General features: G+C 40.2%; 56 protein-coding genes and 1 pseudogene (1 of these 57 running past the window's edge). 43 read left to right on the top strand and 14 right to left on the bottom strand.

Features of this window, described 5'->3' with window-relative positions; all coding sequences use genetic code 11:
- A protein-coding gene (ileS, locus tag ACGHCK_RS07195; protein ID WP_251420710.1) for an isoleucine--tRNA ligase crosses the window boundary here: on the top strand, nucleotides 1–329 show its end. It extends 2,458 nt beyond the left edge of the window; only the last 329 of its 2,787 coding nucleotides appear in the window; its start codon lies beyond the left edge, outside the window; its stop codon occupies nucleotides 327–329.
- A 67-nt stretch (nucleotides 330–396) separates the two neighbouring features.
- Here the strand turns inward: ileS and ACGHCK_RS07190 are convergent, their stop codons facing one another.
- Both ACGHCK_RS07190 and ACGHCK_RS07185 read right to left on the bottom strand, forming a co-directional pair.
- On the bottom strand, nucleotides 397–513 hold the full coding sequence (locus tag ACGHCK_RS07190; RefSeq protein ID WP_202231298.1) for a DUF4044 domain-containing protein: 117 nt from the start codon (nucleotides 511–513) through the stop codon (nucleotides 397–399).
- A gap of 67 nt (nucleotides 514–580) precedes the next feature.
- Nucleotides 581–763 (bottom strand): SPJ_0845 family protein, encoded by a 183-nt coding sequence (locus tag ACGHCK_RS07185; protein WP_251420708.1) that lies wholly within the window; start codon nucleotides 761–763, stop codon nucleotides 581–583.
- A gap of 182 nt (nucleotides 764–945) precedes the next feature.
- On the opposite strand from ACGHCK_RS07185, the gene tuf reads away from it, so the two are divergent.
- The gene (gene tuf, locus ACGHCK_RS07180) at nucleotides 946–2,133 is read left to right on the top strand and encodes an elongation factor Tu (protein WP_202231300.1); all 1,188 of its coding nucleotides are present in this window, start codon (nucleotides 946–948) and stop codon (nucleotides 2,131–2,133) included.
- A 328-nt stretch (nucleotides 2,134–2,461) separates the two neighbouring features.
- Here the strand turns inward: tuf and ACGHCK_RS07175 are convergent, their stop codons facing one another.
- Nucleotides 2,462–2,806, bottom strand: a complete 345-nt coding sequence (locus ACGHCK_RS07175) for a DUF1831 domain-containing protein (RefSeq protein ID WP_202230266.1) — start codon at nucleotides 2,804–2,806, stop codon at nucleotides 2,462–2,464.
- 2 nt (nucleotides 2,807–2,808) lie between these two features.
- A complete protein-coding gene (locus ACGHCK_RS07170) occupies nucleotides 2,809–3,927 on the bottom strand; it encodes a cysteine desulfurase family protein (protein ID WP_271328013.1) in 1,119 nt (372 codons plus the stop codon).
- A gap of 473 nt (nucleotides 3,928–4,400) precedes the next feature.
- Here ACGHCK_RS07170 and ACGHCK_RS07165 point away from each other — a divergent pair, with 473 nt between their 5' ends.
- Nucleotides 4,401–5,084 (top strand): YitT family protein, encoded by a 684-nt coding sequence (locus ACGHCK_RS07165; RefSeq protein ID WP_251420704.1) that lies wholly within the window; start codon nucleotides 4,401–4,403, stop codon nucleotides 5,082–5,084.
- A gap of 164 nt (nucleotides 5,085–5,248) precedes the next feature.
- Here the strand turns inward: ACGHCK_RS07165 and ACGHCK_RS07160 are convergent, their stop codons facing one another.
- From ACGHCK_RS07160 to ACGHCK_RS07140, 5 genes are all read right to left on the bottom strand, one after another.
- Complete coding sequence (locus ACGHCK_RS07160) at nucleotides 5,249–5,629, bottom strand: DUF956 family protein (protein WP_202230268.1); 381 nt, start codon at nucleotides 5,627–5,629, stop codon at nucleotides 5,249–5,251.
- 105 nt (nucleotides 5,630–5,734) lie between these two features.
- Complete coding sequence (locus tag ACGHCK_RS07155; protein ID WP_202230269.1) at nucleotides 5,735–6,832, bottom strand: PTS system mannose/fructose/sorbose family transporter subunit IID; 1,098 nt, start codon at nucleotides 6,830–6,832, stop codon at nucleotides 5,735–5,737.
- A gap of 22 nt (nucleotides 6,833–6,854) precedes the next feature.
- Nucleotides 6,855–7,658, bottom strand: a complete 804-nt coding sequence (locus tag ACGHCK_RS07150; protein WP_202230270.1) for a mannose/fructose/sorbose family PTS transporter subunit IIC — start codon at nucleotides 7,656–7,658, stop codon at nucleotides 6,855–6,857.
- 30 nt (nucleotides 7,659–7,688) lie between these two features.
- Entirely contained in the window at nucleotides 7,689–8,678 is a 990-nt protein-coding gene (locus tag ACGHCK_RS07145; protein WP_251420702.1) for a mannose/fructose/sorbose PTS transporter subunit IIB, read from the bottom strand.
- A gap of 250 nt (nucleotides 8,679–8,928) precedes the next feature.
- Nucleotides 8,929–9,132 (bottom strand): ferredoxin, encoded by a 204-nt coding sequence (locus ACGHCK_RS07140; protein ID WP_202230272.1) that lies wholly within the window; start codon nucleotides 9,130–9,132, stop codon nucleotides 8,929–8,931.
- Between the two features lie 45 nt (nucleotides 9,133–9,177).
- On the opposite strand from ACGHCK_RS07140, the gene ACGHCK_RS07135 reads away from it, so the two are divergent.
- The 3 genes from ACGHCK_RS07135 (at nucleotide 9,178) to ACGHCK_RS07125 (ending at nucleotide 11,779) form a co-directional block, all read left to right on the top strand.
- Nucleotides 9,178–9,690 carry an SAG1386/EF1546 family surface-associated protein gene (locus ACGHCK_RS07135; RefSeq protein ID WP_202230273.1) on the top strand — a complete coding sequence of 171 codons (513 nt, stop codon included), beginning with the start codon at nucleotides 9,178–9,180 and terminating at the stop codon, nucleotides 9,688–9,690.
- A gap of 32 nt (nucleotides 9,691–9,722) precedes the next feature.
- The gene (cmk, locus tag ACGHCK_RS07130; RefSeq protein ID WP_251420700.1) at nucleotides 9,723–10,385 is read left to right on the top strand and encodes a (d)CMP kinase; all 663 of its coding nucleotides are present in this window, start codon (nucleotides 9,723–9,725) and stop codon (nucleotides 10,383–10,385) included.
- A gap of 353 nt (nucleotides 10,386–10,738) precedes the next feature.
- A complete protein-coding gene (locus ACGHCK_RS07125) occupies nucleotides 10,739–11,779 on the top strand; it encodes a VanZ family protein (protein ID WP_251420698.1) in 1,041 nt (346 codons plus the stop codon).
- Between the two features lie 381 nt (nucleotides 11,780–12,160).
- Here the strand turns inward: ACGHCK_RS07125 and ACGHCK_RS07120 are convergent, their stop codons facing one another.
- Nucleotides 12,161–12,316: a hypothetical protein gene (locus tag ACGHCK_RS07120; RefSeq protein ID WP_251420696.1), complete on the bottom strand. Its 156-nt coding sequence runs from the start codon at nucleotides 12,314–12,316 to the stop codon at nucleotides 12,161–12,163.
- A 164-nt stretch (nucleotides 12,317–12,480) separates the two neighbouring features.
- Between ACGHCK_RS07120 and ACGHCK_RS07115 the strand changes: the two genes are divergently transcribed.
- Complete coding sequence (locus ACGHCK_RS07115) at nucleotides 12,481–13,839, top strand: LCP family protein (protein WP_271328009.1); 1,359 nt, start codon at nucleotides 12,481–12,483, stop codon at nucleotides 13,837–13,839.
- A gap of 243 nt (nucleotides 13,840–14,082) precedes the next feature.
- Nucleotides 14,083–15,708, top strand: coding sequence for a hypothetical protein (locus ACGHCK_RS07110; protein WP_251420692.1), 1,626 nt, complete (start codon nucleotides 14,083–14,085; stop codon nucleotides 15,706–15,708).
- 35 nt (nucleotides 15,709–15,743) lie between these two features.
- On the opposite strand, the gene ACGHCK_RS07105 is transcribed toward ACGHCK_RS07110, so the two are convergent.
- The 3 genes from ACGHCK_RS07105 to ACGHCK_RS07095 all read right to left on the bottom strand — a co-directional run bounded on the left by ACGHCK_RS07105 (nucleotide 15,744) and on the right by ACGHCK_RS07095 (nucleotide 19,255).
- Nucleotides 15,744–16,598, bottom strand: coding sequence for a sugar ABC transporter permease (locus ACGHCK_RS07105; protein WP_251420690.1), 855 nt, complete (start codon nucleotides 16,596–16,598; stop codon nucleotides 15,744–15,746).
- A 1-nt stretch (nucleotide 16,599) separates the two neighbouring features.
- The gene (locus ACGHCK_RS07100; protein ID WP_251420688.1) at nucleotides 16,600–17,949 is read right to left on the bottom strand and encodes a carbohydrate ABC transporter permease; all 1,350 of its coding nucleotides are present in this window, start codon (nucleotides 17,947–17,949) and stop codon (nucleotides 16,600–16,602) included.
- A 70-nt stretch (nucleotides 17,950–18,019) separates the two neighbouring features.
- Entirely contained in the window at nucleotides 18,020–19,255 is a 1,236-nt protein-coding gene (locus ACGHCK_RS07095) for an extracellular solute-binding protein (RefSeq protein WP_271328008.1), read from the bottom strand.
- Between the two features lie 268 nt (nucleotides 19,256–19,523).
- Between ACGHCK_RS07095 and ACGHCK_RS07090 the strand changes: the two genes are divergently transcribed.
- The 6 genes from ACGHCK_RS07090 (at nucleotide 19,524) to ACGHCK_RS07065 (ending at nucleotide 27,238) form a co-directional block, all read left to right on the top strand.
- Nucleotides 19,524–21,281, top strand: coding sequence for a glycoside hydrolase family 13 protein (locus ACGHCK_RS07090; RefSeq protein ID WP_271328007.1), 1,758 nt, complete (start codon nucleotides 19,524–19,526; stop codon nucleotides 21,279–21,281).
- 120 nt (nucleotides 21,282–21,401) lie between these two features.
- Nucleotides 21,402–21,665, top strand: a complete 264-nt coding sequence (locus ACGHCK_RS07085; RefSeq protein WP_251420684.1) for a DUF1294 domain-containing protein — start codon at nucleotides 21,402–21,404, stop codon at nucleotides 21,663–21,665.
- Between the two features lie 18 nt (nucleotides 21,666–21,683).
- A complete protein-coding gene (locus ACGHCK_RS07080) occupies nucleotides 21,684–23,291 on the top strand; it encodes an alpha-glucosidase (protein WP_251420682.1) in 1,608 nt (535 codons plus the stop codon).
- A gap of 23 nt (nucleotides 23,292–23,314) precedes the next feature.
- The gene (locus ACGHCK_RS07075) at nucleotides 23,315–25,579 is read left to right on the top strand and encodes a glycoside hydrolase family 65 protein (RefSeq protein WP_251420680.1); all 2,265 of its coding nucleotides are present in this window, start codon (nucleotides 23,315–23,317) and stop codon (nucleotides 25,577–25,579) included.
- Entirely contained in the window at nucleotides 25,572–26,237 is a 666-nt protein-coding gene (gene pgmB / locus ACGHCK_RS07070) for a beta-phosphoglucomutase (RefSeq protein ID WP_202230286.1), read from the top strand. Before ACGHCK_RS07075 ends, pgmB begins: the two co-directional genes overlap by 8 nt.
- A gap of 26 nt (nucleotides 26,238–26,263) precedes the next feature.
- A complete protein-coding gene (locus ACGHCK_RS07065) occupies nucleotides 26,264–27,238 on the top strand; it encodes a LacI family DNA-binding transcriptional regulator (protein WP_251420678.1) in 975 nt (324 codons plus the stop codon).
- A 159-nt stretch (nucleotides 27,239–27,397) separates the two neighbouring features.
- On the opposite strand, the gene ACGHCK_RS07060 is transcribed toward ACGHCK_RS07065, so the two are convergent.
- The gene (locus tag ACGHCK_RS07060; protein WP_251420676.1) at nucleotides 27,398–27,616 is read right to left on the bottom strand and encodes a hypothetical protein; all 219 of its coding nucleotides are present in this window, start codon (nucleotides 27,614–27,616) and stop codon (nucleotides 27,398–27,400) included.
- A 283-nt stretch (nucleotides 27,617–27,899) separates the two neighbouring features.
- Between ACGHCK_RS07060 and ACGHCK_RS07055 the strand changes: the two genes are divergently transcribed.
- From ACGHCK_RS07055 to esaA, 29 genes and pseudogenes are all read left to right on the top strand, one after another.
- A complete protein-coding gene (locus ACGHCK_RS07055; protein ID WP_237459927.1) occupies nucleotides 27,900–28,568 on the top strand; it encodes a response regulator transcription factor in 669 nt (222 codons plus the stop codon).
- 5 nt (nucleotides 28,569–28,573) lie between these two features.
- Nucleotides 28,574–29,974 (top strand): sensor histidine kinase, encoded by a 1,401-nt coding sequence (locus ACGHCK_RS07050; RefSeq protein WP_202230290.1) that lies wholly within the window; start codon nucleotides 28,574–28,576, stop codon nucleotides 29,972–29,974.
- A gap of 67 nt (nucleotides 29,975–30,041) precedes the next feature.
- On the top strand, nucleotides 30,042–31,784 hold the full coding sequence (locus tag ACGHCK_RS07045) for a 1-deoxy-D-xylulose-5-phosphate synthase (protein ID WP_251420674.1): 1,743 nt from the start codon (nucleotides 30,042–30,044) through the stop codon (nucleotides 31,782–31,784).
- Nucleotides 31,785–31,792: 8 nt separating this feature from the next.
- Nucleotides 31,793–32,059, top strand: a complete 267-nt coding sequence (gene yidD, locus ACGHCK_RS07040) for a membrane protein insertion efficiency factor YidD (RefSeq protein WP_251420672.1) — start codon at nucleotides 31,793–31,795, stop codon at nucleotides 32,057–32,059.
- 201 nt (nucleotides 32,060–32,260) lie between these two features.
- Nucleotides 32,261–33,043, top strand: a complete 783-nt coding sequence (locus ACGHCK_RS07035; protein ID WP_251420670.1) for an ABC transporter ATP-binding protein — start codon at nucleotides 32,261–32,263, stop codon at nucleotides 33,041–33,043.
- Nucleotides 33,033–33,983: pseudogene (locus ACGHCK_RS07030) on the top strand (FecCD family ABC transporter permease). Before ACGHCK_RS07035 ends, ACGHCK_RS07030 begins: the two are co-directional and overlap by 11 nt.
- On the top strand, nucleotides 33,980–34,918 hold the full coding sequence (locus tag ACGHCK_RS07025; protein ID WP_202230295.1) for a FecCD family ABC transporter permease: 939 nt from the start codon (nucleotides 33,980–33,982) through the stop codon (nucleotides 34,916–34,918). Before ACGHCK_RS07030 ends, ACGHCK_RS07025 begins: the two are co-directional and overlap by 4 nt.
- 12 nt (nucleotides 34,919–34,930) lie before the next feature.
- Nucleotides 34,931–35,872, top strand: coding sequence for an iron-hydroxamate ABC transporter substrate-binding protein (locus tag ACGHCK_RS07020; RefSeq protein ID WP_271328006.1), 942 nt, complete (start codon nucleotides 34,931–34,933; stop codon nucleotides 35,870–35,872).
- 533 nt (nucleotides 35,873–36,405) lie between these two features.
- A complete protein-coding gene (locus ACGHCK_RS07015) occupies nucleotides 36,406–36,846 on the top strand; it encodes a MarR family winged helix-turn-helix transcriptional regulator (protein WP_394304518.1) in 441 nt (146 codons plus the stop codon).
- Nucleotides 36,846–37,823 carry a beta-ketoacyl-ACP synthase III gene (locus ACGHCK_RS07010; RefSeq protein ID WP_251420664.1) on the top strand — a complete coding sequence of 326 codons (978 nt, stop codon included), beginning with the start codon at nucleotides 36,846–36,848 and terminating at the stop codon, nucleotides 37,821–37,823. Before ACGHCK_RS07015 ends, ACGHCK_RS07010 begins: the two co-directional genes overlap by 1 nt.
- Nucleotides 37,824–37,910: 87 nt before the next feature.
- A complete protein-coding gene (locus tag ACGHCK_RS07005) occupies nucleotides 37,911–38,132 on the top strand; it encodes an acyl carrier protein (protein ID WP_202230300.1) in 222 nt (73 codons plus the stop codon).
- 95 nt (nucleotides 38,133–38,227) lie between these two features.
- A complete protein-coding gene (gene fabD, locus ACGHCK_RS07000) occupies nucleotides 38,228–39,151 on the top strand; it encodes an ACP S-malonyltransferase (protein ID WP_251420662.1) in 924 nt (307 codons plus the stop codon).
- 77 nt (nucleotides 39,152–39,228) lie between these two features.
- On the top strand, nucleotides 39,229–39,960 hold the full coding sequence (gene fabG, locus ACGHCK_RS06995) for a 3-oxoacyl-[acyl-carrier-protein] reductase (protein ID WP_251420660.1): 732 nt from the start codon (nucleotides 39,229–39,231) through the stop codon (nucleotides 39,958–39,960).
- 56 nt (nucleotides 39,961–40,016) lie between these two features.
- A complete protein-coding gene (gene fabF / locus ACGHCK_RS06990; protein ID WP_251420658.1) occupies nucleotides 40,017–41,234 on the top strand; it encodes a beta-ketoacyl-ACP synthase II in 1,218 nt (405 codons plus the stop codon).
- Nucleotides 41,235–41,326: 92 nt separating this feature from the next.
- Nucleotides 41,327–41,803: an acetyl-CoA carboxylase biotin carboxyl carrier protein gene (gene accB, locus ACGHCK_RS06985; RefSeq protein ID WP_202230304.1), complete on the top strand. Its 477-nt coding sequence runs from the start codon at nucleotides 41,327–41,329 to the stop codon at nucleotides 41,801–41,803.
- A 14-nt stretch (nucleotides 41,804–41,817) separates the two neighbouring features.
- Nucleotides 41,818–42,252 carry a 3-hydroxyacyl-ACP dehydratase FabZ gene (gene fabZ / locus ACGHCK_RS06980; protein WP_251420656.1) on the top strand — a complete coding sequence of 145 codons (435 nt, stop codon included), beginning with the start codon at nucleotides 41,818–41,820 and terminating at the stop codon, nucleotides 42,250–42,252.
- A gap of 197 nt (nucleotides 42,253–42,449) precedes the next feature.
- A complete protein-coding gene (locus ACGHCK_RS06975) occupies nucleotides 42,450–43,814 on the top strand; it encodes an acetyl-CoA carboxylase biotin carboxylase subunit (RefSeq protein WP_251420654.1) in 1,365 nt (454 codons plus the stop codon).
- A gap of 424 nt (nucleotides 43,815–44,238) precedes the next feature.
- Nucleotides 44,239–44,529: a WXG100 family type VII secretion target gene (locus ACGHCK_RS06970; protein ID WP_202231601.1), complete on the top strand. Its 291-nt coding sequence runs from the start codon at nucleotides 44,239–44,241 to the stop codon at nucleotides 44,527–44,529.
- Nucleotides 44,530–44,575: 46 nt separating this feature from the next.
- A complete protein-coding gene (gene essA / locus ACGHCK_RS06965) occupies nucleotides 44,576–45,046 on the top strand; it encodes a type VII secretion protein EssA (protein ID WP_202230307.1) in 471 nt (156 codons plus the stop codon).
- Complete coding sequence (locus ACGHCK_RS06960) at nucleotides 45,043–45,306, top strand: EsaB/YukD family protein (protein ID WP_202230308.1); 264 nt, start codon at nucleotides 45,043–45,045, stop codon at nucleotides 45,304–45,306. Before essA ends, ACGHCK_RS06960 begins: the two co-directional genes overlap by 4 nt.
- Nucleotides 45,293–46,420, top strand: a complete 1,128-nt coding sequence (essB, locus tag ACGHCK_RS06955; protein WP_251420653.1) for a type VII secretion protein EssB — start codon at nucleotides 45,293–45,295, stop codon at nucleotides 46,418–46,420. The genes ACGHCK_RS06960 and essB overlap by 14 nt, the downstream gene beginning before the upstream one ends.
- Before the next feature lie 5 nt (nucleotides 46,421–46,425).
- Nucleotides 46,426–50,904, top strand: coding sequence for a type VII secretion protein EssC (essC, locus tag ACGHCK_RS06950; protein WP_251420652.1), 4,479 nt, complete (start codon nucleotides 46,426–46,428; stop codon nucleotides 50,902–50,904).
- A 1-nt stretch (nucleotide 50,905) separates the two neighbouring features.
- On the top strand, nucleotides 50,906–51,352 hold the full coding sequence (locus ACGHCK_RS06945) for a DUF4176 domain-containing protein (RefSeq protein WP_202230311.1): 447 nt from the start codon (nucleotides 50,906–50,908) through the stop codon (nucleotides 51,350–51,352).
- A gap of 21 nt (nucleotides 51,353–51,373) precedes the next feature.
- Complete coding sequence (locus ACGHCK_RS06940; protein WP_202230312.1) at nucleotides 51,374–51,652, top strand: hypothetical protein; 279 nt, start codon at nucleotides 51,374–51,376, stop codon at nucleotides 51,650–51,652.
- A gap of 3 nt (nucleotides 51,653–51,655) precedes the next feature.
- Nucleotides 51,656–52,012: a hypothetical protein gene (locus ACGHCK_RS06935; RefSeq protein ID WP_202230313.1), complete on the top strand. Its 357-nt coding sequence runs from the start codon at nucleotides 51,656–51,658 to the stop codon at nucleotides 52,010–52,012.
- Nucleotides 52,003–53,349, top strand: a complete 1,347-nt coding sequence (locus ACGHCK_RS06930) for an LXG domain-containing protein (RefSeq protein ID WP_271328005.1) — start codon at nucleotides 52,003–52,005, stop codon at nucleotides 53,347–53,349. Before ACGHCK_RS06935 ends, ACGHCK_RS06930 begins: the two co-directional genes overlap by 10 nt.
- Nucleotides 53,343–54,017, top strand: a complete 675-nt coding sequence (locus ACGHCK_RS06925) for a hypothetical protein (RefSeq protein WP_251420650.1) — start codon at nucleotides 53,343–53,345, stop codon at nucleotides 54,015–54,017. Before ACGHCK_RS06930 ends, ACGHCK_RS06925 begins: the two co-directional genes overlap by 7 nt.
- 10 nt (nucleotides 54,018–54,027) lie before the next feature.
- The gene (locus ACGHCK_RS06920) at nucleotides 54,028–54,318 is read left to right on the top strand and encodes a DUF4176 domain-containing protein (RefSeq protein ID WP_251420648.1); all 291 of its coding nucleotides are present in this window, start codon (nucleotides 54,028–54,030) and stop codon (nucleotides 54,316–54,318) included.
- A gap of 304 nt (nucleotides 54,319–54,622) precedes the next feature.
- Nucleotides 54,623–57,409 (top strand): type VII secretion protein EsaA, encoded by a 2,787-nt coding sequence (gene esaA / locus ACGHCK_RS06915; protein WP_271328004.1) that lies wholly within the window; start codon nucleotides 54,623–54,625, stop codon nucleotides 57,407–57,409.
- The last annotated feature ends 262 nt before the right edge of the window (nucleotides 57,410–57,671 follow it).

Here is a 57,671-nt window from a genome sequence, read left to right as displayed (position 1 = left end):
TGATTGGTAAGTCACTCGAAGCTAAGGTTACAATCTATCCTAACGAGGTCGTTTCAAGTCTTCTTGTAAGTCTTGATGAAAATATCGCGCAACTGCTTATTGTTTCTGATTTCTCAGTATCAAATGAAGAAGCGCCAGAAGCAGCCCTCAAATTTGATGATGTTGCTATCCTTGTAGAGAAAGCGGCAGGAGAAGTGTGTGAACGTTGTCGTCGAACAGATGAAACAGTAGGAAAAGATGAAAATGAGCACCTTCAATCGCTTTGCTCAAATTGTGCTCAGATTGTGAAAAGTGAATTTCCTCAAGTATTGACTGTTGGATTTGAATAAAACAAAAAAGGCTTGGTTTTGTCTAAACCACGCCTTTTGTTTCATAAAAAACTGCTTCAAGCAGCTTTTAAAAAGCAGACAGTGCCATAGCTAAAGAGCTAAAGATAATAAGTACAAGCATTGCAACAACAACGACCATTGTTACTTTTTGAAAAGTAGATTTTTGTTTCTTTTTGTAAGCCATAGTTTCCTCTATAAATATTATTTCTTTATTCTATACTATTCTAGCAATAAATAAGTAAAATGTCACACTATTTGCCAGTATCCACTTTTTTTGACTTTGAAGTGTCTTTAGTTTCTAAAAATTTTGCGAATGGATCTTCTTGTTTATCAGAGCTTACAGAAGTTTTACTTGCGTCCGAGTTTTCAGTAGAAACCCCCAAATCATCCATCAATTTACCGAAATCATCACGTTTTCTGAAAGTTAATCCCATATTGACATTTCTCCTTACTATTTTCTATATATTTTACTATGAAAAGCTAAAAAAAGCCAGATAAATTGCAATAAAGTTTGCAATTACAAGGAAAATCCAGTATAATGTTAAGGAACGGTAGTTTGTGCAATAGCATAACTGCCTATAAAAAATATATTTTTTCTCAAAGGAGACATTTTAAAATGGCTAAAGAAGTTTACGATCGTAGCAAACCGCACGTAAATATTGGTACTATCGGACACGTTGACCATGGTAAAACTACATTGTCAGCTGCTATTTCTAAAGTATTGGCAGATAAAGGTTTGGCTGCTCAAACTGACTTCGCATCAATCGATGCTGCGCCAGAAGAACGCGAACGTGGTATCACAATCAACACAGCTCACATCGAGTACTCTACCGACAAACGCCACTACGCCCACATTGATGCCCCAGGTCACGCGGACTACGTTAAAAACATGATCACTGGTGCTGCTCAAATGGACGGTGCGATTCTCGTTGTTGCTGCAACTGACGGACCTATGCCACAAACACGTGAGCACATCTTGCTTTCACGTCAAGTTGGTGTTAAATACCTTATCGTATTCCTTAACAAAGCTGACCTTGTTGACGATGAAGAACTTATGGAACTCGTTGAAATGGAAGTACGTGATCTCTTGTCAGAATACGACTTCCCAGGCGATGACACTCCAGTAATTGCTGGTTCAGCTCTTGGTGCTTTGAACGGTGAACCTCAATGGGTTGCTAAAGTTGAAGAACTTATGGATGTTGTTGACGAGTACATCCCAACTCCAGAACGTGATACTGACAAACCATTGTTGCTTCCAGTCGAAGACGTATTCTCAATCACTGGTCGTGGTACAGTTGCTTCAGGTCGTATCGAACGTGGTACTGTTAAAGTCAACGACGAAATTGAAATTGTTGGTATTAAAGAAGACACTAAGAAAGCTGTTGTTACTGGTATCGAAATGTTCCGTAAAACACTTGAAGAAGGTCTTGCTGGAGATAACGTTGGTGTACTCCTCCGTGGTGTTCAACGTGATGAAATCGAACGTGGTCAAGTTATCGCTAAACCAGGTTCAATCACTCCACACACTAAATTTGAAGGTGAAGTTTACGTATTGAGCAAAGAAGAAGGCGGACGTCACACTCCATTCTTTGATAACTACCGCCCTCAATTCTACTTCCACACAACTGACGTTACTGGTTCAGTTAAACTTCCAGAAGGTACTGAAATGGTAATGCCTGGTGATAACGTTCATATCGACGTTGAACTTATCCACCCAGTTGCCATCGAAAAAGGAACTACTTTCTCTATCCGTGAAGGTGGACGTACTGTTGGTTCAGGTATCGTAGCTGAAATCAAAGAATAATTCTTAATGAATTATAGAAGTAATATTATTTCTTAGAAAAACTCGCTTTTGGGCGAGTTTTTTTGTTCTGTTAATTCTGCGGTGCTAGCTGAAAATATACTGCTATTTTTTGTAGAAAAGCTATAGAAATTCAGGAGCTATAATATTTTTCGGGGGAAGCAACTCCACTGAATGTCATAGTACTCAAATAAAACTAAAAAAGCTGCCTAACGACAACTTTTTACTGTTTACTGTAACTCTATTTTAGTGCTGGCCACTACAGAATTGATAGATGTAGCAAAATGAATTTTTTTGTTTTTTTCAATAGCTCCCAAAACTCAGGCGTTTTTTATACTTCAGTCTTTATGAAAATATCACGATCAACGAAAACATCCATTTGGAAGTAAAATTTGTCTTGGATGATTTTATTAGCATTTTTGAAAATATTAACATTGCGTAAGCCTGATTTATCAGTGACTGACATTTTAAATCCAGTCAAATCGGGATTGATGATGATTTTTAGGAGGAAACCTTGTCCTGAATTTGGAACTTCCTCAAGTATACGTTTGAATTCAAAATTTCCAACATTGTTTTGAACGAAGGTTGTATCTTTGAGGGTGAATTTTTTAACGTTGGGTGACAACTTGTAGCTGTATTTGCAGTCTTCAAGAAGTTTTTCAGTAATAAAAGCCATAATTATAATGCCCTTTCTTTTAATAGTTTAACAAAAGCGTGAACTTCATCTTCGGTATTGAGTTCTGAAAAGGAAACACGGATATTTTCCTTCAGCAGAGGTGATTGACTTCCATACACCGCTTCAAGAACATGTGAGGGCTCTACTGTTCCCGCAGTACATGCTGACCCCGTTGAAATGGCTACTCCTGATAAATCAAGTTTTGTCAAAAGCAAATCATGGTTTTGTTCTGGAAAGCCAAGATTGACAACATGAGGCATGGAGGGACCGAACTCATGGGTATAATAATCTACATTTGCGAGGTCTTGAAGCAGCAGAGATTTTAGTTTTTCGACATGTAAATAGTTACTGTTCATGTTCTCGGTAGCGATTTGTAAAGCTTTAGCCATGCCTATGAGAGAATGAAGATTTTCTGTACCTGCACGACGTTTTTCTTCCTGCTCACCACCATGAATGATACTGTCAAACTTTAGTTTAGGGCGGTGATAGAGAAAGCCGACACCTTTAGGTCCATGAAATTTGTGACCACTGGCTGAGAGAAAATCTATTTTCAAATCTTCAGGATATACGGGGATTTTCCCCATAGCTTGCACTGCATCAACATGAAAGACTGCTTGATGATTTTCTAAAAGTTGCCCGACTTCCTTAATGGGAAGCAGTTGCCCGGTTTCATTGTTGGCCATCATCATAGATACCAGAAGAGTATCTTCACGAAGTAGATCTTTAATTAAATGTGCAGGAAAAGAACCGTCATTTTGTGGGCGGACGAAGGTAACATCAAAGCCGTGACGGCTTTTTAAGTAGTTAAGTGCATTAAGTACAGAAGGATGTTCTATCGCTGTAGTAATGATATGGTTCCCTTTTTGGCGATTAGCTAAAGCGTAACCGATCAAGGCAGTCGAATTTGATTCGCTTCCACCAGAGGTGAATGTGATAGTGCCAGGTGATACGTGTAGTGCCTGGGCTATCGTTTCACGTACTTGCCGCACGATTTGACTTGCTTGCCGCCCAAAACTATGTGTACTAGAAGGGTTGCCAAAGTTATGTAGGAGAACATCGGTCATGGCTTCAACAACTTCAGGCAGTAGAGGAGTTGTTGCCGCATTATCTAGGTATATGATTGAGATTTCCTCTCTTTCCGTCTTATTCTAAACCGTTATTAAAAAAAGTTTTTAGAGATTTTGAATTTCTTCTAAAATCTGGAGTTTTGGCAAAATCTGCCCTTTTTTTAATTTAAACTTCGCAATAACCTGTTGAAAGTAGAATACCAATTGGACTTCTTGCTCTACCACGAAGCCATGGATGTGGGAGCTATTTTTAGTTCAATCCAGTCTAATGTTTTTTTACATCAGTACTGAATGATTTCAGAAGTTCCTTCTAATGCTACTTAGGGGTTATTTTCCTTGTTTATGGAAATCATAAGTTTCCATTACTTCTATCTTACCATGTTTTACGTTTTTTTTCTGTAATTCAAACACTTTACATGAAAACTTCATAGAAAATGAATAAAATTTCATTGGATGTGAAAATTTCGTTCAGAAATCATTAGTTCTTTCAAAAGGCAAATGTTATTATAGAACAAAGGGGGGAATTTATGTCAGTTATTGGTGTGAAGATAGATAAACAGTTTATCAAGGATTTGATTGTTCTTATTATTGGAGTAGGGTTTTATATTTTATCGGTGAGGCTTTTTGTAATACCTAACTATTTAGCCAGCAATGGTATTGCCGGTTTTTCGGTATTTGTCGACTTTGTTTTTGGAATAAACCCTGCGTTGACTTTTTTTGTTGTTAATATCCCCTTGTTTCTCTTTGGTTGGAAACTTCTAAGTCGGCGGGAATTGCTTCTTAGTATCCCAGGCGCTGCGGCTATGAGTTTATGGATGCTGATTTATGAAGCCATGGGAATTGATGGTTTCCAATTCAGTCAAATTATCTTTGCTGGAATATCGGATGGTATTTTGTCAGGCATAGGAGCAGGGCTGGTCGTTGTCTCCGAAGGAACTTTTGGAGGGTCTATACTTCTGAGTCGTATCATGGAAGACCGCTGGGAATTCACCATTGATCGTGTGCTCTTCGGTATTGATGTAGTCGTTATGGGTCTCTCTTTGATAACTTACTTGGCCTTTCCTAATTTTGCAGTTACTCTACTTTCTTGTTATATCTTTAGTAAGGTGACACGTTTTATTGGGAGAAAAGACTATCGTGACAAAGTTTTAGATAAACTGTATTTTAATATGTTTAGACGTGAGAGAAGTAAAGAAGAAAGAGATTCATAAACACATTGAGTAATGGAGGAGCTGATTCTGCTGAAAAGAGCTGGGGATGAAAATATTGATTTTCAGGCAAAATCAAAAATAAAAACGCTTAATCTGCTCAGCATGTGATTAAACGTTTTTATTTTTGAAACTTTTGTCCCAGCTTCTCTTAAAGCGCAACCTTTTTACTTCTTTTTGCGGCGAAAAAGGCTAAAGAATTTATCGAATAATCCTTTCTGACGAACTACTTTTTCATTTCCGATATACTGACGAATGTATTTAAGGATAGTACCAGAATCTTTTGAGGCAAAGCGCACACGTTGTTCATTACGGAAGACGATGATAAACTGACGTCCAATTTTAACTTTTCCCTTTCGGGAAACGGAAACATCGCCTTCTACACGTGCGATAGAAGCCCAGGGGAATTGCATGTTTTTTTCGACATTTGAATCATTGAAAAATTCAAAAGCTCTATCTCCAATCATAATTTTACCGTATTCAGCAAAACCTAAGTAAGCGATAGCTGATGTGGTAAAGTCTACCTTGGTATTAAGTGATTGTGCCAATTTTTAGTGCTCCTAACGATAGTAATATCTTTATTATAACAAAAATAATCTCATTAAAAAATCGCCGTTAAAACACGACGATTTTGTTCTTGTTTTACAATCTTATTAAGCAAGACCTGCAACGTGAAGGATGATACCAAGAACGAACATACCCATGATAATGAACAATGGAGCATTTTTGTTTTTCCATTTACGCAAGATCCAAAGAACAAGGAAAGTCAAGAGTAATGCGATAAATCCAGGAATTAATGAATTGAACACGTCTTGAAGTGATTGTGTTTGTTCTGGGCTCAAGCCAAGGCCAGATGATACTTGATTTAAGATATGGCTCAATGTAGAACCATCAATCGCGTTAAGTTGATCCACAGTTACATAATGTGCAAAACCGTCTTGACCTGCAACACCGTTACCTACAACGTTACCTGCTTGATCAAGCCAATCGAATTTAGCAACTCCCTCAGGTGTGGTACCAGTTTGAGCACCTTGAACCACAACTTTGCCTGCCTTATCTAGCCATTCACCAACATATGCACCGTCTGCTAAAGGTTTAGAAGGAAGCATTGCGTTAGGACCAGTAAAGCTGATGTTAACCCAACGTTGGATCAATACACCAAGGATGAACATACCAAGGATAGATGCACCTTTAGTAATTTGTTGGAGCATTCCTCCACCGAGGTCGCTTGTAATTGCAGTACCTTGTTTGTAACCAAACTCTTGTGTATACCACAAGAAAGCGATACGGATTGCATTCCAAACAACGAAGAAGAAGATTGGAGCGATAATAGAACCACCAGTTGCAAGTGATGCAGCGATGGCACCAACGATAGGACGTACTGTGAACCAGAAGACAGGGTCACCGATACCAGCAAGAGGTCCCATCATACCGACTTTCACCCCTTGAATAGCAGCTTCGTCGATTTCGACACCGTTTGCGATTTCTTCTTCAAGGGCCAATGTAACACCGACGATAGGTGCGGCTACATATGGGTGAGTATTGAAGAACTCCATGTGGCGTTTCAAAGCTTCTTTAGCTTCTTCAGAACCTGGTTTGTAGAACTGCTTCAATGCTGGAATGATTGAGTAGAGGAAACCAAGGTTTTGCATACGTTCGTAGTTCCAAGAACCTTGAAGGAACATTGAACGGAACATAACGCTCAAGCGTGTGTTTTTAGAAAGGCTAAACTTTTTATTTGTATTTTCCATTTTTATAAAATCTCCTTCCTAATTAGTAATCATTGAGAATATCGCCGATTGGGTCACCACTTGAAGCAGCAGTTCCACCGTTACCAGCGTTATTAGAAAGATTGAGGTAGATAAGAGCGATAACAACACCAAGGATACCCATACCAATCAAAGTAATTGCAGAAAGTGGTGCGAGTACAAATCCGAGGAAGAAGAATGGCCAAAGCTCTTTAGTTGCCATGAGGTTGATAACCATCGCATAACCGACAACAACAACCATACCACCACCAACAGCAAGACCTTTAGATACCCAATCAGGAATTGAGTTCAAGGCAGCAGTTACTGTTTCAGCAGGGATAGCAAGGATGATTGCAGCAGGGATAGCAATACGCAAACCTTGAAGAAGGAGTGCGAACATGTGCCAACCAGCGACACCTGAGTAAGAACCTTTTTCAGCAGCAGCATCCGCTAAGTGAACGATACCAACTGAGAGGAAACGAACCAAAGTAGTAAGTACGAGACCAGCAGTTGCCAAGAGGATAGCGGCAGGTACGATAACACCAGTGATGTGTGTCAAGTCAAAGTTACCACCTTGAACCATCAAGATAGCAGAAGCGACAGAAGCAAGTGCAGCGTCAGGTGCGACAGCGGCACCAACGTTAGCCCAACCAAGGGCGATCATTTGCAATGAACCACCCAAGATAATCCCTGCAGCCATGTGACCAGTAGCGATACCGATCAATGAGCAGGCGATGATTGGTTGGTGAAATTGCCATTGGTCCAAGATACCTTCGAGTCCAGCTAAGAACGCGAAGATAAGAACTAAAATGATTGAAATAATACTCATTTTATAAATTTCTCCTAATAATATTTAATTTTACTTAACATCTGCTTTGTTAATCAAAGCAAACAAGTCAGATTTAGAATCGTTAGGGACTTTACGAACGTCAAACTGAACGCCGAGATCACGTAACTTTTCAAAAGCAGCAACATCATCTTTGTTGACAGATAATACTGAGTTAAGCATTGTTTTACCTGTGCTGTGTGCCATAGAACCCACGTTAAGTGTAGTTATAGGAACTCCACCTTCGATAGCAGCAAGTGCATCTTGAGGAGTTTCAAACAAGAGAAGAGCTTTAGTTTCACCAAAACGTGGATCTTTAGCAACCTCAATCATTTTCTTGATAGGGACAACGTTGGCTTTAACACCTGGAGGTGCAGCTTGTGTGATGAGTGTTTTACGCATCTCATCTTTGGCTACAGCATCAGAAACAACGATGATACGGTTTGCTTTTGAGTCTGGAGTCCAAGCGGTTGCAACTTGACCGTGGAGAAGGCGTGAGTCGATGCGGGCAAGGTTAATTTTAATCTTACCGTCACCAATAACAGTACCTTCTGGGATAGCGGCAGCAGATACACCAGCTTCAGCTGGAGCAGTGCTTTCTTCAGCAGGATTAAGCTCTTCTGGCAATGCTTTGATGCCAGCTTTCGCTTCCTTAATAATGTTTGCTGCAACTTGTTCAACACCTGCAGAAGCATCCATCATACGTTCTGTATAGGCCTGAATAAGCATTGGCAAGTTGAGGCCTGTGATGATAGCTACCTTACGCTCTGGGTTTGCACCCATCACTGCACTTGCTTGGTTGAATGGAGAACCGCTCCACAAGTCAGCAAGGACAAGGACTTCATCTTCAGCATCAAATGTTGCGATAGCGGCTTCGATCTTGGCACGCAAGTCGTCTGGTCCTTCGTTAGGCATGAAAGTGACAGCTTGTACTTTCTCTTGCTCACCGAAGATCATTGAACCAGATTGCTTGATGCCTGCGGCGAATTCACCGTGGCTCGCAATAACAATTCCGATACTCAATTGAGTAACCTCCTTTAAGTTTTTATATAATATAATTATTACTGTCTTAGTGTACTATAAACTGAAAACATTTGCAAGGATTTATGAAACTGGTTTCATAAATCTGTCATTTTAATTTAAAAAAATAAAAATAAAAAAACTTATGCAACAAACATAAGCCATATATACATGAAGAAGACATGTTTGACATCACAAAATAGTTAGAAAAAGGAGTAATTTTATGATAAAATAAGTATCAGAGTTTAATATTTTAAGATTTGGTAATCTTTATCGCAGCCGTTGGACAAGCCTTAGCTGCATTTATTATTTTATCATCAAAAATATATTTTTCTTCAAGTTTGTCTGAATTATTTAATTTAACGATACCATTGTCATGGTAGTCAAAGACATCTGGAGCGTGTAAATAGCAAAGACCGCATGCAATGCAGTTTTCTGGTATTATGTTTACTTTCATAAATTGATGATAATATAAAAAGACTAAAAAGGAAAGGAAAAAGATGTGGCAGAAAAAGAACCATGGGACAAAGAAATCTATAAAGCCATGCGTGAGGACTCTGAGAGGAGACGTTCAGGTGGGAAGGGGAAGAAACAAGGCAGTAATAAGTCGTTAACTTCGCGTGCTTTGACCTTTACCGTGGTTACAATGTTCTTATTGGTTGGCTTTATGATTGCCTTTATTCTTTGGAATAATCAAACGCAACAAAGTGGAGGCTTTGCTCAGGAAACGTCAGAAAATAAAGTGGAGCAAAATGGCGAACAGCAAGCAGAGCAAAACACTGGAGAAGTTAAGCCAGAAGAAAGTACAACTGTTCCATCAGAAACGACAGAAGATTCTTCAGCTGAAGAAGGAGCAACCTATACGATTGTAGCTGGAGATGATCCAAGTAAGATAGCTGCTAAAACTGGGGTGGATTGGTCCGTTATCGCGCGTCTCAACAATATTTCGGCAACAGGCTATAATGCAGATGGTTCGGCAATATCACCTGGGCAAGTATTGAAACTGAGAGAATGATGAAGTATTGAAAGTAAGAATAGGAAAGAAACATGATAAAGTTACAAATTGCTGTTGATGGTCCCGCATCAAGTGGGAAATCAACCGTTGCAAAAATCGTTGCCCAGAATCTAGGGATTATCTATCTGGATACAGGAGCCATGTATCGTGCTGCGACATTAGTTGCCCTCCAAAATAAAACAGAGGATCCACAAAAAATTATTGATATCATTAAGAAAAAGCCAATTTTTTTCAAAAATACAGCAGACGGTCAGCTTGTGTTTTTGGGGACGGAGGATATCACTAAAATTATTCGCACAAATGAAGTAACCCAAAATGTTTCGAAAATTTCCGCTCTAAGTGCTGTGCGAGAGTTTTTGGTTGCAGAGCAGCAGCGTATTGCGAGCGAGGGAGGAATCATTATGGATGGCCGTGACATCGGTACAGTTGTTCTCCCGCATGCGGATTTGAAAATTTTCCTTGTGGCTTCAGTGGAAGAGCGAGCAGCGCGGCGCTACAAGGAAAACTTGGAGAAAAATATTCCTACGGATTTGGAAGAACTCAAACGGGAGATTGAAGCGCGTGATTACAAGGACAGTACGCGTGCTGTGTCACCTTTAAAACAAGCAGATGATGCGATTTTGTTGGACAGTACCGGTAAAACAATCGCTCAAGTTGCAGATTTTATTGAAGAAAAAGCCCGTGAGCTTTTGTAATCTGCTGCATTTGAAAAATTTGTCTAAAAGATAAAAGCTGTAAAATCGTTCAAGAAGTGGTTCCTCTTTTCCCGCTTGGTCGATTTTACAGCTTTAGTTTTTTGTTCTAGACTAATTTTTCTAGGAAAAATAATATCAGAGAGAGTGATGCTGAAGCTTTTGGAAAATTGCTTTTAGTCTTATAAGTATCTACATGTTTTAAAGTCTGCTGTGGCCTTTCATCCAGTAAAAGTTGTGAGTCGTAAGCTTTAGACTTCCAGACCTTACGTCATGTACATTGACAGAGTATTGAAGTTTTGATTTGTGTTTTTTGATGATATAATGAGGTTAAAATGAATTAAAAAAGGATTCTTATGCTGTCTTATCTCCATGCCATCCAAATTGGTGTACTGCTTTTCTTTATTTTCTTCCTGATCAGCCTCATCCCTTATATGATTGTTCAATATCGGAAGTACGGCCGAGTTAACCCTTGGCGTTTTTTCGTTAATTTTTCATTCATACTTTATCTGGTTTGTGCCTATGCGATGACGATTTTTCCACTGCCAAATGTAGAACAAGTGGCGCAGATGACGGGACCAAAGCAAAATCTTGTTCCTCTTGAGTTTGTGCGTCAGTTTATAGCTTACAATCCTCTAGAATTAAGTGACAAGAGTACATGGATCTTGGCGTTGAAAGCTCCAACATTTATTCAGCCCTTTTTCAACTTATTATTAACGCTGCCTTTTGGGATATATTTGCGCTATCTGTTTAAGAGAAGTTTTTCTCAATCCTTTGTTTTGAGCTTTCTCTTGACCTTGTCCTTTGAGTTTTTGCAACGCTCTGCCCTTTTTGGACTGTATCCTCGCCCTTATCGGCTTTTCGATGTGGATGATCTCCTGCTTAATACAGCTGGGAGCTTGATAGGGTTTGGGATAGCCTGCTTACTTGTGAAAGTTTTACCAGACTTAGATATACAGCAGCCACTTCCTGTTCAAGTCGGTATGATACGGCGTAGTATTGCTTTCGGTGTGGATATTATCTTGATGGAAATTATAGCAGCTTTTGTTCCCCATTTTTATATGGCGTTGCTCATAGTTTTTGTAGCAGTTCCTCTGCTTTTTAGAGGAACTTTTGGTCAAAAACTGCTCAAAATAAAAATAGAAGCTGGTCGTATAAATATTTTTATCCGACAACTCTTATTTCTGGTCAATTTTGGGATTTTAGGACTTTTAGGCTATTACCTTCAACGCTCGGGCTATGTAGCAGAAAATGAACTGGGACAAAACTTTTTGCTGATTATTCTTTGCTTGATACTTTTAATGCTACCAACGATAGACCTGCTTTTTTCTGCTCTGTCACGTAGGCAAAAGCTGTGGTATGAGCGCCTAAGCCGAACAGAACTTCGTGCAAAATGATGGCACTCCTGTAGCTTGGTAAAAAGCATAACTGGCAACTGCTTATTTTGTCCTTCTTTTGTGTTAAGCTAGGCGGTTTTGTGGCTTCTTTCATACCCATGTTTCCTGTTCCATTGTCAGGTAAGGCAAAGTGAAGAGATTACGATATCTATTATCACGGTTATTGCAGTCACTTCTCTTTGACATTGGTACAAGCGTACAGATAAGTAACATGGACAGGATGAACCACAGGACGTGCTTTTAATAAGTGTAAACAATCCCCAAGTTGCGGCGAAGAAATTGGGAATTTATGTATCATTCGATATTGAGTAGCTTACATTATAAATGTCTTGGTCGTCAAGGCATGTGATGACAGAAAAAAGTGAACCTGGCTAGAGCTGACTATTGATAGATTTCAATGGTCTTTTTGATTTCTTCCTTAGCAGCAATAAGTTTCTCATTAGGATTAGCGAAGTTTTTTATAGGACATTCTTTCAAAATATCAAGGTATTTCAACTCAGAAGCTGAGGAAGTGATTTTATCGATGTCAACATTCACTTTTTGAAATTTACACTCTCAGCGCCTTCAGCTGTATATTTTTACTCTGTTTGGGTTGAAACTCATTGAAGGTTGTTTAATAGGCATTCTCACAGATAACTCTATAGGGGGCTTTGCGGTAGGCAGTTGACATTATTTGTGGAGTATGGTGTAATAGACAGGTAATGAAAGATAATAGACAAAAACGCTTTGAATATCTAAAAGCAAACAAGGCTTATTTAAGCGAACGTGAAAAACAAGAATACTATGAGTTGCTTCAAGAGCTTAAGGGTTTCCAAGCTTTTGAGGAAGAATATCTTGCAGATATGGAGGAGGAACGAGCTGTTTCTGAATCTCCGTCTTTTGAAAGTCGGAGTAGAGCGAGGCGCTCAACAGGAGCTAAGGCTCCTTTAACTTCTGGGCGTCAAGGCAGGAAGAAAACAGAAACGCCAAACGTAGCTGACTCTGAAACAGAAGAAGTGCCCAGAAAGCCGAAAAAAAAGAAAAGCTGGTTGAAGCGTATTTTCTTTGTTTTACTTGCTCTCCTCTTAGTTATGGTAGGCTTCTTCATTTATGGCTATCAGCGAGGCATTAGTCGTGAAGGAGGTGCGATTAAGGCGGAACAGTTTCATGGTGCGGGGAATTCAGACGGTTCTGTGAACATTCTTCTCCTAGGTGCAGACCAACGCCCAGGACAAAGCTCTGACGTGGCGCATTCAGACAGTATCATGGTCTTAAACATCGGTAGAAGTGGCAAGATGCAGTTGGTAAGTTTCATGCGCGACACTCTGGTGAATATTCCTGGCGTTGGTGATGCCAGTCAAGGACCAAATATGAAACTCAATGCAGCCTTTACTATAGGGGAGCAAAATGAGAATCAAGGTGTAGAGTTAGTGCGTCAAACATTGCAGCAAAACTTTGGTATCAATGCTAAATATTATGCTGTGGTCGATTTTTCAAGCTTTGCAACAGTGATTGATTCTTTATTCCCGGGTGGTGTACAGATTGATGCCAAGTTCTCTACTATCAATGGGCAGAAATTTGATGAGGTTCCCGTGCCTGATGATTTGGCAGAAACTGAAGGGATGGCGCCTAATGATAGGGAGCTTAGTGCTGAAGAGGCAGCAGCCTTGGGCTATCCTGACGGTGGTGGTATTTTTATGATGATTAAGCAAGGTCCACAACGCATGAATGGTCGTACACTTTTGAACTATGCACGTTTTCGTCATGATGATCAGGGCGACTTTGGGCGTGTCCAACGCCAGCAGCAAGTGCTGGAGACTCTAACGTCGAAAGTGAAAAATCCATTGACCCTATTCACCGGGGCGAGTGCTTTAGGAACAGCGCGTGCCGTAACCATGACCAACTTGCCTAATACTTTTCTCTTAACGAAAGTTTTACCTGCGATGTTTGGAGGAGTAGAAACTACAACAATTCCAGATGACAATGACTGGCAGGCAGCTTATGATATGTATGGTGGTTCTGGTCTTTTAATCGATATGAACAAATATAGTGCTAAGGCAAAAGACATACTGGGACAATAGTTGGAGAAGACAGAAAAAGCATTCAGCTTCAAAGTTGAACGCTTTTTTTTGAGCTTGAAATAGTTGTGCTAAGGGCTAGGACACGTAGAGTTTATTTTTTTATCCGGTTGTTTTCTCATCAAACACTCATTTCATTTGACTATTTTTTTTTTTTTTTATACTATAGGCTCAGAAAGTAAATGTAACATTAGAAATTAATTCGTAATAAAAAACAATCTGCACGTTACGTTAAAGGAGGAGTTTATGACACCAGAAAAGAAAAAACGGCGGCAACTGCGCAATTTTGTGCTTCTGTCACTCTTATTGCTCTTGGTAGGCGGGACCTTCGCCTTCCAAGCTTTTAATCAGCGGGCCATCAATGACCGGATAAATGAGAATTTCTTTGGAGGACGAGTTCACGATTATTTTGATCGGGACACTGAAAACAAGGATGTTTTCGTTGAAAACTTTGGTGAGGGTGGAATCATGGCTCGTGTGCGTCTCTCGGAGTTTATGGATATCCAAAGGGCCGGAGAAGCGAGTGCCACTCCTGTAGTCGCTGGTAGCACACGGGACAATGTAGAAAGTTGGACCAACTTACGACTCAATGCTAACAATATAGCTGAGCGTGTCGGAGACTCAGCTGCTTTTAACCAGTACTCTACGTTGACATTTGGCTGGACACGTCAAGGGGAAACTGCGCCTTGGTACATGCCGACCTTTAATCGAGACAATACAGATTTGAGGACAGCGGCCGCTGGTCATGCGCGTGACTGGATTGCGGGAGCTGGAGCGACCGATGGTGTTACCGATGGCGCGACACATCCTGGCGACGGTACGGACGCTTACTGGTCCTCTGGCGACAGCTTTAACAACAGTGGTCCAATCTGGCCGGGAGAAGAAGCCACACATGATGCAGCTCAAAATCTGCAACAAGACCGTGCCCCTATAACCATGATCCAATGGGCTACTCTGCCGCTTGAAGACAGGGTAGGAAACTTTTGGGTTATTGACCATCAGACAGGCTGGGCTTATTGGGCCAATGTCTTGCAGTCAGGAGAAGCAACATCTTACTTGTTAGATGCGGCTGAGATGACGCCAGCAGCAAAGGATATCTCTGGGCAATATTACTATGGGATTCACGTAGACAGTCAGCTGGTGAGTCCGGATCACAGAAGTGAGTTTATGAGCATGGATGATGAACCGCTTTGGCATAGTCCCCACTTGCTTGACTTTCTGGAATCGGTTGCCAATGGCGTTGATCTAGGTTCCATTGAAGACTTGCCTGCTCACGAAGTTGACTTTACGACGATGCGTCCGGGTCAGATCTTTACCATGGAAGGCGAACAATACCGTTATTTGGAGAACATGGGGTCAGGAAATCACATGATTATCCGAAATCAAGTGTTTCGTAATACACTCCTTACTCAAGAAGATGTTGTCTTTAGTTCATGGTTTGACGGTTTAGACCCAGCGGTGCAGGCTATGGTCCAACCTGTGCCGAATACCTTTACTACGGGAGCTGTTTCCCCGAATTCGCTTGACTGGGGAGATCTTGACAGGTGGGTACCTACTAATCTAGTAGACTATCCTGAAGTTGAAGCTGATGTAACTCAAGTGGATACCTCAGGAACTCCTCGAGCATTTACACTTTCCTTAGCAGATGTGGCGCGTTTATCGGGACCTGGTCGTGGTTTTTCTAATCCAGCTGGTCGTGTGGGGCCTGACGATACTTGGTGGCTAATTCGTACCCGTGGAAGTGGTGCAAATCACGTTTGGAGGGTATATAGAAACCCGCTTTTATTTGGTAGATTTATAGGAGGTGAATTGAACAGCTCTGAAAACGCTGGTGGACTCCGTCCGGCCCTTATCGTCAACCCCTCCAACTAAAAAAACGTCAATTGACGTTTTTTATTCTGCAATCTTTAGCCTTTATCTGCCCCAGCAGTAATGCCGTTCACATAGAATTTCTGCATAGCGATAAAGAGGATGGTGATAGGGATAGCAATGATGACACATCCTGCAACAAACTGGGTAAAGTTTGTTGCTGAGGAGCCTCTGGAGTTGGTCATCATGTTTTGCAGACCATAAGCAATAGTCCGTGACTTAGGATCTCCTCCACCTAAGATAACACTGGCAAAGAGGAAGTCTAGCCAAGGTGCGATGAAGGCGGTAAGAGAGGTGTAAACAATCATAGGTTTTGAGAGTGGCAAGGTAATCTTAGTGAAAATTTGCCACTTTGTTGCACCATCAATAACAGCGGCCTCATCAATAGATGCCGGAATTGTGTCAAGGAAGCCTTTGAAAATGTAAAAGCCTAGACCAGAACCGCCGATATAAACTAAGGTTAATCCTGCCAAGTTGGTCATGTCGAAAGACTTGAGGATGTAATAGAGGGCAATCATGGCCATGATACCTGGGAACATCCCAAGGATGAGAGCCAGCTGGAGGAAGGGCTTACGTAGCTTGAAGCGTAAGCGAGAGAGTGCGTAGGACATGGCAGTGGTGATTAATGTATTTACCACTGCACAGATAACAGCGATGACAAAGGTGTTGATAAGCCAGTTGCCGTAAGGATAAACAGGGTTGTTAAAGATACCTATAAAGTTATCGAGTGTCCATTGTTGTGGGATGAAGGTTGAAACAAATCCTGTGTTATTTTTTGAGAAGCTGGTTAAGATAATCCAAATAATCGGGAAAATCCAGATAATTGCCAGCAAGGTTAGGATAACATATCTTAAGGCCAAAGAAGCCTGACGTTGGCGTTTATATGATTTCATTTTAGCCCTCCTTAAAAGCATTTGTACGACGGTAAGCGATCAGAGAAACTGTAGCGGAGATGATAAAGATGATGATACCGATAGCAGAGGCGATGTTGTAACTTGGGATAGACTTCATGGTTAAGTTATAAAGCCAAGTAATCAACAAGTCTGTTGACCCTGCTTGGAAGTATTCCGCATTCAGTGGCCCCCCCCCCGTTAGGAGGAAAATGACGTTGAAATTGTTAATGTTCCCGATAAACTGTTGAATCAAAGCGGGTGTCATAACAAATAAAATTTGTGGGAATGTAATCGAACGGAAGATATGGAAGCTGTTAGCCCCATCAATCTTGGCTGCTTCAATCTGATCCTGCGGTAAATTTTGAATAATCGCTGTTGAAATTAACATGGATACAGGGATACCGACCCACATGTTGACGCCGATAACGGAAATCTTAGCCAGCAAAGAGTCCATCAAAAATGGAATAGGATGATCGATGAGCCCGATACTTTGGAGCCAGCTGTTCAATGGTCCGTTATTGTCCAAGAACATATTCATCATCAAGAGAGAGACGAAAGAAGGAACGGCCATGACAATCACAAAAATCGTGCGCCAGAAAGCTTTGAATTTAATACCTGAGGACTCAATGAGCAAGGCAAGTAAAACACCGAAGAAGAAAGTTGTAGCTGTAGCTGCAACTGCCCAGAAGAGTGTCCAGCCTAAAACAGGGAAGAAAGTTCCAGCGATATTACCGGTAATGATTTGACCAAAGGAAGCAAAACCAGTCCAAGAAAAGCCAATAGGATGCTCTTGGTTGAAGTTAGTAAAGGCGATGGTGATCATGAAGAGCAGAGGTGCAATCGTGAAGACTAAGATACCAAGTACAGGTATAGCCATCAACGTATACTGGAGACGGCTATCCAAAAGTGTTGCCAGGTCTTCACGAGTCGTTGGGATATGCTCTCCGTCACGGTTTAAGGCATAAAGATGACGTGTTGAACGTAGGCTTGTGACGTAGATGGCAGCGAACATCGCGATGAAAACCAGTGCCATTACGCCGAAAAGGAGAATGAGCATCGAGTTATCAGGTTGCTGTGTAACATAAATCTGGCGTGCTTCATCAAAAACGACTTGTTTTGTCTTAACGTGTCCTAGACTACTCAAAAGACTAATTGCGCTTATACCATTGAAAATAAGCCAGAAGAGAAAGACAAATTCAATAATAAGAAAGATAAGGCCTTTAAGCCATTGCTTATTTTTCAGTTGAGCCAAACCCATAATGAAGAAACTAAGCTTGGTGAAAATATCACCTTCACGCCATACTTCTTTATATGTTGCCTCAGGAGATGGTTTAATTTTCTTTTTAAACATAAATTTTACCCCTTTTTATATAAAAAATAAGAGGATTAGGATGAGCCCAATCCCCTTAGAGTTAATTAAATTATTCAGTAGCTGATGAGATTGATTTCACGAAGTTATCAAGTTGTGCTTGGTATTGTGCAGCTGGAGTTTTGCCTTTATAGGCATTTTCAATCAATGGAGCTGCTAAGTTCCAGAATGTTGCCATTTGTGGCATCTTAGGCATCAAGGTATCATTTTCTACCTGCTTGATTACTGCAAGTGCAACAGGATCTTTAGCAACCTCAGAATCTTTTTGGGCTTCTTTTGATACTGGAATTGCATTATTGGCTTTGTACAAAGCTAATTGTGATTCTGTGTTTGACAAGTATTGTGCCAAAGCAGAAGCAGCAACAGGGTCTTTAGATTGTGAGTTTACAGCCAATGTACCTACACTAGAGAAAGCTTGCATTTGTTTAGAACCAGAGCCGAAGTCTGCTGTTGGTAAGGCTGTGGCACCAAAGTTATCACCGAGGATTTCCTTGATTGTAGCGCCATCCCATGGTCCATCAAGAACAGCGGCTGTTTTACCAGATTTGAGGTCAGAAAGAAGTGCTGTACCCGATTGTTTTACGCCTGGGTTGGATTTTTGTTGAGCAAACCATGTCATTGCTTGAACGCCTGCTTCTGTGTTTGCATTTGTACCGTCAACTGTTTCACCATCTTTACCAAAGAGATATGTGCCATTAGAAAGGAAGACAGGATACCAGTTGTATGAGTTTGTAAAGTCTGTACCAATTGGTTTTTCAGCAGTGAAGTCTGACCAATCTTTTGGTGCTTCACTAAATTTTGCTTTGTTATAGTAAACAATATTTGATTGTTCATCTTGTGGATAAGCGTAGAGTTTGCCTTTCCAAAAAACAGCATCAATAGCGATTTGGATATCGTTAGATTTTACCCAGTCTGTAGCTGATGGAGAGAGAGGGTTGATGTAACCTGCCTCAGCCATAGCACCCAACTGGTCATTAGGGGCTTTGAAGACATCTGCTGCCTTAGCTGGGTCCTTGCTTACATCTTGTTTAGCGTTTGCAGAACCGTTTGGAGACTGGGTAACAGTAACTTTGATGTTTGGATATTCTTTGTTGAAGTCCTTAACCAATTCTTTATAAGAAGCGACATTTGCTGGATCAACCCAAAGTGTCACCGAACCCTTATGGTCTTTTGCATCTGAAGAAGCTGAAGTTGAGCTGCCACTGTCTTTACTGTTGCCACAAGCTGCTAGACTGGCCAGAGCAATGAGAGAGACACTACTCAGAGCAACTTTTTTCCATGTGTTCATAATATTTCCTCCTAAATTTCGAAAATAATTTTTCTTGCTTTATAATTCTATTTTATGCAAACGCTTCCGTTTTGTCAAGTTTTGTTGTATTACAATTTGGTTACTTTAAAAAGTTGGTATATACAATAAAGTAGTATATGCTGAATATACCATATAATATATTTTTTGCTTAAAAATAAAGGAACTTAAAATAAGATTTGCAAACGGTTGCGCAAAAGTTAAGCTTGTGCTAAAATGAAGAAAAACAAGAAAAGCGAGGTGTTTATTTATGAACAAAGCAGCTATTTACCATCGTCCAGAATCAGAATTTGCTTATCTCTATACGGAGGAGACAATTCATGTACGTTTACGAGTGGCGCGTGATGATGTTAAAAGTGTTGTATTAATCTATGGTGATCCCTATATGTTTTCAGAACGCGAGGGTCAGCCGGAGAAGTCCTGGGATTATCAAGAAGCAGAGATGCGATATGCTCTTTCTACAGAAGAAAGTGATTTCTATATAACAGAGGTTGGTGTACCGCACAAGCGGATGGATTATGTATTCCTAATCACAGGACATGATGGAGAAAAAATCGTTTACACAGATTCAGGTATCCTGCCCTATGAAGATAAATTACTCACAAAGAAATATGCAGCCTTTCGCATGCCTTTTTTCCATGAAGTGGATCGTTTCAAGGCACCAGATTGGGTAAAAAATACTGTCTGGTATCAGATTTTCCCCGAACGTTTTGCCAATGGAAATCCAGCAATTAATCCAGAAGGAGTAAAAGAGTGGGATCCAACAGAGTCACCAGAACGTCAAGATTTTTATGGTGGCGACCTTCAAGGTGTGATTGACCATCTGGATCATCTGAGTGACTTAGGGGTCAATGGTATCTACTTTACACCTGTTTTCCAAGCTCATTCCAATCATAAATATGACACAGAAGATTATCTGAAAATTGATAAGCATTTTGGTGACTTGGAAGTTTTCAAAAAACTGGTAAAAGAGGCACATCAACGCGGGATAAAGGTCATGCTAGATGCCGTATTTAACCACATTGGTGATACGAGTCCACAATGGCAAGACGTTCTGAAAAATCAAAAAAATTCCAAATACGCAGAATGGTTCCACATCAATGAATGGCCGGCAAGCTATGTTGCAACAGATGATTTTGAAGTTGCAGAGGCAGCAACATATGATACCTTTGCTTTCACACCACACATGCCCAAGTTAAACACTGCCAATAAAGAGGTTCAAGAATACCTATTAAACATTGCAGAATACTGGATTAAAGAGTGTGATATTGACGCTTGGCGCTTGGATGTTGCGGACGAGGTCGACCATGCTTTCTGGAAAAAATTCCGTACAACTTGCGATGCGGCTAAGAAAGATTTTTACATCTTGGGAGAAGTTTGGCATTCTGCACAGCCTTGGCTTGTCGGCGATGAGTTTTCAGCAGTGATGAATTACGCCTATACAAACGCCATTATTGACACTTTTGTAAAAAAAGAATTGAACTTAGAGCAAATGGTGTCAGCCATTAACGCTCAGCTTATGCTTTACCGCAAGCAAACTAACCAAGTCATGTTTAACATTTTGGATTCGCACGACACACCACGTCTTTTGACTCAAGCAAAGGGAAATAAAGCCTTGGTCAAGCAAGTTCAAGCCTTTATGTACATGCAGCCTGGGGTACCTTGTATCTACTACGGTGATGAGTACGGCTTAGATGGTGGAGCTGATCCAGACTGTCGTAAATGTATGCCTTGGACGGAAGAACATCAAGATTTAGAGATGTTTGCTTTCTTTAAAGAGTTAGTAGCGTTCCGTCGTAAATATGCTGATATATTGAGTCAATCTGATGTGGAATGGCAAGTGATCGATGATGCGAATGGCCTTGTGAAACTCGTACGGGGTGAAATTAGTGCGGTCTTTAACATGGGCGAGCAACCTGTAGAATTTACAGGGGGTGAAATACTTCTAGCGCATCTGGCAGAGGAAAATAAAGTTCAAAAAGATGGGTTTGTAATTTATAAAAAATAATTAAAAGAAGCTTCTTAAACAATAGGTAGCTGATGACCACTTTCTAGTCAGAAGACACCCTTTTCTATATTGCTTCCTATATCGGAAAAATTTGTCATAATAGAGAAGAGGGAGATAAAGATGAGAGAGATATTATTGTTCATTCTGACGGTTTGGAATATTATCGTATTTGCTGTCTACGCTGTAGATAAGCGTCGAGCGCAGAGGCATGCTTGGCGAGTCCCTGAAAAGCTCTTGGTCATGCAAGCTATTCTTGGTGGTGGTTTCGGTGCATTTCTAGCTGGAAAAATTTGCCATCATAAAACGCGGAAATGGTATTTTTGGCTGGCTTGGTTAGTCGGGCTATTGATTGATTTAGGTTTGCTTGTTTTAATTCTAAGATAGACAGTCTAAGGTTAAAAGATGAAAAAAGAAAATTTCTCACATATGGTAGGATACCAAATTTATCCCAAGTCTTTTAAAGACAGTGACGGTGATGGCATTGGTGACTTGCAAGGAATCATTCAAAAATTGCCTTATTTGAAAGATTTGGGAGTAGATTTTATTTGGATAAATCCAATCTATAAAAGTCCACAAGTTGATGGTGGTTATGATATATCAGACTTTTACAGCATTGATGAACGTTTTGGAAGTTTGGAAGACCTGAAAGAGCTTTTAGAAAAAGCACATGCGAGTGGCTTAAAAGTTATCATGGATCTGGTTGTTAACCATACTTCGGACCAACATCCTTGGTTTATTGAATCTAAAAAATCAAAGAATAATCCCTATCGGGATTATTATCACTGGGCAGATGCTAAACCAGATGAAATGCCTAATAATTGGCAGTCTTTTTTTGGCGGTTCAGCTTGGACCTACGATGAAAAGACAGAGCAAGCGTATTTTCATGTCTTTGCGAAAGAGCAGCCAGACTTGAACTGGAAAAACCCACAAGTTCGTCAAGAAATCTATAAGATGATTAGAGGGTGGTTAGAGTTCGGTGTGGATGGTTTCCGTTTGGATGCCATTTCCCATATTCAAAAGGAAAATTGGGATTTTAAAATCAAGTCACTAAAGGGAAATGACCCTTGGCAGCCTTTTATGAATGTGTCAGGAATTGAGCAGTATATGTCTGACTTAAAGGAGATATTTGACCAGTATGATGCATTAACGGTAGGTGAAGCTTCGGGTGTAACTTCAACAGAGGCGCCGGATTGGACAGATGCAAGTTCGGGTTATCTCAATATGATTTTTGAGTTGGAGCATAATGTACGTCAGGAAGGAAACCCTGGCCATACTTGGATATATGCTTATAAAAAGATAATCATGCGTTGGCAGAAAGACATGCTGGCGCGTGGGTGGAATGCACTCTATCTTGAAAATCATGATCAGCCAAGAGCGATCAGTTGTTTTGGTGATGGCAGTATGGCCTCTGCCAAGTGTCTTGCAGTATCCTATATGCTTTTAAGAGGAACGCCATTCATTTATCAAGGGCAAGAGATAGGGATGAGTAATTTTCCCTTTACGGATATAGCGCAAACGGATGCAACTGAGATTAGGCGTGCTTATGAGGCGCTTTTAGCTCAAGGGCTCACTGAAAAGGAAGCTCTGGACAAGGTTATGGCGAACAGCAGAGATCACTCGCGCACTCCGATGCAATGGGATGACGGTCCTAATGCGGGCTTTACAAGCGGTAAGCCTTGGATGCCGATTCATCCAGACTATAAGGCAATCAATGTGAAAAATGCGCAAGAACTCTTGAATCTTTACAAAGATTTAATACGTCTGCGTCATGAGGAAGAAGATATCGCTCAAGGCAGCATTTGTTTTCTCTTTGAACATCATCGTACCGCTTTTGTTTATCAACGAGATGCGTTTTTGATTATTACTAATTTGGGGAAAACAAAGGCACATTTGGATTTTTCAGAACTTGAGACAAAGGATTATCAGCACATTCTCGGAAGCTGTAAGAGAAGTCTTGAAGAAAAAATGAGTCTCTTGCCTTGGGAATATCACGTGTTTACGAAAAATTAAGAGGGAGAAAGGGAGAAGGAAATATGAAAAAAATCAATAGAATCATGGAAGTTGACCCTTGGTTAATCCAGTCAAATACATTGGAAAAAGAAGAACGCCGTTTGCAGGAGTCCTTGACTTCGCTTGGTAATGGCTATATGGGAATGCGCGGAAATTTTTCTGAAAAATATTCAGGGGATCACCATCAAGGTACCTATATTGCAGGGGTTTGGTTCCCTGATAAAACGCGTGTTGGCTGGTGGAAAAATGGCTATCCTGAATATTTTGGCAAAGCCATTAATGCGATGAATTTCTCTGGTGTTTCTGTCTTCATCGACGGGGAAGAAGTGGATTTGTATACAGATACTATCAAAAACTTCCATATTGCTCTAGATATGCAAAAAGGAACACTCTCTTACCATTATGAAAAATCAGGTGTAGCTGTATCTGTTGAGCGCTTTTTATCTATTGTTCATCCTGAGTTGGCCGTCTTTTCTTTCCGTTTCAAGAGCTTGGATGGCAAGGCACATACGATTCGAACTGAGTCCTTTATCGATGCAGATGTGCACAATGAAGATTCGAATTATGAAGAAAAATTCTGGGCTGTTTTAGACAAAGGGGAAAACCATGCAGGTTCGTATATTGCCAGCCAAACGGTGCCTAATCCTTTTGGTGTGGAACAATTTACGGTGCTCGCAGGCCAAAGCTTCAAAGGCGATCTTCAAGCGACAGGGCAGGAACTTGAAGATGAAAAAGTTCTTGATTTTCATGAAGCTGTCTTAGAGCAGGAAAAACTGCATTTTGAAAAGCGTGTCCTTGTTTTGACTAGCCGTGACTATGCAGACCTCACAGAGATGAAAGCTGCCTTATTTGAGTTAGAACAAGTAATAAAAGAAAAGAGTTATGCGCAACTCTTACAGGAACACGTGCAAGCTTGGGCTAAACGCTGGGCGCTTGCTGATGTTGAAATCAAAGGTTCCGATCTCGCACAACAAGGGATTCGTTTTAACCTTTTCCAACTTTTTGCTACTTATTATGGGGAAGACGAACGTCTAAACATTGGTCCTAAAGGATTTACAGGGGAAAAATATGGAGGAGCAACTTATTGGGATACAGAGGCTTATGCTGTACCGCTCTACCTCGCTCTAGCGGATCAAAAGGTAACAGAAAATCTTCTGCGCTATCGTCATAAACAATTGCCCCAAGCACAGCACAACGCGAGACAGCAAGATTTGGCCGGTGCCCTCTACCCAATGGTAACTTTTACAGGAGTAGAATGTCATAACGAGTGGGAAATAACCTTTGAGGAAATTCATCGTAACGGTGCTATTGCCTATGCCATCTATAACTATACCAACTATACAGGAGATGAAACTTACCTGGCTCATGAAGGTTTAGAAGTTCTGGTTGAAATTGCTCGCTTTTGGGCGGATCGTGTCCACTATTCAGAACGCAAAAAAGCTTACATGATCCATGGTGTGACTGGCCCAAATGAATATGAAAACAACATCAATAATAATTGGTATACCAATACACTGGCCAGCTGGGTTTTGGCTTATACATTAGAAAGCTTGGAAAAGTATCCTCGTCCAGATTTAGCTGTGTCAGCAGATGAGTTGGCAAAATGGAAAGACATCATTGCTCACATGTACTACCCAGAAGATGAGGAGCTAGGAATTTTTGTCCAACATGATGGTTTCTTGGATAAGGACTTGACGCCAGTAGCTGAGCTGGAACCTGAACATTTGCCTTTGAATCAAAACTGGTCTTGGGATAGAATCTTGCGTTCCCCATATATCAAGCAAGCTGATGTTTTGCAAGGGATTTACTTCTTTGGGGATCGCTATAGTCTAGAAGAAAAGCGCCGTAATTTTGATTTCTACGAGCCCCTAACCGTTCATGAAAGCTCGCTTTCGCCTTCGATTCATGCTATTTTGGCTGCCGAGCTTGGCATGGAAGATAAGGCCGTAGAAATGTATGAGCGTACAGCACGCTTAGACTTGGACAACTATAACAATGACACAGAGGACGGCTTACACATTACTTCAATGACAGGCTCTTGGCTGGCTATTGTCCAAGGTTTTGCTCAAATGAAAACTTGGAATGGTCAATTGAGCTTTGCACCTTTCCTTCCGAAAGCTTGGGAATCTTACAGTTTCCACATCAATTACCGGGGACGTTTGCTCAAAGTTAGCGTGGGTGAAAAGTTAGTGCTTGAGTTGCTTAAAGGTGATGCGATAGAGCTTGAAGTTTACGGAGAAAAAGTGCATCTGAAAGATACATATGAAACAGAGGTGAAGCATGTTTAAAGCTGTATTATTTGACTTAGATGGTGTGATTACAGATACTGCCGAGTACCATTTTCAGGCTTGGAAAGCCTTGGCTGAGGAGTTGGGAATTTCAGGCGTCGACAGGACATTCAATGAGCAGTTGAAAGGGGTATCTCGAGAAGATTCACTCAGAAAAATATTGGAGCTTGGGGGGAAAGTAGAGGACTATGGGCCTGAAGCCTTTGCTCAGCTTGCTAAACAAAAAAATGACAATTATGTTCAAATGATTCAAAAAGTGGGACCAAACGATGTCTATCCGGGGATTCTTGCTTTATTAGAAAATTTGCGTGAAAAAGATATCAAGATTGCACTGGCTTCTGCCTCGAAAAACGGGCCCTTTCTTCTCGAAGCACTGGGTTTAAGCTCGTATTTTGATGCGATTGCTGATCCAGCAAAGGTTGCTTTTTCTAAACCAGCACCAGATATCTTCTTGGCTGCCGCTGCTGGAGTAGACGTGCCAATCAGTGCTTGTATCGGGATTGAGGATGCACAGGCCGGTATTTCAGCCATAAAGGCTGCTGGTGCTGTACCTGTCGGTGTAGGTTCTCCCGAAGAATTAGGAACAGATATCGCCCTCGTTCCAGATACAAGCGCTTTGTCTCTTGAATTATTGACAAAAGTTTGGGAGAATAGGTAGAAGAGAGTAGAGTCAGGAGATAAAAGATGGCCGTTACCATAAAAGACGTCGCAAAAAGAGCTGGGGTCAACGCTTCAACTGTTAGCCGCGTGCTCAAAGACAGTCCGGAAATTAGTGAAAAGACCAAAGTTAAAGTAAGAAAAGCCATGCAAGAGCTAGGCTACACGCGTAATGTAGCGGCCCAGATTTTAGCTTCAGGAAAATCAAATACTATTGGTGTTGTCTTTCCACCTGTTGAAGACAAGTCCAACCAGCCTTTCTACATGAAAGTCCTCACTTCTATTAATGAGACGGCACGCAAATACGATGTTTCAATCGCTGTTGTAACGGGATACAAGGAAAGCGAGCTCAAACAGCAAGTTGCCTTGATGTATTCTGAAAAACGCGTGGATGGCTTTATCGTACTTTACGCTGGACAAACGGACAGTGTACGAGACTATCTCTTGGATAAGAAAATTCCTTTCGTACTCCTCGGTACGCCAACTGAGAAACAAAATGAAATTACCCATGTGGATAATGATAATGTCTTAATGGGCCAAGAAGCAGCACGGTACTTGATAGACTTAGGACATGATGAGATTTCTTTTGTAACAGATACTAAAGATGGTGAAGTTTTTAAAGAGCGCTATCAAGGGTATCAAAATGAGATGTTAAAGAGTAAAAGGCAGCCCAAATTGCTTGTTTTTGACGAAAACATGTCCCTACAAACAGAGACAGGACTAGTGGTTATGGATGAGGTTGTAGCACTTAAGGTCATTGCCCGTTTAGCGGAGCAGGGACTCAAAGTTCCTGAAGATGTCAGTGTAATTACCTATAACAACTCTGCCTTTTCAACCATCGTTCATCCTTACCTGACAACTTTTGACATCAATATTGTTCGACTTGGTGCTGCGACTGTCGAGAAGTTTCTGGCTTTAACGCAGAATAAGGAAGGGTTTCACGATAAAACAATTATTCCGTTTGAGCTTATCTTGCGAGAAAGCACAGAGCGAAAAAAATAAGGTGAAGGATAAAATACTCAAAGCGATGGTGAACAGACCTTCCGTTTTGAGTATTTTTCTCACTCTAACGCTTGTATTATTTCCCTTGGCTTTTATATTTTAGGAGAAACAAGGGGGAACCGCCTTATGTCGTGTGCTGCAAGAGGGGAGAGGAAGAGATTAAATGAAACCAGAATAAGACGTTTGATGTTGGGGTACATAAGCTTGGCTTTTAGCGATTTTAATCGACAGCCGATAAGCATTGCTTAAGAGAAGCTTTATGTTAAGGTGCTTGTTTGCGCTTATGACTACTGCAACTGCGGCACCAACAACAAGAAGGTTTTTGTCAAAAAGAGTAGCGAAGACCCCACCATGACGTATTCGCTTTTTCGTTTTCATAAGGGTTTGAGCGGATGGGAAATGGCGTTCATTTTTGCGCGGAATCCTGATGAGGGGTGTTTCACTCCTATTTATTCGCTAGAAAAACAGTTGAAAAGACATTTTCTTTGGAGAGCAAGCTCAATCTCTGTCTCTTTTTTACTTGAACGACAATAAAAGGTGCCAACCTAGATACTTTTAGCTTTAAATAAGAAAAAAAGGTCATAATAGTGTAAAATAAAGGGAAGGGACGGAGAAACGTTGAATAAATGGTTCTCCCGTTAATATAAGAAAGATGGATACGATGATTAAGATATTATTAGTTGAAGATGACCTCTCTTTGTCAAAATCAGTTTATGATTTTTTGAAATCTTTTGCTGAAGTAAAGCAGGTCTTTGACGGTGAAGAGGGACTTTATGAGGCAGAAATGGGCATCTATGATTTAATTCTTTTGGATTTGATGTTGCCTGAAAAGGATGGTTTTGAAGTTCTGAAAGAACTCCGGGATCAAAAAATTGATACACCTGTGTTGATTATGACAGCAAAAGAGTCATTGGACGATAAGATGCATGGCTTTGATATTGGAGCAGATGACTACTTGACCAAGCCCTTCTATCTCGACGAGTTGAAGGCACGTATTCAGGCTCTTTTGAAGCGCACAGGAAAGCTTGAAGATGCTAACGGACTTTCCTATGGCAATGTGCGCTTAAATCTGACGAACAAGTCAGCTTTTGTTGATGATACACCTGTAGAGTTGATAGGCAAGGAGTTTGACCTTGTCGTTTATCTGATGCAGAACCAAAACGTTATTTTACCCAAGGAGCAAATTTTTGACCGGATTTGGGGATTTGACAGTGATACGACAGTGACTGTAGTTGAAGTATATATGAGTAAAATCCGTAAAAAACTGAAAGATACTGACTTTGCCCAAAATCTAGCTACCTTGCGTAATGTCGGCTATATTTTACGGTAATCCTTATGAAAAAGATAATAGAAAAAATAAAATCGATGCCAATTGTGAAAAATGATGGGAAAAATTTCCTTCATTTTTTTCTAGATTTCACCATTATTTTCTTTGCGCTGACAGTCATTATTCTTCAAGTCTTGACCAGTGGAGTATATAAGTCAACAGATCAAAATTTACGTGATTTAGCGGCCAATCCAGATATTCTTAGGGCCTTAGCGCTTAATCAAGCGGGAATAAGTCAGGGGACCTTTGAAATTAATCAAGGCAGCTACAGTCCTACAAACAGTATCGTGATGTATGATGCTGAGGGAAATATATTAGGCCCTGCTGGTGCAATAGATGTCAGCAAGACAACGGGGAAAAGCCAGCAGCAGATTATCACAGTTGATGTGGTTCGCTATCAGCTTGAAAAAGTAGCAAAGTTAGATAAGGATGCTGTTGGACAGATTAAGTCCATCTCGATTAGAAATCCTTATGGGGCGGATTGGCATTATCGCTATATCACGCTATCTCTGCCACAATCAACTGTATCAGAAGAAAATAGCGTGGCTTATATCCAAGTCTTTAGTAACGTCGATCAGCTCCAGGATAGCCTGAGCCGGAGTAATTTTATTATCATTACAACGATGGTGATGTTCTGGTTTATCTCTGTTATTATCAGCCTGTACTTGGCAAACTGGACCTTACGACCTGTGATGGTGGCCTATGAAAAGCAGAAAGCTTTTGTGGAAAATGCCAGCCACGAGTTGAGAACGCCTCTTGCCATTTTACAAAACCGACTGGAGTTACTTTTCCAAAATCCCAATGCGACAATCATCGAAGAATCAGAAAACATTTCGGAGAGTCTATCTGAAGTTCGAAACATGCGCTTGCTGACAAGTAATCTTCTTAACATGGCGCGTCAAGATAATAACATCAAAATAAGTCCAGAAGCCACGGATAAAGAATTTTTTGAAGCAATTTTTAGTAACTATCAGCTCTTGGCAGAAAGTTCTGATAAAACTCTGAAAACTTCTTTAAAATTTGACGGAAGTCTGAGCTTGGATCAGAGTCTTGTCAAACAGCTTTTGACGATTCTCTTTGATAATGCCATGAAATATACGGGCGAAGATGGTGAAATTCAAGTAGATGTCCAAAAAAATGGTTCGACCCTTATACTAAGTGTGGCAGATAATGGTGAAGGAATCAGTGCTGGAGATAAGAAGAAGATATTTGATCGTTTTTATCGTGTGGATAAGGCGAGAACACGTCAAAAAGGCGGACTGGGACTTGGTCTTTCCTTGGCACAGCAAATCGCTGAGGCCCATAATGGACGAATAACTGTTGAGGACAATCCTCCGAGGGGAACAAAATTTGTTGTTCGATTACGTACAAGCCCATCTCTAAAATCAGCAAAAGTGAGTAAAAAATAATAGAATAGAGTGAGAACTTATCCGCTATGGATAAGTAAAAATAAAAATAAGCAAGAAAGAAACAACAATGACTATTTTAGATAAAGTAAAAACACCAGCAGACATAAAAAAGTTTAGTCGATCAGAGCTGACAGAGCTTGCTGCTGATATTCGGGGAGCTGTGTTGAATAAAGTGAGTAAGATTGGTGGCCACACAGGACCTAATCTTGGTGTTGTTGAACTGACGATTGCCTTGCACAAGGTCTTTCATTCACCTGTGGATAAATTTGTTTGGGATGTTAGTCATCAAACTTATCCCCACAAAATTCTGACGGGGCGTAAACATGGCTTTGAGGATGGGCATTTCTATGACATTACAGGTTATACCAGTCAAGAGGAGTCTGAACACGACTTCTTTACTGTGGGGCATACTTCAACTTCTGTTGCTAATGCTCTTGGGCTTGCTAAAGCACGTGATTTGACCGATGGACAAGGAAACATTATTGCTATTTTAGGGGACGGCTCACTTTCTGGTGGTTTGGCCTTAGAAGCGATCAGTAACGCAGGAGCCTATAATCAAAACTTTATCCTTATCCTCAATGACAACCAAATGTCAATTGCAGAAAACCATGGAGGGCTTTATAAGGGGCTCGCTGAGTTGCGTGAGACGAATGGTCAATCTCCAAATAATATGTTCAAAGCTTTTGGACTAGATTATAAATATTTGGCGGAAGGGAATAATCTTGATGCTTTGATTTCCCTTTTTGAAGAAGTGAAGGATATCACACACCCGATTGTTTTACATATTAACACTGAAAAAGGTCATGGTTATCAGCCGGCCATTGATATGAAGGAAGCTTTTCACTGGCGTTCACCTTTCAACTTAGAAGACGGCTCATTGAAAAATAGTCGTGAGACGAAAAACTATACAAGAATTATTCTCGACTATATGGAGGAAAAAGTCTCCGAAGGCATGCCGCTTGTCGCTGTGAATGGTGGCATACCAATGATTAATAATCTTAAGGAATTTGCTGAAAAGCATCCAGAAAATTATGTTGATGCCGGCATAGCTGAGCAGTATGTCACAACATTTGGAGGTGCGGTTGCAGCTGGCGGCGCTCGTGCAATGATATTCCACAGTTCAACATTTATGCAGCGCGCTTACGATCAGTTTTTACACGATTTGGCTATCAATAAAGAGCCGGCTGTAGTTATTGTAAAGTCTGCTTCCATTTCGGGTTCTGATAAAACGCATCAGGGCAGCTTTGCGATAGGAATGCTTTCAAACATTCCAGATTTGGTCTATTTGGCGCCTACAAGCGAAGAAGAGCTGCTTGCGATGTTGGATTGGTCGCTCACTCAAAAAGAAAGTCCAGTGATTTTGCAAATTCCAGAACACGGGGTAGAGAACCGGCCTTCAAGTTTGGTTGACTTTAGCAAAGCACAGTATGAGATTGTTCGAAAAGGGACAGAAGTAGCAATTTTAGCACTTGGCGGACTCTTTAGTCATGGTCAGAAAGTGATGGATGCCCTCGAAAAGTTAGATATAAAAGCAACATTAATCAATCCTTTGTTTGTCGCTGATTTGGATAAGGAAACTTTGGAAAAATTAACGGCTGACCACAGTGTGTTTGTGACTATAGAAGATGGTGTAGTTGATGGTGGATTCGGTCAAAAAGTTGCCGGATATCTTGGAAAATTTGGTGTTAAAACACTGAACTATGGCGCGGCCAAAGAGTTTAATGACTCTGTTGCTATAAAAGAACTCTATGACCGCTACCATCTTACGCCAGAGCTTATGGTTGCAGATATTTTAGAAGCTTTAAAATAAAGGGGAAAATGAAAAAAATATTAGTTAAGACTGTCCATGGTTACCAGAGATTCGTTTCTCCCCTTCTGCCCCCAGCTTGTCGCTATTATCCGACATGTTCGAACTATATGATTCAAGCTATCGAAAAGCATGGGGCAGCAAAGGGGATTGCGATGGGCTCAGCGCGTCTTTTACGTTGCCATCCTTTTTGCAAGCCGGGCTATGATTTAGTCCCTGACAAGTTTTCTTTAAGAAGAAATTACGAGATTCCGGAAGAAGGAACAAAGGAGTCTTAGAACATTTGATCTCACCAGAGTTGAAAGAGTAACCAGTAACCTTCAGGCTATAGAACCTGAGGGTTTTTCTTTTCCTCTTAATTTTAAAATAATCGAGAAATTACTTGTTAACTTTTGTAAAGTATGTTTTAATGGGGTATGTAAAAAGTATTTGACATTATTAGCGTTATAGAGTGACTAGAGCTAAAAGGAAAAAAACTCATGTATTTTGGGGTAAAAAACTTAAATGTATATTATGGGAAAAAGCAGGTTTTAAAAGACGTATCCTTAGAAATTGAGCAGGGGAAGACCACTGCGATTATCGGAGTAAATGGTTCAGGAAAATCAACCTTGCTGAAAGCCTTGGGTCGTTTAATAAAGTACGAGGGAGAAGTTATTTATAAGGATGAGCGTCTAACAAACTGGAATAATTTAGAAATTGCTAAGATATTAACCTTGCTGCCACAAGCGCTGCAGGTGCCGAGTGACATCACGGTGTATGAATTGGTAAGTCTGGGTCGCTTTCCTCACCAAAAGCTCACACAGCAGAGTTTATCTGAAACAGATAGGACATTTATCAAGCAGGTCATGCAGGAAACAGAAGTTTGGGGCTTACGGAATCAACACGTTGAACAGCTTTCTGGCGGACAACGTCAAAGGGTCTTTATTACGATGATTTTGGCCCAGGACAGTGAAATCATTCTGCTGGATGAGCCAACAACATATCTTGATCTCCTGCACCAACTGGATATACTGAAATTATTAAAACGCTTTGCTGCGAAGAGGGAAAAGACAGTTGTTTATGTGATTCATGACTTGAACCATGCTGCACGTTTTGCAGATAATATGGTTATTGTCAAAGAAGGGAAGATTTTTGCTTCGGGGCCTGTAGAAGAGCTATTCACAGAAGAAGTCATTCACGAGAGTTTTGGTTTACAGGTTCGGCTGGGGCGAGATCTTTTTTGTCAATCTTTGATGATTACAGGGGTAAAAAATGAAGATTAGGAAGTTTTCTCATCAGATTGTTTTTATCCTTATTTTGCTGATTGTTCTGTCTGTGCTTTACCTTATGCTGGGCGAGCAAAACTATAGTTTGAGCCAATTTTGGCGAGAAAGTATTGTTTTACAGTTGCGTGTGCCTCGTCTACTTGCTCTATTTTTTGTGGGAATCCTTTTATCAAGTAGTGGGCTCTTAGTTCAAACTATGACGGGTAATCCCATTGCTGAGATATCCACATTGGGGATATCGGGAGGTGCGAGTTTTGCGCTTGCCTTGCTTTTGGTATTTAAACTTTCAACTGGTGGCTAGCTGGGTACAGCGATAGCCAGTCTCGGCGCACTTATAGCACTGGTCGTAGTTGCTTTCTTAACTGTAAAAAGTAAATTTCAGCCGATGAAAGTTGTACTTGTAGGAACCTCTGTAGGACTGTTTGCTACAAGTCTTGCGAGTATCTTGACTTTTTATAGTAAAAATATGCAGTCGTATTTTTTGTGGATTGTTGGTTCATTCTCAGGGATTACACTTTTAAAGTTAGAAATTTTGATGGTGGTGACGGCTGTCTTTATCTGCTTAATTTTGCTTTTTGCTAATCAAATAAGACTGCTGGCACTTGGTGAAGAGATGGCAACGAGCCTTGGCGTATCAGTAAATAGATTGAGATTGTTGATTATGGGGATGGTGGCTTTAGCGAGTGGTGTGACCGTTTCAAGTGTAGGGGTGATTAGTTTTGTTGGATTGGTGGCGCCGCATTTAGCAGGACGACTTGTGGGAAGCCATTTTTTGAAGAAACTCCTTATGTCTAATTTACTAGGGATTTTACTTCTGCTTATTTCCGATACGTTGGCCCGGAATTTATTTAAACCCTATGAGTTTCCAGCCGGGAGTTTGACATTGGTCGTTGGAGCAATCTTCTTTATCTACACAATGAGTCAGGAGGAAAAATGAAAAAGAAATTTTTACTTTTGATTCTTACTTTACTTGCATTGATTATTATCGATTTGACATATTTTTCTACAGATTGGCCATTGCTTTCTATACTTGTTCCGCAATTTAGGCTGCCACGTATGTTGGCTGTCCTCATTGCGGCGGTCGCTTTGTCGATGGCTGGTCTCATCATTCAAACCACAGTGGACAATCCTCTGGCTGATGCTGGAACTTTAGGGATTACTAGTGGCGCAAGCGCAGGGGCTGTTTCTTTTCTCCTCATCAGTCAGTGGTTGAAACTCTCCGGAATTTGGCTTTTTATGTATCCTCTCTTTGCTTCACTAGGAGCTCTGTTTGCGTTTGTCTTACTTCACCAGCTTGCTTTAAAGAGAAATGCGAGTAATGTTCGCGTACTGCTCATTGGACTTGGGATTACAGCTCTTTTTCAAGCCTTGATTACCTTGATGCAACTGACCATTAACCGCTTTGATTTTCAGCAAGTTGCAATCTGGCTGTCTGGGGACGTTTGGCAAACTAGTCAGGCCTTTCTTGCTTTTACATGTTTTTTATTGCTTATTGGTCTTACTATCCTATATTTTTACAGAAAAAAATTGGAGGTACTAAGTCTTGGTGAAGAAATGGCGACAAGTCTTGGTTTGGACGTCAAGAAAAGTAAAATGCAATTTTATATACTGGCTTTACTTTTTGCCTCAATTGGTGTCTTGCTGGTCGGAGGACTGGCCTTCATTGGCCTGATTGCCCCACATATAGCGCGTGAGCTTGTTGGTTTTGAAAGCAAGAAACGTTCTTTGGCAACAGCAGTTGTAGCCATGATTATTTTACTCTTAGCGGATAGCCTATCACAGACGATCATTGCACCGTCAAGTTTACCTCTTGGTTTTATGGTCGCGCTCATCGGTGCGCCCTACTACATATACTTAATACAAAAAATTTGAAAGAGGAGTTGTATGAAACATCTTAAATTATTTTCTTTAACTTTAGCAGCATTAGGACTTTTAGGGCTTTCTGCCTGTTCGAGCTTAGATATATCACAGTCAAAAGAAGAGGAAAAAGTAACTTTTGCAGCTTCGAATGGAGAAGTAGAAGTACCTGCTCACCCTGAACGTATCGCTGTACAAAACTATCCTGATGATATCGTAACATTAGGAGGAAATGTAGTGGGAACAGATTCATGGGCCTTTCCAAACCCTTACCTCTCAAAGAAACAAAAAGAGAATATGGTAGATTTAGGCTCCCCAAGTTTTAATCTGGAAAAACTCATTGCTCAGAAACCAGACTTGATTGTGACTGTGGATAAAAGTCAAGTTTCAGATTATGAAAAGATAGCTCCCACCGTTCTGGTTAACTACCAAGAGGTGAACACTATGGATAAATCCTTGAACTTCTTTGCTAAACTTCTCAACCGTGAAAACGAAAAGGAAGCATTTATCAAAAAATTTGATAAAAAAGCGGAGGCACAAAGAGAAAAACTTAAAAATCATGGCATAGACCCAGCAAAGTCAAGAATTTCTTTATTAGAATTGCAGGGTGATAAAATCTATGCTTATGGAGATAACTTTGCCCGTGGTGGGCAAGCATTAACCCGTGGCCTAGGTTTTCAAAAGTCATCCAAGATGACAGAGTTATCTGAGGGAATGGGATATGCGGAAGTTAATGCTGAAAGCTTAAAAGACTTTGATGCAGATTATATATTTGTAGATTTTAAAAATGCAGATAGGGCGCAGTATGAAGCACTTCAAAAAAATCCTGTCTGGAAAAATCTAAAGGCAGTTAAAGAAGGACATGTCGTTACGATGGATTATGACAAGGTGTATTTCTTTGGGGGTCCGACAGCATCAATGGAGCAACTTTCCGACTATACTGAAGCACTCATTCGTCAAACCGAATAATGAAGACAAAGCTGGCTCTTGGATGATTTTCCAAGAGTTTTTTATACAAAATGTAAAAAAGTTATCAAAACGTCAACTTTTGTGTTAAAGACAGTTCAAATTTGGAAAAGGTAGAGAATATTTAACTTTTATTTTGTTATAATAAAATTAAGCACAAGTAGACGAGACGAAAAGTTCAAAGCAATAGAAGTGCGTTAAAGTCTTCTGAGAAAGAAAAATATTTGAGAAAGTTGACAGATAAAAGGTTCTTATTTTTTTATCCGCAATTATTTGGGAGCCTTAAAATCGTGGAGGAGTTGAGTGCTCGGGTTCACGGCAAATACACGAAAGACATTTTTGATAGAAGATGAGCCGTTTTGAGTGAGGTTTCGCGGCTTTTAAGGATGAAATAGGCTGGGTAATTTTGTCGCCTTCTCATAATTTTTTTCATGCCTTGTCATATCTCAAACTACTTAGCACTTGCAAATTATTTTTATTATGGTACAATTTTGTATTGTAAATGGTTTGCATCATCAAAATATCAGGACGTACAAATGAAAACAGATTTTGACAAAATTAATGAATGGTTGATTCAACTTTTCCACGATTTCATGAACTTAGAAGAACAGTTCTTGAAGGATTCCGATTATCCAGATGTGACTGTGAAAGAGCTTCAACAACTGACACTTATCCATACTTTAGGAACTTGCCGAGCTACGGATATTGCTAAGAACCAAAAGATGGCCCTTTCCACAATTACCATTACACTTAATCGCTTGGAAATTAAGGGATATATTAGACGTGAGCGCTCAGACCGTGATCGGCGTGTGGCTCATGTCGTTTTGACAGAAAAGGGTAAAGCGCTTTGTGCCTCACATAGTGAGTTTTTCCGTCAGATTTCCGAAAAACTTATGTCAAGTGTTTATGGGACAACGGAGAACAAACTTGCAGGTGAGCTTGAAGAACTACACAAGTCATTGGAGAATATGAAATAATGCCTTTCGCTAAAATTACCCAAGTGGCACACTATGTGCCCGAAAATATTGTGTCAAATGATGATTTGGCAAAAATCATGGACACGAGTGACGAGTGGATTTATTCACGGACGGGTATTAAGCAGCGACACATTACAGTTGACGAAAATACCAGTGATTTGGCTGCTAAAGTTGGCGAACAGTTACTCCTTCAAGCTGATTTGTCAGCGGATCAAATTGACTTTATCATTGTGGCAACGATATCTCCAGATGGCAGTATGCCGAGTACGGCAGCATTGGTTCAGTCAAAAATTGGTGCACATCGTGCTTTTGCTTATGATTTGACAGCAGCTTGTTCGGGATTTGTTTTCGCTTTATCCACTGCTGAGAAACTGATTGCAGGTGGCTACACACGTGGTATGGTTATTGGGGCAGAAGTCTTGTCTAAGTCATTAGACTGGTCAGACCGTTCCACGGCCGTTCTTTTTGGTGATGGTGCAGGGGGAGTTCTTTTGGAAAACACAGGAACAAAACCTTTGATTATCGCTGAACATTTACGCACAGATGGATCAAGAGGAAATTCGCTTACCTCTAATCACTTAGAACTCCGTCCAGGCCTTTTAGCCGGCCCAAAACCTGTTGCAGAGTTTATTAAAATGGACGGGCGTGCTATCTTTGATTTTGCGGTTCGTGATGTTCCGCAAAATATCCAAGAAACCTTAGAAAAAGCAAACTTGAAGCCAGAAGATATTGACTATTTTTTGTTGCATCAGGCTAACTCTCGAATTTTGGATAAAATGGCTAAGAAGCTAGGTGCTGAACGGAGTAAATTCCTACAGAACATGCAGGACTATGGTAACACAAGTGCAGCATCTATACCTATTCTCTTGTCAGAATCCGTAAAAAATGGTAAACTTTCTTTGGACAAAAATTCTAAAATTGTCCAAACTGGTTTTGGTGGCGGCCTCACTTGGGGCACACTTATTGTCAATCTTTAAACGAGAGAGACAAGTTTTAAATTTGGTTATACGAGTGATTTATCACGCTATAATATATATATTTTCTACACATTAAGGAGAAATACAATGGCAGTATTTGAAAAAGTACAAGACATCATCGCTGATGAACTCGGCAAAGAAAAAGAAGAAGTAACACTCGAAACTTCATTTGAAGAACTCGATGCGGACTCACTTGACCTTTTCCAAATTATTAATGATATTGAAGATGAGTTTGATGTTGAAGTAGATACAGAAGCAGACATGAAAACTGTTGCTGATCTCGTAAAATATGTCGAAGCTCAACAATAAACGGAATAATGGGGTGAAAGCCCCGTTTTTCACTTGTGATAAATTTTGAAAATTAGGAAGTGTCACAAAAATTAAATTTTGTGAAATTAAAAAATATGAAAACAGCATTTCTTTTTTCTGGTCAAGGCGCTCAAAAGCTGGGAATGGCTAAGGACCTTTTTGATGAATTTGACATTGTCAGAGAAACTTTTGATCAGGCAAGTCAAGTCTTGGGTTATGACCTTCGTGACTTAATTGATAATGATGAAGCAAAACTCAACGAAACACAACATACCCAACCAGCCATTTTAACAACGTCTGTAGCGATCCTTCGCTTACTTTCAGAGAAGGGCATTCAACCAGACCTTGTGGCCGGTCTTTCTCTAGGGGAGTACTCTGCATTAGTAGCCAGTGGTGCGCTAGGTTTTGCAGAAGCTGTTGCTTTGGTTGCAAAACGTGGTCAATATATGACTGAAGCTGCGCCAACAGGATCAGGTAAAATGGTTGCTGTGATGAATACAGAAGCTGCTTTGATCGAAGAAATTTGTGAACAAGCATCAGAGCGTGGGATTGTAAGTCCAGCCAACTATAACACCCCTGCACAGATCGTTATTGGTGGTCAAGCCGAAGCTGTTAATTACGCTGTGGAACTTCTGAAAGAAGCTGGTGTGAAACGTATGATTGAGCTGAAAGTATCTGGTCCTTTCCATACAGCCCTTTTAAAACCCGCGAGCGAAAAGTTAGCCCAAGCACTTGAACATGTTCATTTTAACAACTTCAGCATGGCGCTTATCTCAAATACGACAGCCCAAGTGATGCAGCAGTCAGAGATAAAAGTACTCCTCACGCGTCAAGTGATGGAGCCGGTACGTTTCTACGAGTCTATTGAAACAATGAAAGAACTCGGCGTACAACGCTTTATTGAAGTTGGACCTGGTAAAGTTCTTTCTGGTTTTATTAAAAAAATAGACAAGGAAGCCAGCTTTACCAATGTTGAAGATCTTGCCTCATTCAAGGCTTTGATGGCAGAAGAAGCTTAAGCTTATGAAATAAGTGAGAGTTGTCACTGTAGAACTTGGTTTGAGAGCAATTAAAAATCATAAGAACAGGAAAAATAATGGAAATTAAAAATAAAAATGTCTTTGTGACGGGCTCAACACGTGGTATTGGTAAGGCGATTGCCTTGCAGTTTGCGCAAGCTGGTGCGAACGTGATTATCAATGGACGTTCAGCTATTTCTGAATCCCTCTTGTCAGAGTTCACTTCTTTTGGTGTTAAGGCGGTCGGCGTATCTGGCGATATTTCGCAAGCTGATGATGCCAAACGTATGGTTGCAGAAGCAGTTGATGCTTTAGGCTCAGTTGATGTTCTGGTCAATAATGCGGGAATAACTCGTGATGGTTTATCATTGAAAATGAGCGAAGAAGATTTTGAAGCCGTTTTGAAAGTAAACCTCACAGGTGCTTTCAATATGACACAAGCTGTTTTGAAGCCAATGACACGTGCGAGAGAAGGCGCAATTATTAATATTACTTCCGTGGTCGGCTTAATTGGTAATGCGGGCCAAGCCAACTATGCAGCTTCAAAAGCTGGATTGATTGGTTTGACAAAATCAATTGCGCGTGAAGTGGCTGGGCGTAATGTACGTGTCAATGCTGTAGCACCGGGCTTTATTGATTCAGATATGACGGAAGTTCTTTCAGATAAAGTCAAGGATGCAATGAAGGGCCAAATCCCAATGAAGCGTTTTGGTCAACCAGAAGAAGTCGCTACAGTCGTGAAATTCCTTGCAGAGCAAGAATACATGACAGGGCAAGTATTGTCTATTGACGGTGGCATGGTCATGTAGCCTTACACCAGATTAGTCTAAAAAGAAGTTTGTAACAAACTCCAAAGGAGAAAAAGATGAATCGTGTAGTCATTACAGGTTACGGTGTAACCAGTGCTATCGGTAATACACCAGAAGAATTTTGGAACAGCCTTAAGTCCGGTAAAACAGGTATCGGTCCAATTACGCGCTTTGATGCTGAAGCTACAGGTATTAGTGTGGCAGCTGAAGTCAAAGAATTTCCATTTGAAAAGCATTTTGAGAAAAAAGATGCCCGTCGTATGGATACTTTTTCACTTTATGCTGTCTATGCGGCTCTTGAAGCTATGGAAATGTCAGGCATAACTCCAGAGAACACAAATTACGATCGCTTAGGTTGTATCATGGCCTCAGGTATCGGTGGCTTGGAGCAAACACAAAAGAACTCACAAGCACTACTTAAAGGTCCACGTAAAGTAACACCACTTTATGTGCCATTGGCAATTGCCAACATGGCGACAGGTAATGTTGCCTTGCGTACTGGTGCGCATGGTGTATCGCGTGCTGAAGTTACAGCGTGCGCAGCAGGGGCAAACTCTATTGGTTCAGCTTTCCGTGAGATTAAACATGGTTATGCGGATGCTATTATCGCTGGTGGTGCTGAAGCTGCGATTTGTGAGCTTGGCATTGCTGGCTTTGCCAACTTGACTGCTTTGACAAAGGAGGCGGATCCTTCAATTGCTTGCCGTCCATTTGACAAGGACCGTTCGGGCTTTGTTATGGGTGAAGGTGCGGGTGTCTTGATTTTGGAAAATCTTGAACATGCACAAGCACGTGGTGCAAATATCTTAGCCGAAATTGTTGGTTATGGTAACACAAATGATGCCTATCATATGACAACACCATCAGGTGTTGGTGCTGAAAATGCGATAAAGCTTGCCTTAGAAGAAGCAGGTATTTCTGGAGCTGATGTGGACTATGTCAATGCACACGGGACATCAACACCTGCCAATGAAGAAACAGAAGCAAAAGCTATCCATAATGTTATTGGGGATAAAGCTTTGGTTTCATCGACAAAGGCTTTACATGGTCATGCTCTCGGAGCGACAGGAGCTATCGAAGCAGTAGCGACAGTACAAGCTATTTTAAATCAGTTTGCACCAGTGAATGCTGGAACAAAAGAATTGGACGAGGGCATGACAATCAATGTCGTTCTTGGTCAAGGCCAAGATGCTAAGATTAATTACGCATTGTCACAAGACTTTGGATTTGGTGGACACAATGCCGTATTGGCCTTTAAAAAATTCACAGATTAGTTTAAAAGAAAGATAAGCACTCTGCTTTCTTTCTCAGAGTCTAAGTGCACTTTAACCTAGGTTGTGGAAAAGAAAGCGAGCGGGATATAAGAATGAATATTAATGAAGTAAAAGAGTTGATGACACAGTTTGACGGTTCGAGTTTGCGTGAATTTTCTTGGCGTACAGCAGAAGGAGAACTGTCTTTCTCAAAAAATGAAAATAAAGTTCTTGCAGCAGCAGCTGAATCAGTCCTTCCAGAAGCAAAAGCAAGCGCGTTAGCACCTGTAAGCGAAAATCGCACAGAACTTGCGGTAGAAACAGAGCAGCGTGTGGAAGAAATCGCCACAGCAGAAGGCGAAGCAGTAACAAGTCCTTTGGTTGGTGTAGCTTACTTGCAACCTGCACCGGGCAAGCCTGAATTTGTTACTGTTGGAGATACAGTCAAAAAAGGCCAAACCTTACTTATCATTGAAGCAATGAAAGTCATGAACGAAATTCCAGCACCTAAAGATGGGGTAATCACTGAAATCATGGTCAATGCCGAGGATGTGGTTGAATTCGGTCAAGAATTAGTACGCATTAAATAAAGGAGCGGTAAAAAATGACAGAAGTAAATATTGACGTCACAAAAATTATGGAGGCATTGCCTCACCGTTATCCTTTTCTTTTAGTGGATCGTGTGATTGATATCGCGGATGATGAAATCACCGCCATCAAGAATGTGACGATTAACGAAGAATTTTTCCAAGGGCATTTTCCACAATATCCAGTAATGCCGGGTGTATTGATTATGGAAGCCTTGGCACAGGCTGCGGGTGTGTTGGAACTTTCAAAACCTGAAAACAAAGGAAAACTTGTTTTTTATGCTGGAATGGATAATGTAAAGTATAAAAAGCAGGTTGTTCCCGGAGATCAGCTGATCTTGCATGCTAAATTTATCAAACGTCGTGGACCGATTGCTGTTGTTGAAGCTGAGGCTAAGGTTGACGGTAAATTGGCTGCAAAAGGTACCTTAACTTTTGCTTTAGGCAAATAAAAAAATACAATCAATGCCACAGTTAGCCTGTGGCAACTTTTAAAAGTAAGTGTACTTTGAAGTTTCAAAGCTTTGGCTTAAATCCATCCAAGTTGGTTTTATACACCATAGGTCAAAAAGACAGAGAGACTGTCTTGATTTTACTTTTTTGCTGAGGAGAACCTTTGGAATAAGAGCCTGATAGGAGTTATCAAACTATGTTTAATAAAATTTTAATCGCTAATCGTGGTGAGATTGCTGTACGTATTATTCGTGCAGCACGAGAACTCGGTGTTGCTACTGTTGCCGTATACTCAGAAGCAGATCGTGATGCACTACATGTTGCGCTGGCAGATGAAGCCATTTGTATCGGTCCAGCTCGCGCAACAGAGTCTTATCTGAATATGAATAATATCCTAGAAGCAGCTGTTGCTACTGGAGCTCAAGCCATTCATCCAGGGTTTGGTTTTTTGAGTGAAAACTCAAAGTTTGCACGTCTTTGTGAGGAAATGAATATCAAATTTATCGGTCCTTCTGCCCAAGTCATGGATATGATGGGAGATAAAATTAACGCACGTGCAGAAATGGTCAAAGCAGGTGTTCCTGTAACGCCGGGTTCTGAAGGTGAAGTGTATACGAGTGAAGAAGCACTAACTTTAGCGAATAAAATCGGCTATCCTGTCATGCTGAAAGCATCAGCCGGTGGTGGCGGAAAAGGTATCCGTAAGGTCAGTAATGCTGAAGAACTCGTCCCCGCTTTTGAAGCAGCTACTGCTGAAGCCAAAGCAGCCTTTGGCAATGGTGCCATGTTTATCGAGCGAATGATTTTCCCCGCACGTCATATTGAGGTCCAAATCTTAGCAGACCAACATGGCAATGTTATTCACTTAGGAGAACGTGATTGTTCCCTCCAACGGAATAACCAGAAGGTTCTGGAGGAAAGTCCATCTGTCGCGATTGGACATACTTTACGAGAGCGCATCTGCCAAGCTGCTGTCAAAGCAGCAGCACATGTGAACTATGAAAACGCAGGAACCATTGAGTTCCTCTTGGACGAAACTTCAGGTGATTTCTTCTTCATGGAAATGAATACACGTGTGCAAGTTGAACATCCTGTAACCGAGTTTGTCTCAGGTGTGGATATTGTTAAGGAACAGATTCGAATTGCAGATGGTCAAGAACTTTCTGTGAAACAAGAAGATATTGAGTTCAAAGGACATGCTATTGAGTGCCGTATCAATGCAGAAAATCCTAAATTTAACTTTGCACCAAGCCCGGGTAAAATCACCAATCTGTTTTTACCAAGTGGCGGTGTAGGTTTACGTGTGGATTCAGCCATGTATACAGGCTACACCATCCCACCTTATTATGATTCAATGATTGCAAAAGTTATCGTTCATGGCGAAAATCGTTTTGAAGCTTTGATGAAAATGCAGCGTGCATTGATGGAATTTGATGTGGAAGGTTTAACAACCAATATTGACTTCCAACTGGAATTAATTTCAGATGATAATGTTATTGCCGGGGATTATGATACGAGCTTTTTAGCCAATACATTTTTGCCGGAGTATTTGGAAAAATGAGCAGAATAAAACAATACTGAGACGAGTGGTGAAGATAGAGTGATTTCAAAGCTATCTTCATCACTTTTTCTTTTACGCAATGTAAAGTGGAATGACTAAATTACAGCTATTCTAGATGCGCGTGTTCAGGTCTGAAAGTGAAGTTTATCACATGTTTTCTAGGTGTTCTGTTGATTATCATCCGGTTTTCTTTGATATAAAAACTGTTCTTACGCAGGTCGTAGCTAAGGTTTATAGCGAAAATGACTCCCGTTTTTCTTTGACAATTTATAAAAGAGAATGGTAAAATAATATTGTGAGAAAACGATACACTTTCTCATTTTTGTTCATCTGCTTTCATATAAAGCAGATACATCATGCCCCAATAAAGTAAGGTAATAATTTTTTAATTACATATATTATATTATTTTAAAGGAGAATGAAAATGGCAACAATTAGTGTTACACCTGAAGAACTGAAGCAACAAGCGCAAGTTTATATCCAATCTAAGGAAGAAATCGAACAAGCGATTCAACGTGTAAATTCGATGAATAGCACAATCGCGGAAGAGTGGAAAGGTCAAGCCTTCCAAGCTTACTTGGAACAGTACAACCAACTCTATCAAAATGTTCAAAAATTCGAAGAATTGCTAGAAAGTATTAATCAACAACTCAATAAATATGCGGACACAGTCGCAGAACGTGATGCACAAGATGCTCAAAGTTTTGGATTTTAAAAGTGAGCACCCTTGTGGTGCTTATTTTGTTTTTTATGGAGAATAAATGAAAAAGCATAAATTTTTATGGTTTTTTGGCGTCCTATTTTTCTTGGCGTGTTCATCTGCCTCTGTACTGGGAGACAGTGATGGAAGTTTACAGCTTCAGTCTGAGATGATTACTAACCAATCTGGAGGAGGCGCAAGTGTTTCGGAGTTTGGGATTCGTTCTCAGCTATTTTCGACATCCCTGTATGAAAAGGAAGAAGAGAAAGAAAAGCAAGAAGCGGAAACTCTCAAGCATGTTCAAGCTATAGATTTTAATAAAAACAGTCAGAATAAGTTGTATAAGACAAATGTTCAAAATGTAAGGACAGAATTATTTAAAGACTATAAACAGGCAAACGTTGCTTCAACATCCTCAGGTACAGAAGTTAAAACGAAGGGAATACTTGTATTACTGATTTTGGCGATACCTTTAATGGTTTTGACAGGATTTGCGGCAAGACGTTTTGCAAGACGAAAGAGGAAGCGATGAAAGATCATATTGAAATCAGTTTAGAATGGATGGGAAAGCAAGTTGACTTAGCTGTCCCGTCAATAGTTACTTCAGAGCGCCTGATTGAATTGTTGAGTCAAGCCTTTGAAGCAAAAGGACAAAGCTTACCAGAAAAATGGAGTTTTGTTGTTAAAGGAAAGTCAATAGCTCTTGAAAGTGGATTAACGTTAAAAGAGCTGGGTTTGGGAAATGGAGATATATTACAGCTCGTTGTAGGAGAAGAAAATGAAATTATTTGATGGACAGGATACATTAACGGTTAAGAGGGAAGAAAATCGTTTTATTGTTTTTTTAACAGGAACGCAGGTTAACCAGCAAGAATTGAAATTTATCAAGAATAAAACTGATCTGACTGCATCTGCAGATGAGGAATATGCTTTTCAAATTTCCTACAAGCTGACACGTAATGCTAAAAGTTTGTCTTCTCTTAAGGCACAAGCAAAGTCAGAGATAGAGCGTCTGGAACTGGCTCTAAAATTAAAAAATTTGATTGCGCAAAAATCAGGATACAGAATACCCTTTGTTCATCCAGAAAATATCTTTTTGACAGATGGAAAACTCTCTTTTGTTCATGTTGGGATGAAGGAAGGAGTTGTACCTATGGAAACAGACAGTGCACTGTTTCTTTCACAATATAAGGCCCTTATTTTATCAATTTTGAATTCTAAAATCTCTTATGAAAATCTTGTAGGAGGAGAAGCCAGCCTCAGGGACAAGTTTAGTCAGTCTCTAGTGGCTTGTAGCAATTTTGAAGAAGTTGATGCTTTATTAGAAGAGAAATTTTCTCGCGAAAGACAAAGGGAAGAAGCATCTACCATTAAGGTGTCCAAGGGGCGCTACAGTTTCTTCAAATATGCAGGTTCTGCCGCTTTGATCGCTGCAATTATTATGGGAGTTTTGACCTTTATGGATCAAAATGTAACCATACCTAAGCAGAAAGCAATTATGGCTGCACAATCAGATTTTATCACGAATCATTACGATAAAACCTTGGAAGATTTAAAGGCTTATCAACCTGAACAGCTTCCTAAAGAAGCGCGTTTTGTCATGGCCTCTTCTTCCATTCATTTGGCAGATTTGAGTCAAACTCAAAAAGCGGCAATTTTAAACAATATTTCCTCTACAACAGATGACAATACGTTGAATTATTGGATTTATCAAGGACGGGGGGAATTTGAAAAATCTCTGAATTTAGCAAAGAATATTGGCGATGACCAGTTGACTTTGCTTGCCTACACTGATCTTTATCAAGTGACAAAATTAAACAGCACAATGAATGGTGACGAGAAGCAGAAGAAACTTGAAGAATACAATAAAGCAATACAAGAGTTAAGTAAAAGCTTAGGAAAATAAACAGTATGAAAGAATTATTTGAATTAGAACATTCACAAAAAGAAAATCAGAATTTTCTCTACGATGCACGTCATCCCGAAGAAATTCTCTATATTATTTTCATATTAAAAGACAAGTTGGAGAAAGTGACATTAACTGAATCGCAAATGACTGCTTCTTATGCGCATTTGTTGTTTGGCGTTGTTAACGATCAACTTCTTGTTAACGGTGAAAAGCTTTCTAAAGGGAGGCACAATGTTGAGGGTGTTCCTCTGTTTGTCTTGTTGGCAGAGGAGCTGCAGACACACTTTTTGGTTTTAGATAATCATGAGTTTGTTATCCATAATCAAACAACTCCGTGTGCTATTCAGACGCAGGATGATTCTCTCATTATTATTGACAATGAGGATGAGGCGCAACCTTTGGCACTCATAAAACCTTTAGGGGACTTTGTTTATTATAACGATGAGAAGCTGAACTATAGTACGAGCGTGTTATTCAAGATTGGAGACACTCTCCTTACGCCTGAACTGATGATAGAGCGACGTGCTGAACAATGGAAAGTGACGGCTTTTTCACAAGAGGTGATTTTCAATCCTGAGTTTTTCTTGGAGCAGCAGCGTAAGCTGGAAAAGCCTCAGGATTTCCCCGAATATCGGCGTTCTCCGCGCTTGAATCTAGAAATTCCGGAAGAAAGCTTTAAGTTTGAAAAGATAGGAGACAAGGAACAAGCGCCTAAAGGTGGGTTACTCAAAGCTATTTTACCTCCTATAGGAATGCTTGTGGCAGGAGGTTTGACAACACTTTTAGCAGGACGTAACGCGCTTATGATGATGGCGACTGCGCTTGTCAGTGCAATGACTGTTGTTTTTACAGTCACGCAATACCGCACTGAGAAAAAGGACCGTCTAGAGCGTGAAAGACAACGGGAAGAAGACTATCAGATTTATTTAGCAAAGACAACTTCTAAGCTGAACCAAGCGCACCGTCAAGAGAATAAAGTACTGCATTATCAACAACCTTCTCCACAGAGATTGCTTGAGAAGATTGAAAAATATGATTCACGTCTTTATGAACGCATGGCTAATAACAAGGACTTTTTGCAAGTTTCCTTAGGAACAGGGACACAGCCTTCTGGCTTGAAGGTGGAAACAGACTATACACCGCGTGATGAGGGCGAGTGGGCCAGCCATGTTAAAGGATTGGTGGGAAAATATACCAAACAAGAAGATACACCAGTGACGCTGGATTTAAGACATCAAACTCTTGGACTAATCGGAAATTATGAGCTATTAAAAGATACAGTTTCCAATCTTTACTTGCAGCTGGCATTTTTTCATTCTTACCGTGACCTTAATTTTATCGCTTTAGTACCTGAAAAATCCTATAGAAAAGATTGGCACAAATGGCGTTTTCTTCCCCACTTTAAGGTACAAGGTATTAATACGCGAGGAATAGTGCATAATGCCAAATCTCGTGACATGGTGCTTTCTAGCTTTTACCAAATCATTAGTTCGCGGCAGCAAGAGCTGAATGCAGCAGGACGTGAGAAACCAACCTTCCTTCCTCATTTTGTCTTTACAATTTTTGATGATTCTTATCTGGCGGGGCATGGACTCAATGAGTTTTTAGCTGAAGATATGTCTGATCTGGGTGTGACTGTGATCTGGTGTAAAGAGGACAAGAAACTCTTACCTGAAACAATCACTGCTCTTGTAGAAGTGAAGAACCAGCAGGCTGGTGTACTTATTCAAGACAATGGTCATCATATGGACAAGGTGTATCATCCTTATCCAGCGCTTGAAAGGCAAGAAAACTTTGAAGTTATTCTTCGTCAAATGTCCAGTTTAGAGCACATGGAAGTGGAGAAAAATGCGATTCCTGAGCGCCTTAGCTTGTTGGAACAATATTTGGTCGAAACAGTCGAAGACTTGGATATTGCGAGCCGTTGGGATCAAGCAGAACCAAGTAAGTCTATTGCCTCTATGATTGGATGGAAAGGTAAGAAAGAATTTGCCTTTTGGGATTTGCACGAACAAGTACACGGTCCCCATGCTATCGTAGGGGGAACTTCTGGATCTGGTAAGTCTGAATTTCTGACGACTTACTTGATGGGATTAGCCATCAATTTTTCTCCAGAAGATATAGGTATGCTTATCATCGACTGGAAAGGTGGAGGAATTGCGGATACCTTGGTTAATCTTCCACATTTCATGGGTTCAATTACCAATCTGGATGGTGCTGGCACTGCGAGAGCTTTGGCTTCCATTAATGCAGAGCTCAAGAAACGCCAGCGTGAATTTAGAGAATACGGGGTTCAAAATATTGCAGGCTATACGAAGCTTTATCGTGAGCGTTTGAACCCACGTGAGGGAGTAAAGTATCCAGAAAAACCTTTGCCTCACCTCATGCTGGTTTCAGACGAATTTGCGGAACTCAAAGAAAATGTGCCAGAGTTCTTGGATGAGTTAACATCAGTAGCACGTATCGGACGTTCCCTTGGGGTGCATCTGATATTAGCAACTCAAAAGCCAGATGGTGTGGTCAATGATCAGATTGATGCCAACTCTAAGTCTAAAGTTGCTTTGAAGATGTCGGATGAGGCTAACTCGAGAGCTTTGATTAAGACAGGGGATGCTGCACACATTACTAACGCAGGACGTGGTTATCTTCGTGTAGGTGAGAGCGAAGTTTATGAGTTGTTCCAATCTGGTTACGGAGGAGTAGAATACAATCCACACGCTACACAGGAGGAAACAAAAGATGAGCGTATCTTCCATATCAATGCTGTTGGGCAGTGGGAACTTTTCTATGACCCGCGTGAGGAAGTGATTGATCAAAATCATGATAAAGAAGAGCTTCCTACGCAGTTACAGGCGACGATACAAGAAATTGTGAAGACCTTTGAAGAATCAAGCTATACAAAACCAGATAAACCTTGGCTACCAAATCTAGCTGGAGCAATTGTAACAGAGCCAGTGAAAAGGGAAGAAAAGCGTAACCTATCTATTCCTTTCGGTGTACTTGATATTCCAAGCTTACAAAGCCAAGAAGTTTACCATTATGATTTGGAAGAAAGCTCTCACACAGTGCTTTTTGCAAGCCCTGGTTTTGGGAAATCCACAGCCCTTCAAACGCTTGTTATGAACTTGGCCCGTCAGAATACACCAGAGCAGGTCCAATTCAACCTATTTGACTTTGGAACCAATGGCTTATTGCCGCTGAAAGAGCTTCCTCATGTGGCAGATATCGTGACCTTGGAAGAAAATGAAAAACTCCAAAAAATGCTTCAGCGCTTGGAACAAAATCTGGCAGAACGTAAGGCTTTATTCAAAAAAGTGGGCGTTGCGAATCTTAAACAGTATCAAAGTAAAACGCAACATGAACTGCCAATCATTGTGAATGTTTTAGATTCTTATGACGGCTTAAGTCCAAATGATAATCGTAAAGATACGATTGATAATCTTTTACTGAAAGTCTTACGTGAAGGTGCTGCTGTAGGAATTTATTTGGTACTCACTGCAGGCCGTTATAATGCTATCCGCATGAATATGATGGCCAATATTCAGACAAAAATGGCGCTCTTCTTAAATGAAGATGGAGATCTCAGCAATCTATTCGGTCGTGAGAAATTAGAACAGGTGGAACTTCCAGGACGTGCACAAATCAAACTGGAGCAACCTTTGGCCCTTCAAATATTCCTACCTACAAGGGAGGAGAATGAAGTTGATGCGCTTGCGGCACTTGACCGAGAAATTGTAGCAATGAAAGAGGAGTGGAAAGGGGCTTTACCAGATGAAATTCCAATGGTTCCTGATGAATTAACACCAGAAATCTATAAATCATTGATTAGCCGTGAGGAACACGTGATGCCTCTAGGACTTAATAAATTAAGCGCTCAGCCAGAATTCTTCAAATTCTTTGAAGCCAAGAGTTTGGGAATTTTCCCTGCATCTGCAAAGCAGTTTAAACTACTGATGCCTTTCTTGATGGAACAGATATTTGAAGCTGCTGGCGAGGCAGAGCTTGTCTTAATCGATGCCAGCAAGAACTTGGAACACTATGCTTCTCAATCTACTGCATATATCTCGAAAGAAGCAATCATCACACAAAATATGGATCTTCAAAAGGCATTGAAGGCTTGGCTAGAAGAAGAAACAACGACAGCACGTGTATTAATCATGAATGGACTTGCAGACCTTGTGACGCAACTCAACATTCAACAAGGACAGCTGGTTTCCTTGCTCACTCAAAATAATCCTAACAAGCAATTGATTGTGATGGATTACTTCACCCGCGTAGGGAATAGTTTCAACATGCCTACAACGGCTGTGCGTGAAAATGCTTATCAGATTCTCTTTGGCGGTGACTTGAACAGTCAGCATCTGATTGAAAATCTTCCTCTGGAAGTGAAGAAAGAGGTTGTCAATAAAAATGTTCTGCATGCAGTGAAAGATGAAGAATTCTTTAACATTGTCGTTCCTGTAGAAAGTGAGGAGGCTTAAAATGTCTGAAAATGCAAAGAAACTCCAGTTTTTAGGTCTGGGATCAGTTGTTGAGATTGACCATATGGATGCTTTAGCAGACACACTTTATGTGATTGTGGCAAGAGCAGTTGGAAAGGACAGCTCGGGGGAGACAATTTTACGCTATCAAGTTGCACCTCATCCACAAGGGGGCTCTGCAAGACAAGCAGATGCGATTATCACGCTTGCGGAATCTGACATAACGAAGATTGTCTACGAAGGCTATCGGGATGAAAAAGACGATAAGTTTTTGTCTGACATGATAGCTGGGATGGAAAAGGCAATTAAGAAAATGGGAAGCTCTCCTAAGGCTACGGCAATTCCCCAAGAAAAAAAGGAAGAGAAGCCAGTTGTTTCAGAACCGCCTAAGGTGGAGGATGAAAAAGAACTCTTAAAAAGAGATCCCTTTTATAAGTTTAAAAAGTAAATCAAAGAAAGGATAAGGGTAATGGGAGCAATAAAATCAGATATAAGTGCAGCTTCAGATGCCGTTTCGATGTTTAACACCAGTGGACAGGCTTCAAATACAAAGTTTGAGCTTGGGGAAAGCAACATTGCAGGTATGAAAAGGGCAGCAGAGGTTTCTAATAGTATCATTGAGGACCTAACAAAGCTTCAGTCAAGTATTAAAACACAAGCTGATAAGTTCCCTAAGCTGGCTGCGGTCATTGAAGAAAGAGATAAGCAAGATGCAGTTGCTTTAACCGACATGAGCTGGGGCTTTTAATCGATGGCGAAGGATAAAAAAGCAGACAAGCGTTTAGAATATGATTGGAAAATCGCATCCATAGAAAGTAAAAGTGATGAACTGTGTCTAGAAGAGCAAAAAGCACAACAGGCATTGGAAAATTTTTCGACCATCATGATGAGCAGTTTTAAGCAACTTCAAGCCATTGACGACGACATCAATAGGAGAAGTCATAGGCAAGATGCTTACAGTGAAACTCAGCAAAAGCAAAAATATATCTCGGAACTTATTTTTCAGCAACAAGAGGCATTAAAAGCTGAGTATAAAAAAGAGAGACTCAAACTTGAAGCAGAACGAGAAAAATTGCAAAAAGAGAGGGACAGTTTATCATGGGACTAATCTATAATCCATCTGAATCGCAGGGACTTATAGCTGCCTTAGACAGAAACATTGGAACTGCGGAAGTAATAATTGATAACCTCAATCAAGCCAGCCAACATTTGACATCAGCCTTAGACACAAACGCATTATCTGGGGCAGCCTATACCGCTGGTAAGGGAATGTTTTCACAGCTGGTGCTTCCGACGATTTCAAAAGCCTCAAAGGCAGTAGAAAAATTAAAAACAGAAGTCCAAAAATATAAAGGTTATGATTCGGCAGTGGGCAATGAAGTTTTAGATGAAGACAAGCTAAATATGCAGCTTCAAGCTTTAAAAGCTCAACAATCCTCCATAACTTCACAAATTAATTCTTATAAACAGCTCGCTTCAGCTCATCCCGAAAATAGCGATTTGAACACAAGCTATGTTCATCTAAAAGGACAATTGTCCTCTTATATGAGTACCGTCAACAATGATATTCGGAAAGTTGAAAAAAAGCTTGAGAAACTGCGTGAGTTTAATGATAACGTGGGAGCGTTGTTTAAGAGTAGTGCCAACGAATTTAAGGCGATTCTGTCGATTGTCTCAGTGTTAGGAGCTGCGCAGTTTGATGAGCTGGGCCAACTGATTTTTAATGAAAAAAATATGGCGTTTTTTAAGGCATCAGGCGAGGAAATTTTATCTAAAGTTTCAGATAAAAAAGAGTGGTTCAATGAATCCCTGAGTAAATTTTTTGAATCAATTACAAATAAAACAATAGAGGAAAGAAAAAATATTGGTAAATCTTGGGGAGCTAAACTGCAACCTAGAAAAAACGGAAAATTTGTGAAAGACAGTTTTACTCCAAGAAGATGGCTCAGTGGTAAACTAAAAGGTATTTCTAATCCAGTAAGTGACAGGATAGGCGCATTTGCAAAGTGGGGAGGCAGAGGCCTTGTTGTGCTAGGAGCAGTTGAAAATTACAATGAATATAATGTGAAATACCATAATAAAGGTAGGGCAATTGCCTACAGTGGGGTTGCTACCGCTGCAAGTTATTGGGCTGGTAGTTTAGGAGCTTCTATTGGTACAGCCGTTGCAGGAGCTGCTGTAAGCTCTGGTATGCTTGCTGGAGGCGCGGCATTGACTGCAGTGGTTGCGGTTGCTTTGCCTGTAGCAGGAGCAATTGTTGCTGGTGCTGTGGCTGGCATAGCAGTTAAAGCATTATATGATAATGTGAAACCAGTTAGAGATATTGTCAACGGAGCGGGCGATATGTTAAATGAAGCTGGAAATAAGGTTAAAGATGCTGTTACAAATGTTGGTAAGGCATTTAGTAATCCCGAGAAATCTTTGAAAGGCTGTTTCGGATGGTAACTAAAAATTACGATAAATACATGATAGAAGATGTCAAATATATTAATGTCAGGTATTTTTTGATTAAACTTCAGGGGAAATCTTATATCATAGATTTCTCAAATCCCAAAGATATAAGAAACTATTTTCCTGGATTTTTTCCTGATGTAAATAAATCTTGGAAGATTTATGAAGTGACTGGAAAAGAAAATCAGTATAACATAAAGCCTTTGCCTTTCTATCTAAAACAAAATTCCGTATGGAGCGTTCTGGTAATATACATTCTGTATCTTGTAAATATTGGGCTTTTTCCTAAGTCCCTTAATATTTGGGATTTGACATATGATCAAAGAATTGCACAAAACTGGGAAATGGTAGTTTTGCTGATTTTTTGTGGTGCAGCTGTTATTTTCGGTCTTCTTTATAGTCGTAAAACAAAAATTAACCTCACAGAGCCCTACAAGACGCTCGTACCGGTAGACAAAGAAGAACTCACATCGAAAAAAAGAAGTTTTTCTATTTTTATAGGACTTCCTATATTCATAATTATTCTATTGATTATCAGCATTTCCAGTTCAAGTTATTCACAGTTGTTCATGTTTGGAGTCTTTCCAATCTATTCCCTGCTCTTTAACAGATTTGGAAGTTTTCTAGATATAAGAACAAATAAATATCAAATAAAAGAATAGGAGAAAGGTTATGTTAGCGATTGGAAGTATTGTTTATCTATCAGACGGAAATCAAAAAATTATGATTCTAAATCGTGGACCTGTTGTTGAGCAAAATGGGGAACAAGTTATTTTTGATTATACGGGGGCTTTATATCCCAACGGCTTAGATCCTGAGCAAGTGTACTATTTCAATGACGATGATATAGATGAAGTCGTTTTTGAAGGCTACAAAGATGAAGAAGAGGAGCGTTTCAGGACATTGTATAATAAATGGTTGGATAGAGAAGGAGCGAAACTTAAAAAGGGAGTAACCTCATAATTTGGACATGTTTTATGTAAATGGATAAATTATGATGCATAACGCAAACATCCTTAAAAAGAAAGGGATAGCTAATCATAGAACTAATCTATAATCCCTCTGAATCTTAAGAGCTTGTGTCTGCCTTAAATGGAAAGAGCAGAACTGCAAAGGAATATCAAGAAAAAAATAATTACACATCCCTTCGTGAAGATGTCAGTCAATTTCTTGAAGAAAATAAATTAGTAGAATAAACTCTACTAATTACTAGTGATGATTTAAAGAAATCGTCAGTAGTAAAGAGTAGAAAAATAAAGGAAGTATTATGGAGAAAAAATTTGTAAAAAATGTGAAGAAAAAACAATGGCTCTCTATTGGCTTATTGACGGTTGCCGTGCTTGCTCTTATAGCTGTCTTTGCTTATTTGAGCTTTAATAAAAAGACACAGAAAACCGTTTCAAAACCAACGATTGCTTTGGTCAATGAAGATAAGGAGTCGAGTTTTAACAAGAAAGTCTATAATTTTGGGAGAGACTTTGTTAATTTAGTATCCGGAGATACGAAGTACAATTGGCAAGTTGTTTCACGTTCTGTCGCAGACCGGGCTTACAAGGATAAGGCAGTAGATGCGGTGATTTATATTCCGCAAAACTTCTCTCATGATATCTTGACCTTACAGGATATCAACCCGATACAGTCTCAGGTCAATTATAAACTTCAAAACAACCAGTCAGAGTTGTCCCAGAATTTACTTGATGATAAGATTATGACCATTTTGCGTGATTTCAATCAAAGTATTGTCAAGATGTACTATGCTTCAGTTGCAGGGAATATCTTAGAAGCTCAGAATAACATGAATGCCGTCATTGCAAATCATGGGAAAGTATTGACGAACCTTTCTAGTCAAGTTTATGGTCCATTTCAGACAACCAATCAAAACTATTCCTCTGTTGTAACCGCAGCTGAAAGTTTAAAGTCAGCAAATAGCGCGTGGATTGCTTCGCAAAATAGTTTTAGCAAGTCGACACAAGGCATGCTAGACTCAACAAGCAAAACATTTAACAACCAGTTGCCTCGCTTAAAGCAGTATTTTGATACTCAGAAAGAAATCACAGATGTCAATCTGAAAAATGGTAATCAAGCCATTATCAATCAAGCAGAAGAAGATCAAAAAGCTTATTTTAAACAGTTTGATGGTCTCTACCTTGATACACTCAATAACTTATCTCCTTTTTATAAAGATGAGGGTAACGGTAAGACATCTGGTCTCTTTGCCAATCTCCAGCATCAAGTGACGGATTACAATGAAAATATCAAAGAATTGCGGAAAAGTTTGGACACACAGCTTGGGGCCCTTAATGATAATCGCGATGACTTATTCAAGTTAGAAGCTAGACTCTACGAGCAATTTTTTGCTCAAAAAGACTTAAAGTTTGAGGACTTTAATAAGGTGGAAGATGTTCTACGAGATCCTAAAAAGGCAGAAAAGCTAGCAAGGAAAGCCTTGGCTCAAAAGATAACATCATTTAATCACGAGGATAATCTTAATGACACAGCTTACCTATCAAATCTGAAAAAATTACTGGGAGAAATACCTTGGGAAATTTCAAACTATAAGGCTTTGTTTGAGGCTATGGAAGCTTCTGGGGCAGATGTTTCTCAATACAAAAAAGACTTGAACTTGATTGAACGCTACGGGAATGCGTTACAAGCATCTGGTGAAAAGGTGCCGCAAAGACAAGTATCATTCCTCCGCGATATCCCTACAGTCAACACAAGGGAACAGTCTTTCCACCAAACGTTAAACATCACAGTTCCTGCAGGGAAACAATATGAGCTTAAACCGCTTAAAATTACAGGAGCTCAAGTAACCTACAATAAGGACGGATCAAGCATAAAACCAGAAGAAGGTGAGATTATTGATAGGGGAAATAACACTCTTGTTCTTTATAACAAAAGCACAGAGGGGGCAGAAGAGGGTAAAAAAGATGGAAAAGATGCAGCTTTTACGATTGTTTATGACGTTTCCCTTGCACAGAGCACAAAGGCAAACATTGAATTTGGCTGGGGTGAAAAAAATCCGAAGGAGAACTCTACTTCAGCGGATTACACACTGTATCCAAGGAATGAAATTTCTGATTATTTAGGCGGGAATAAGTTTGGAAGGATTGCTGAACTCTTGGGGAATATCGATAAGGCTGCTACTCTTATCACATGGATTTATGGGGTACCAAATTCTTCTGTGAATAGAATGAACACATTGGAGGACTTTAAAAACGCATCACCAAAATCTATTTACAACCTGTATGGCAATATGGACATGTCTCAACTGGAAAAACGCCTAAGTGACAGTGATGTAAAGGCGTATCAAGAAGCAGGTCAAGAGAATATTAAAGCTTTGATTGAGTCAATTACTGCCCTAAATGGAAATATTGATGATTTAAGCAAAGCTAAAGACAGTTTGAACGATAATCAGTTACCAGAGAAATATTTTGAACAAAATATGAGCGAACTCTTCAACTGGTATAACAATACGCTGGCCTCAATTGACCGATATTATAAGTCATGGAAGAAAAATGATGCGCAGACACTCGCCTTAAAACCTTGGCAAGAGTATAACTCTGCTGATGTCGCGCTCTATCAAGACAAAGCAGCCAGCGATGACCTTTACAAAACCATTTCCGAACTGTCAACAAGCACGGCGCAAAGGGCAGAAGAAACTGCTAAAAGTGCCCATATGATTAAAGACAATGCTGACGAATTTAACCGGCTGGTCGCGACAACGCAGGAGACAAAAACTTCTGCAGAAAAACTACTGAAAAACACAGACAATCTATTGAATGATGGAAATAGTTCGTTCAATAAGAGTGAAGATTACAATAACAATTTCAGTAAGGTTCTGTCGAATACACGTAGCCAAGCTGCTGACAAAAATCAAATATTTAACTTCTTTGCGCAGCCATTTAGCATTAAGAATCTTACAGAAGCAGTTGATTCAATCAAAAAGGAATTTGATTGGCGCTGGCTGATTATCTTTATCCTAGGTTTATTACTGGGTGTGCTGGGCACTCTTGTTTCTCGAGTAATCACGAAAAAGCATAAGAAGGTTTGAGGTAATAAAAGCAGAGAATATTTAACCATATAAAGTTAAGGAGCTCCAGTCGGAGCTTCTTTTCTTCATGTCTAAAGCCAAGCCCCAAGCCAAACCATCCACTCTTTTCTCATCAAACACTCATTTCATTTGACCTTTTTTTTTTTTATACTATAGACTCAGAAAGTAAACGTAACATTAGAAATACAAATGTAATGAAAATCTAAACCACAGGTTACGTCAAAGGAGGAGTTTATGACACCAGAAAAGAAAAACCAGCGGC

The organism is Lactococcus muris, from assembly GCF_042849115.1.
Lineage (GTDB): Bacteria > Bacillota > Bacilli > Lactobacillales > Streptococcaceae > Lactococcus > Lactococcus muris.
Note: the sequence above shows the minus strand (reverse complement) of the source record. Positions and strands in the feature narration are given on the sequence as shown.

Bases quoted from the DNA above. Each gene is read 5' to 3' on its own strand.
- essA (WP_202230307.1), top strand. From the start codon at position 44,576: ATGAAAAAGCATAAATTTTTATGGTTTTTTGGCGTCCTATTTTTCTTG.
- fabD (WP_251420662.1), top strand. From the start codon at position 38,228: ATGAAAACAGCATTTCTTTTTTCTGGTCAAGGCGCTCAAAAGCTGGGA.
- ACGHCK_RS06975 (WP_251420654.1), top strand. From the start codon at position 42,450: ATGTTTAATAAAATTTTAATCGCTAATCGTGGTGAGATTGCTGTACGT.
- yidD (WP_251420672.1), top strand. From the start codon at position 31,793: ATGAAAAAAATATTAGTTAAGACTGTCCATGGTTACCAGAGATTCGTT.
- ACGHCK_RS07035 (WP_251420670.1), top strand. From the start codon at position 32,261: ATGTATTTTGGGGTAAAAAACTTAAATGTATATTATGGGAAAAAGCAG.
- ACGHCK_RS07075 (WP_251420680.1), top strand. From the start codon at position 23,315: ATGAAAAAAATCAATAGAATCATGGAAGTTGACCCTTGGTTAATCCAG.
- cmk (WP_251420700.1), top strand. From the start codon at position 9,723: ATGATAAAGTTACAAATTGCTGTTGATGGTCCCGCATCAAGTGGGAAA.
- ACGHCK_RS07090 (WP_271328007.1), top strand. From the start codon at position 19,524: ATGAACAAAGCAGCTATTTACCATCGTCCAGAATCAGAATTTGCTTAT.
- ACGHCK_RS07115 (WP_271328009.1), top strand. From the start codon at position 12,481: ATGAAAGATAATAGACAAAAACGCTTTGAATATCTAAAAGCAAACAAG.
- essB (WP_251420653.1), top strand. From the start codon at position 45,293: ATGAAATTATTTGATGGACAGGATACATTAACGGTTAAGAGGGAAGAA.
- ACGHCK_RS07110 (WP_251420692.1), top strand. From the start codon at position 14,083: ATGACACCAGAAAAGAAAAAACGGCGGCAACTGCGCAATTTTGTGCTT.
- ACGHCK_RS06945 (WP_202230311.1), top strand. From the start codon at position 50,906: ATGTCTGAAAATGCAAAGAAACTCCAGTTTTTAGGTCTGGGATCAGTT.
- ACGHCK_RS06925 (WP_251420650.1), top strand. From the start codon at position 53,343: ATGGTAACTAAAAATTACGATAAATACATGATAGAAGATGTCAAATAT.
- ACGHCK_RS06970 (WP_202231601.1), top strand. From the start codon at position 44,239: ATGGCAACAATTAGTGTTACACCTGAAGAACTGAAGCAACAAGCGCAA.
- ACGHCK_RS06930 (WP_271328005.1), top strand. From the start codon at position 52,003: ATGGGACTAATCTATAATCCATCTGAATCGCAGGGACTTATAGCTGCC.
- fabZ (WP_251420656.1), top strand. From the start codon at position 41,818: ATGACAGAAGTAAATATTGACGTCACAAAAATTATGGAGGCATTGCCT.
- fabG (WP_251420660.1), top strand. From the start codon at position 39,229: ATGGAAATTAAAAATAAAAATGTCTTTGTGACGGGCTCAACACGTGGT.
- ACGHCK_RS06960 (WP_202230308.1), top strand. From the start codon at position 45,043: ATGAAAGATCATATTGAAATCAGTTTAGAATGGATGGGAAAGCAAGTT.
- ACGHCK_RS07175 (WP_202230266.1), bottom strand. From the start codon at position 2,806: ATGGCTTTTATTACTGAAAAACTTCTTGAAGACTGCAAATACAGCTAC.
- ACGHCK_RS07025 (WP_202230295.1), top strand. From the start codon at position 33,980: ATGAAAAAGAAATTTTTACTTTTGATTCTTACTTTACTTGCATTGATT.
- ACGHCK_RS07005 (WP_202230300.1), top strand. From the start codon at position 37,911: ATGGCAGTATTTGAAAAAGTACAAGACATCATCGCTGATGAACTCGGC.
- ACGHCK_RS07015 (WP_394304518.1), top strand. From the start codon at position 36,406: ATGAAAACAGATTTTGACAAAATTAATGAATGGTTGATTCAACTTTTC.
- tuf (WP_202231300.1), top strand. From the start codon at position 946: ATGGCTAAAGAAGTTTACGATCGTAGCAAACCGCACGTAAATATTGGT.
- ACGHCK_RS07080 (WP_251420682.1), top strand. From the start codon at position 21,684: ATGAAAAAAGAAAATTTCTCACATATGGTAGGATACCAAATTTATCCC.
- ACGHCK_RS07095 (WP_271328008.1), bottom strand. From the start codon at position 19,255: ATGAACACATGGAAAAAAGTTGCTCTGAGTAGTGTCTCTCTCATTGCT.
- ACGHCK_RS07155 (WP_202230269.1), bottom strand. From the start codon at position 6,832: ATGGAAAATACAAATAAAAAGTTTAGCCTTTCTAAAAACACACGCTTG.
- ACGHCK_RS07060 (WP_251420676.1), bottom strand. From the start codon at position 27,616: ATGAAAACGAAAAAGCGAATACGTCATGGTGGGGTCTTCGCTACTCTT.
- ACGHCK_RS06940 (WP_202230312.1), top strand. From the start codon at position 51,374: ATGGGAGCAATAAAATCAGATATAAGTGCAGCTTCAGATGCCGTTTCG.
- ACGHCK_RS07050 (WP_202230290.1), top strand. From the start codon at position 28,574: ATGAAAAAGATAATAGAAAAAATAAAATCGATGCCAATTGTGAAAAAT.
- ACGHCK_RS07105 (WP_251420690.1), bottom strand. From the start codon at position 16,598: ATGAAATCATATAAACGCCAACGTCAGGCTTCTTTGGCCTTAAGATAT.
- ACGHCK_RS07100 (WP_251420688.1), bottom strand. From the start codon at position 17,949: ATGTTTAAAAAGAAAATTAAACCATCTCCTGAGGCAACATATAAAGAA.
- pgmB (WP_202230286.1), top strand. From the start codon at position 25,572: ATGTTTAAAGCTGTATTATTTGACTTAGATGGTGTGATTACAGATACT.
- ACGHCK_RS07010 (WP_251420664.1), top strand. From the start codon at position 36,846: ATGCCTTTCGCTAAAATTACCCAAGTGGCACACTATGTGCCCGAAAAT.
- ACGHCK_RS07125 (WP_251420698.1), top strand. From the start codon at position 10,739: ATGCTGTCTTATCTCCATGCCATCCAAATTGGTGTACTGCTTTTCTTT.
- essC (WP_251420652.1), top strand. From the start codon at position 46,426: ATGAAAGAATTATTTGAATTAGAACATTCACAAAAAGAAAATCAGAAT.
- esaA (WP_271328004.1), top strand. From the start codon at position 54,623: ATGGAGAAAAAATTTGTAAAAAATGTGAAGAAAAAACAATGGCTCTCT.
- ACGHCK_RS07185 (WP_251420708.1), bottom strand. From the start codon at position 763: ATGGGATTAACTTTCAGAAAACGTGATGATTTCGGTAAATTGATGGAT.
- accB (WP_202230304.1), top strand. From the start codon at position 41,327: ATGAATATTAATGAAGTAAAAGAGTTGATGACACAGTTTGACGGTTCG.
- ACGHCK_RS07165 (WP_251420704.1), top strand. From the start codon at position 4,401: ATGTCAGTTATTGGTGTGAAGATAGATAAACAGTTTATCAAGGATTTG.
- ACGHCK_RS07055 (WP_237459927.1), top strand. From the start codon at position 27,900: ATGATTAAGATATTATTAGTTGAAGATGACCTCTCTTTGTCAAAATCA.
- ACGHCK_RS07045 (WP_251420674.1), top strand. From the start codon at position 30,042: ATGACTATTTTAGATAAAGTAAAAACACCAGCAGACATAAAAAAGTTT.
- fabF (WP_251420658.1), top strand. From the start codon at position 40,017: ATGAATCGTGTAGTCATTACAGGTTACGGTGTAACCAGTGCTATCGGT.
- ACGHCK_RS07085 (WP_251420684.1), top strand. From the start codon at position 21,402: ATGAGAGAGATATTATTGTTCATTCTGACGGTTTGGAATATTATCGTA.
- ACGHCK_RS06935 (WP_202230313.1), top strand. From the start codon at position 51,656: ATGGCGAAGGATAAAAAAGCAGACAAGCGTTTAGAATATGATTGGAAA.
- ACGHCK_RS07150 (WP_202230270.1), bottom strand. From the start codon at position 7,658: ATGAGTATTATTTCAATCATTTTAGTTCTTATCTTCGCGTTCTTAGCT.
- ACGHCK_RS07140 (WP_202230272.1), bottom strand. From the start codon at position 9,132: ATGAAAGTAAACATAATACCAGAAAACTGCATTGCATGCGGTCTTTGC.
- ACGHCK_RS07190 (WP_202231298.1), bottom strand. From the start codon at position 513: ATGGCTTACAAAAAGAAACAAAAATCTACTTTTCAAAAAGTAACAATG.
- ACGHCK_RS07065 (WP_251420678.1), top strand. From the start codon at position 26,264: ATGGCCGTTACCATAAAAGACGTCGCAAAAAGAGCTGGGGTCAACGCT.
- ACGHCK_RS07020 (WP_271328006.1), top strand. From the start codon at position 34,931: ATGAAACATCTTAAATTATTTTCTTTAACTTTAGCAGCATTAGGACTT.
- ACGHCK_RS06920 (WP_251420648.1), top strand. From the start codon at position 54,028: ATGTTAGCGATTGGAAGTATTGTTTATCTATCAGACGGAAATCAAAAA.